Source organism: Micromonospora sp. NPDC005324, assembly GCF_040607155.1.
GTDB classification, from domain to species: domain Bacteria; phylum Actinomycetota; class Actinomycetes; order Mycobacteriales; family Micromonosporaceae; genus Micromonospora; species Micromonospora trifolii.
This window is the reverse complement of sequence record NZ_JBEXGE010000015.1, coordinates 47718-103596: the sequence shown is the minus strand read 5'-3', so window position 1 is coordinate 103596 and position 55879 is coordinate 47718. Positions and strand designations below refer to the sequence as shown.

Genomic DNA, 55879 nt, shown 5'->3' with positions numbered 1-55879 from the left:
GTCGACCCGGAGCCGGTAGCCGCGCTTCACCACTGTCTGCACCACGCGGGGCGCGCGCAGGCCGGCCCGTAGCCGGGCGACGGCCATCTCCACGGCGTGCTCGTCCGCGCCCCGGGGCAGCGTCCGCAGCAACGCCGTACGGGACAGCACCCGACCCGGGGACTGGGCCAGCGCCCGCAGCACCGCCATCGGCGCGGGCGCGAGTGGCCGCAGCTCGCCGTCGATCACCGCGGCGTGCCCGCGCAACGTGAGCAGATGCCCGCCGGCCTTGAACGTCACGGTCCGGCGAGGCAGCTCGTCGACGATGGTCCGCACCAGCGCGCCCAAGCGGGCCCGACCGGGCGCGCTCACCGGCACCCCGTGCCGCAGCAGCGGCTCGGCGGTCACCGCGCCGACGCAGCTGGCCAGCACGTCGCCGCGCAACGCGGAGAGCACCGCGTCGGTGCGGTCACCGGCGGCCCGTAGCAACGCCTCGGCCGCCGGCGCCGAGGTGAACGTCACCGCGTCCACCAGCCGGCCGGCGATCAGGTCGATCAGCCGGTGCAGCGGCGCCGGGTCGGTCGGCGGCGCCCACCGGTAGACCGGCACCTCGATGACAGTGGCGCCCGCCGCCTCCAGAGCGAGCGTGCACTCGGGCTGCCGCTCGCCGTGCAGCTGCATGGCGATCACCTGCCCGGCCACGCCGCGCCGCCGCAGGTGGTCGACCACCTCGTCGCAGCTCTCCGAGGCGGGCGACCACTGGTCGTGCAGCCCGGCCGCCCGGATAGCGCCGCGTGCCTTCGGGCCGCGCGCCACCACGTACGAGCTGGCCAGCACGGAGCGCAGCGGCTCGGCCAGGCCCCAGCCCTCGGCCGCCTCCAACCAGCCGCGCATGCCGATGCCGGTGTTGGCCATCAGGATGTCCGGCGGCTGGTCGAGGCAGGCGCGGGTCGCCTCGCGCAGCTCGGTGTCGTCGGACAGCGGCACGATCCGCAGCGCCGGGGCGAGAACCACCCGGGCGCCCCGTCGTTCGAGCAGCGCGGCCAACTCGTCGCGCCGCCGGTCGGCGGTCACCCCGATGGTGAAGCCCGCCAGTTCTTCCCGCATCAAGCCTCCTGTCGCAGCCGCACCTCGACCAGCCCGTTGCGGCACCGTGCGTCGTGTCGGGCCACGGCCACCCCGGGCAGGTCGAGGCAGTGCCCGCTGCGCAGGTCGTACACCTGCTTGTGCAGCGGTGAGGCGACCGTCGGCACTCCGCCACGGCTGCCGACGATGCCCCGGGACAGCACGTACGCCCCGGAGACCGGATCGCGGTTGTCGATCGCGAACAGCTCGTCGGCGGTCCGGAAGAGGGCGATCTGCACCCCGTCGACCAGGGCGGCGACGCCCCGGTCCGGTTCCAACCGGTCGAGCAGGCAGACGGTGGTCCAGGTCAGCGTGAGGGTCTGAGTCATCGCCGTACCTCCGGTAGGCCGAGGGTGACCGGTTGCCGACGGTGACCGTTGGTCGGCTCGGATCCGGTCGGGGACTGGTCGCGTACGGGGATCGGCTGGCCGCGTTCCCGGGTGAAGGTGATCGACGGGTCGGGTACGTCGGGGGCGTTGACGAAGGAGGTGTAGCGGCGCAGCCGATCCGGGTCGTCCAGGACGTCGCGCCACTCGTCGGAGTACGACGACACGTGCCGGGCCATCGCCGCGTCGAGGTCCTCGCAGAGCCCGAGCGAGTCGTCCACGATCACCGAGCGCAGGTGGTCCAGGCCGCCGTCCATGGCCTCGATCCAGCCGGCGGTGCGTTGCAGCCGGTCGGCGGTGCGGATGTAATACATCAAGAATCTATCGATCAGACGAATGAGAGTTTCTGTCGACAGATCAGTGGCGAACAGGTCGGCGTGCCGGGGCCGGAAACCACCGTTGCCGCCGACGTAGAGATTCCAGCCGGTCTCGGTGGCGATGATGCCGAAGTCCTTGCTGCGCGCCTCCGCGCACTCCCGGGCGCAACCGGAGACCGCCGACTTGAGCTTGTGCGGAGCACGCAGCCCGCGATAGCGCAGCTCCAGCGCGACGGCCAGCCCCACCGAGTCCTGCACCCCGTACCGGCACCAGGTCTCGCCCACGCACGACTTCACGGTGCGCAGCGCCTTGCCGTACGCGTGCCCGGACTCGAAGCCGGCGTCGACCAGCCGCCGCCAGATCTGCGGCAGCTGCTCCACCCGCGCCCCGAACAGGTCGATCCGCTGCCCACCGGTGATCTTCGTGTAGAGCTGGAAGTCCCGGGCGACCTCGCCGATCACGATCAGCTTCTCCGGGGTGATCTCGCCGCCCGGGATCCGGGGCACCACCGAGTAGCTGCCGTCGCGTTGCAGGTTGGCCAGGAAGTGGTCGTTGGTGTCCTGCAACGACGCCTGTTCGCCGTCGAGCACGTGCCCGCCGCCCAGCGAGGCGAGGATAGACGCCACCACCGGCTTGCAGATGTCGCAGCCGCGGCCCCGACCGTGCTCGGCGACCAGCCGGGAGAAGGTGCGGATGCCCCGGACGCGGACGATCTCGAACAGCTCCCGCCGGCTGACGTCGAAGTGCTCGCAGAGCGCGCTGGACTGCGCCACCCCGGCCGCGTCCAGGAGCTGCTTCAGCATCGGCACGCAGGAACCACAGCTGGTGCCGGCCCGGGTGCACGCCTTCAACGCCGGCACGTCCGCGCAACCGTCGGCGATGGCGGCGTCCACGTCGCCCCGTGTCACCGCGTTGCAGGAGCAGACCTGTGCGGCGGCGGGCAGCGCCCCGGCGTCCGCGCCGCCGCCGTCGGGGGCGAGCAGCGCCAGCGGCGCGGCCGGCAGCGGGCCGCCCACACTGGCCCGCAGCGTCGGGTACGCGCTGGCGTCACCGACCAGCACCCCGCCGAGCAGTGTGTGCGCGTCGTCGGAGAGGACCAGCTTCGCGTAAACCCGGGTCGCCGGATCGGTGAACGTGACGTCGAGGCAGCCCTCGGTCGTGCCATGGGCGTCGCCGAACGAGGCCACGTCGACGCCGAGCAGCTTGAGTTTGGTGGCGGTGTCCGCGCCGGGGAAGGTCGCCGCGCCGCCGACCAGCCGATCGGCCACCACCTCGGCCGTCGCGTACCCCGGCGCGACCAGACCGTGACAGGTGCCGTCGACCGCCGCGCACTCTCCGACGGCCCAGATCCGCTCGTCGGCGGTACGACAGGTCGCGTCGACCAGCACCCCGCCGCGCGGGCCCAGCGGCAGACCGGCGTCCCGGGCCAACTGGTCCCGGGGCCGGACACCGGCGGCCACCACCACCAGTTCGGTGTCGAGGGCCGTGCCGTCGGAGAGTTCCAGGGCCGCGACGCCGCCGTCTTGGCCGGGTCGGATCGCTGTGGTCGCCACCCCGAGATGGGTTCGTACGCCCAACTCGTCGACGTAGCGGCGGAGCATCGCGCCGCCGGCCTGGTCCACCTGCACCGGCATCAACCGGGGCGCGAACTCGACCACGTCGGTGCTCAGGCCGAGCAGTCGCAGGGCATTCGCGGCCTCCAGACCGAGCAGCCCGCCACCGATCACCGCGCCGACCCGCCGGCCCCGCGCGTACGCCCGGATCGCCGCCAGGTCGTCCAGGGTCCGGTAGACGAAGACCCCGGGCAGCTCCGTGCCGGCCACCGGCGGCACGAACGCGTACGACCCGGTGGCCAGCACCAGCGCGTCGTAGCGGTATTCGCCGCCGGCGGTGGTCACCACCTGCCGGTCCCGGTCGATGGCTGTCGCCGGCTCGCCGAGTCGCAGCCGCACCCCGTCGTGCGGGGTGTGCAGGTTGAGTTCGCTCTCGCTCACCCCGTCGAAGTACGCCGAGAGCCGCACCCGGTCGTACGCTGGGCGCCCCTCCTCGGCCAGCACTGTCACCCGCCAGTTGCCCTGTGGGTCACGGGCGCGCAGCGCGTCCACGAAACGCTGCCCGACCATGCCGTTGCCGATGACGACCAGTTCGCCGCCGCTCATCGCGTCACCTCCACCGATTCCGCCTGGCGCAGCCAGTCGACGATGCCGCTCACCGCGTCCCGGCATCCGCCGCAGCCGGTGCCGGCCCGGGTCGCGGCCACCACCGCCTCGACCGTCCGGGCGCCGGAGCGCCAGCTCCTGACGAGTGCGCCCTTGCTCACCGTGTTGCACTGGCAGACCGTGGCCGAGTCCGGCATCAGCGCCGGTGAGGCGGCCGAGGTCGCGCCGGCCGCGCCGAGTGCCCGGCCGAGCAGCAGCGCCCGGCGGTCACTCGGCACCGGCTGACCCCGGTCGAAGAGTTGGATGACCGTGCCGACCGCCGGGTTGTCGCCGAGCAGGATCGCGCCGATCAGCCGCTCGTCCCGGATCCGCAACCGGGCGTACGTGCCCCGGGTCGGGTCGGCGAAGGTCAACTCCTCGCCCGGCCCGCCACTGGCCGCGTCACCCATCGACGCGAGGTCGATCCCGGCGGCCTTCAGCCGGGTCACCACCGGCCGGGGCCGGTACCGGGCCAGTGGGTCGGTCCCGGTCAGCACGTCCGCGAGCACCTGGGCCTGGGCCCAGGCGGGCGCGACCAGCCCGGTGAGCACGCCGTCGTGCTCGGCGCAGTCCCCGATCGCCGAGATGGACCGGTCGCTGGTGCGCAGCCGGTCGTCCACCACCACGCCGCGCCGCACGGTCAGGCCGACGGCCTGTGCGAGGGCGGTGTCCGGGCGTACGCCGCAGGAGAGCACCAGCAGGTCGGCACGGAGCGATCGGCCGTCGGCCAGGTCGAGGCGGACACCGCTGGCGTCCGCGGCCACGCCGGTCGCCGACACCCCCAGTTGGACGGTGACGCCGAAACCGGCGAGCGTGCCCGCGAGCACCGCGCCGGCAGTCGGGTCCAGTTGCCGTTCCATCAGGTGCTCTCTCGGGTGCACCACAGTGGTGGCCAGCCCCCGGGTGGCCAGCCCTCGGGCGGCCTCCAGACCGAGCAGACCGCCGCCGAGCACCAGCGCGCTGCGGGCGCCGTCCGCCGCGGCGAGGATCCGCCGGCAGTCGTCCAGGGTCCGGAAGGGGACCACCCGCTCCGGCAGGTTCGCCGGGTCGAGGCCGGGCAGTGGCGGCACCACCGCGCGGGCGCCGGTGGCGAGCACCAGGTGGTCGTATCCGATGCGTTCGCCGTCGCTGGTGCGGACCTTCCGGGCGGACCTGTCGACGGCGGTCACCGGTACGCCGCTGCGCAGGTCGACGCCGTGCCCGGCGGCTTCGGTCAGCTCCACGTCCGGCTCGTCGATCCGGCCGGCCAGCAGAGTGGAGAGCAGGATCCGGTTGTACGCGCGGTGCGGCTCGGCCCCGAGCACTGTGACCTTCCGGTCTCCCACCCGGGCGTGCAGCTCACCGGCGAGGCGCGCGCCCGCCATTCCGTTGCCGACGATGACCACCCGGGCGGTCATGCCTTCTCCACCCGTACCGCGCAGATCTTGAACTCGGGCATCCCGGAGATCGGGTCCACCGCGTCGTTGGTCACCGAGTTGGCGCGTCCCGCCCCCGCGTAGTGGAACGGGGCGAAGACGGTGTCGGGTCGGATCCCGGCGCTGAGCCGGGCCGGCGCGCGAAACTCACCTCGGCGCGAGGTGACCCGCACCGGGTCGCCGTCGTCGATGCCCAGCCGGGTGGCCAGGTCGGGGTGCAGTTCGACGAACGCCTCCGGGGCGGCGCGGCGCAGCGCGGCGACCCGTCGGGTCTGGGTGCCCGACTGGTACTGCGCCAGCACCCGACCGGTGGTGAAGTGCAACGGGTACGTGGCGCAGACCTCCTCGGCGGCCGGCCGATGGTCCACGGGGTGGAAGCGGGCCCGGCCGTCCGGGGTGGCGAACTCCTCGGCGAAGAGTCGGGGCGTGTCCGGCCCGTCCTCGGTCGGGCAGGGCCAGTAGACCCCGTCGTCGGCGTCGATCCGGTCCCAGCTGATGCCGGCGTAGTCGGCGGCCCCACCGGCGGAGGCGCGGCGCAGCTCGGCGAAGACGACAGCCGGGTCGGCCGGGAACCGAGCCGCGGCGACGGCGGCCGGTCGCACGGTGGCCGGGTCGGCGTCGGCCGGGTCGGCGTCCGTCGACTCGGTGCCGGCCAGTCGCGCCGCCAGGTCGGAGATGATGGCGAGGTCGGTCCGGACGCCCGGCGGGGGCGGCCGTAGCGCGCGCCGACGCAGCACCCGACCTTCCAGGTTGGTCATGGTGCCGTCCTCCTCGGCCCACTGCGCGGTGGGCAGCACCACGTCCGCCAGCGCGGCCGTCTCGGACAGCAGGAGGTCCGCGACGACCAGCAGGTCGAGGTCGCGCAGCCGACCCTCGATCCGGGCCGCCCGGGGTGCCGAGACCACCGGGTTCGACCCGAACACCAGCAACGCGCGCGGGCCGCCCGGCGTGCCGAGCGAGTCGAGCAGTTGGTAGGCGGGCACTCCCGGGCCGGGCAGTTCGTCGGCCGGCACGCCCCAGACCCCTGCCACGTGCTCCCGGGCCACCGGGTCGTCGATCCGCCGGTAGCCGGGGAGCTGGTCGGCCTTCTGCCCGTGCTCCCGCCCGCCCTGGCCGTTGCCCTGGCCGGTGAGGCAGCCGTACCCCGAACCGTCGCGGCCGGGCAGACCGAGGGCGAGGGCGAGATTGACGTACGCGGTGACGGTGTCCACCCCCTTGGCGTGCTGCTCGGCGCCGCGCGCGGTCAGGATGATCACGCGGTCGCCGGTGCCCAACGCTCGGGCGGTCGCCTCCAGGTCGGCCACCGGCACCCCGGAGAGCTGTTCCGCACGGGCCGGCCACCAGGCGGCGACGCCTCGGCGGACCGCGTCCCATCCGGTGGTGCGGTCGGCCACGTAGGCCCGGTCGACCCAACCCTCGGTGAGGGCGATGTGCAGCAGCGCGTTGGCCACCGCGAGGTCGGTGCCGGGCAGCGGTTGCAGATGCAGGTCGGCTTGGCGGGCGGTGGCGGTGACCCGGGGGTCGATGACGATCAGTCTTCCGCCGTTGCGGCGCTGCTCGGTCAGCCAGCGCACCAGCGGTGGCATGGTCTCCGCCGGGTTCGCTCCGACCAGCAGCAGGGTGTCGGCCCGGCCCAGGTCGGCGAGGGGGAACGGCAGCCCGCGGTCGATTCCGAAGGCGCGCATCCCGGCGGCTGCCGCCGAGGACATGCAGAACCGTCCGTTGTAGTCGATGTGCCGGGTGCGCAGCCCGATCCGGGCGAACTTGCCCAACGCGTACGCCTTCTCGTTGGTCAGGCCACCACCGCCGAAGACGGCGACCGCGTCCCGGCCGGCGTCGTCCTGGACGGCGCGGATGCCGGCGACCACCCGGTCGAGCGCGGTGTCCCAGCTCGCCGGGCGCAGTTCGCCGGTGGCCGGGTCACGCACCAGCGGGGTGGTCAGCCGCTCCGGGTGGTCGAGCAGTTCGGCGGCGGTCCAACCCTTCTGGCAGAGCCCGCCCCGGTTGGTGGGGAACTGGCGCGGGTGGACCGTCACTCCGGCGTCGTCCGCGCGCAGCGTCATCCCGCACTGCAGGGCGCAGTACGGGCAGTGCGTCGCCACTTCCCGGGGCGTCAGCCCCGGTGGAGTCGCCGACCGTGCACCGTCTGTCATGTCGGGAAAGCGTGCCGCCGGGCGGTTTCCGGTCCGGGTCCCTTCTGTTTCGGTCCTGTCAAGTGGGGCTCACACCGCACAGTGGCAGCGAGCGCGTTGGAGGGTGTGAGTCGGAGCCTGTGGAGCTGAATCGTCTACGACATCGGCGGTTGATTCGTTTGCGACATCAGCTCCATAGCGGCAGCGGACCTCACCTCGCGGGGCGGTCCGCGCACGTCGTGGCGGGGCGGTCAGCGCACGTCGTGGCGGTGTGGTCGGCGGGTCACTGACAGCCAGCCGAGGAACCGGGCGTGGACTGCCCGCGGGTCAGGGTGAAGGCCCACCGAGTACAGGTCATGAACTGCGTCCTGCATGTTCGCCGCCAGGTAGAACGCCAGGGCGATCGAATGGCCGTGGAACTCGGTCGCGAGGTGGAGCTGCGCCGGCGCACACGGCCAGGGTGCCGCAGTTACGGCAGAGCCACGCCGGGCGCATCGGCTGGTGCGGGCGGGGTCGGCGGCTCATCGCACACTCACCGGACCGCGCTTCACTGGCGTGGGTGGTCGGGCGCCGGGCCGCCGGGGCGGTCGGGTCCGACCAGATCAGGCCCGCGGGCATCACGAACAGGGACCGGCGCGCGACAGCATCACCATTCACGCCGAGCTGGTAACCGTCGATCCACAACCACCCGTCGTACGTCGGCCAGTCGAGGACGCGAATCACCCGGACGAAGATCGGGCGCAGGAACTGCACGCTCGCCGCCCGGGTCAGGTGCAGCCCGTGCTGCTCACCCGTCGAGATCTTGGACACTTTCCGTTACGTCGGAACGGCAAGTGTCCAAGATCTGCGGCATGCCAAGGGCGGCCCCGACACGAACGTGCCCGCCGGGTCTCGGGTCCCTACCGGTCGCGCCGTCTGATACCACCTTGCGGGCAGTGATGGGACAAGAACAGCCTGTAGCGATATGGTCGCGAGACATTCCGCGTATCCGATGGGGGAAGTCGTGAACGATGCGCTCCGACGGCCCATCGGGGACATCTGGCCGGACACCTCAAGACGCCGCGAGCCAATTTGGTTCCGACCATGGCAGGAGATCGAGCGCGAGGCGATCTCGCTTCGGTCGTTTCAGTCGACAGTGCTTTCCGGCCTGCTTCAGGCCGAGGCCTGTGCACGCGCCGTGCTCGCCGGAGCCGACGTCATCGCCCGCGGCGACGTCGAGCGACACCTGGCCTCACGGCTCGCCCGGCAAAGTACGGAGATGGCGAAGACATGGAACTGACCGGCGCGCGGTGGCGTAAGAGCACCCGCAGCAGCGGCAATGGCGGCGACTGCGTCGAGGTTGCTGACAACCTTCCCGGCGTTGTCCTCGTCCGCGACACCAGAGACCGCGACGGCGGGACGCGGACCTTCGAGCCGGCGGCATGGGCCGGCTTCGTCGACCTGGCGAAGGTGATCGGCCCCGTCGGCTGACCAACGCAGCATCAACTGCCCCCGGAGTCCCTGGAAATCCCACGGAACCGGGGGCGTTTCGTGTGTCCAGGATGAGGTCTGCTCACCCCCGTGACGCTTATAATGTGGGAAAACTGTCTCAAAATTTGGGAGATGGCGATGAGCGTGACGGATGTCTTCGACGCGGTGGCCGGCACCTACGACGAGGCGCGCAGGCGGCTGATCCCCTGCTTCGACGCCTTCTACGGCACCGCCGTCCAGGTGGCCGCGCCGCCGCTGCGCGCCGCGCTCGCCGCCGGGCGTACCCCGGAGGTGTTGGATCTGGGCGCGGGCACCGGCCTGCTCTCCCTGCTGCTGTCCGCCGCGGTGCCCGGCGTCCGGCTGACCCTGGTGGACGGAGCGCCGGCGATGCTCGCCCGCGCCACCGACCAGTTGGACGCGCGGTCGGTGCCACACCGCACGGTCCACGCCGACCTGGCCGACGAGCTGCCGCCGGGCCGGTACGACGCGGTGGTCAGCGCGCTGGCCATCCACCATCTGGACGACGCCGGCAAGCGCGCGCTCTACCGGCGGGCCGCCGCCGCGCTGACGACGGGCGGGGTGTTCGTCAACGCCGAGCAGGTCGCCGGCCCGACCCCGGAGCTGGACCGGCGCTACGACGAGGTGTGGCTGGAGCGGATCACCGAGCTGGGCGCGTCCCCCGACGAGATCGCGGCTTCCCGGGAGCGGATGCGCCACGACCTACCGGCGACGGTGACCGACCAGTGCCGGTGGCTCGCCGAGGCGGGCCTGGTCGACGTCGACTGCTACTTCAAGGAGTGGCGCTTCGCGGTGTTCGGCGGTCGGGCCGGGTAGGACCGCCGGAATGTGCGTTTCGCCGCCCCGGGGCGAGGCGGCACGCGCGGGGATGACTGTTGGTCACACCGGTGGGTAATCTGCTCGGCATGACTGCCAAGGTGACTCTCTCGTTCACGGACGAGACGATCGAGGAGGCGCGGCGGTTCGCCAAGCGCGAGGGGCTGTCGCTCTCCGCGTGGATGGACCAGGCCGCCCGGGAGAAGGCGCTGCGCGAGGTCTTCACCGCGCACGCCGCCGCCGTGGGCCGCGCCAGCCTGGATCTGGAGTCCGCCGCGCTCGCCGACGCCCGCGAGGTGGGCATGGTCAACGACCTGTTCTCCGGCGGACGGCCGCGTGCTGCGTAGGGGTGAGATCTGGCGCATCGAGGGCGCCCGGGAACGCCTCGGTCTCGTGATCAGCTCGGACGTCTACAACTCCACCGACGTGCCCATCGTGATCGTGGTCGAGGTGGTCGAGGAGTCACTCCTGCGGGACTCGCCGCTCGCCGTGTCGATGGGCCGGTACGTGGTGATGCCCGACCGGATCTCCTCGCCCATGAAGAAGTGGTTCACCGCGTGCGTGGACGTCGCCGACACCGAAACCATGCTCCGGGTCGGCCGCGCGCTGCGCATCCTCCAGCAGCTCTGATCATGGCAGCGGCCCTGGCCGCGCGCCTCCGGTGGCGTGCTCACCATCGCCGCCGGCCGGTGGTGCGATCCCCGTTTCCGGCCCGACCCGCGACGGGCACTGCCAGGTAACCGGGCGTTCCTAGCGTTTCACCTCGTCACACCGACGAGGAGGAGCCGCCGTGAGCACGCTCACCAGCACCGTAGTCACCGCCGAGCCGCCTGCCGTCAGCGGTCGCCGGCAACCGCTGCACGACTGGCGCCCCGAGGACCCGGACTTCTGGCAGGCCACCGGCGCGCCGATCGCCCGGCGCAACCTCTGGGTCTCGATCTTCGCGGAGCACGTCGGCTTCTCGGTGTGGAGTCTCTGGTCGGTCACGGTGCTCTTCCTCGGCCCCGCGTACGGCATCGATCCGGCCGGGAAGTTCCTGCTCACCGCCGTGCCGGCCGCGCTGGGCGCGGTGCTGCGGCTGCCGTACACGCTGGCGGTGGCCCGCTTCGGCGGACGACGCTGGACGATCATCAGCGCGCTGCTGTTGCTGGTGCCCGCGGTGCCGATGACGGTGCTGCTGGAGCCCGGCGTGTCCTACACCACCCTGATGGTGCTCGCCTGCCTCACCGGGGTCGGCGGTGGCAACTTCGCCTCCTCAATGACGAACATCAACCTCTTCTACCCGTCTCGCCTCAAGGGGCGGGCGCTCGGGCTCAACGCCGGGGGCGGCAACCTGGGCGTACCCGCCGTGCAGTTGGTCGGCCTGGCGGTCCTCGCCACGGCGGGCGCCGCGTACCCCCGGCTGGTGCCGGCGGTCTACCTGCCGCTGATCGTGCTGGCCGCGCTGGCCGCGGCCCGCTGGTTGGACACGGTGCCCGGGGCGCGCAACGAGCCGGGCGCGTTGCGGGAAGCGGCCCGCGACCCGCACACCTGGGTGATGTCGCTGCTCTACATCGGCACCTTCGGCTCGTTCATCGGCTTCGGTTTCGCCTTCGGTCAGGTGCTCCAGCTCCAGTTCGCCGAGCGGTTCCCCACAGCTGTCGACGCCGCCTGGCTGACCTTCCTGGGCCCGCTGGTCGGATCGCTGATCCGGCCGCTGGGCGGGCACCTCGCCGACCGGTTGGGCGGGGCCCGGGTGACCTTCTGGAACTTCGTGGCGATGGCGGCCGGGGCGAGCACCGTGCTGTACGCGGCGCGGGAGCGTTCGTTCGGGCTCTACCTCGCCGGGTTCCTCGCCCTCTTCGTCTTCTCCGGCGTCGGCAACGGCTCCACGTACAAGATGATCCCGGCGATCTTCCGGGCCCGGTCGGCGGACGCGGTGGCCACCGGTCAGCGTGATCCGGAGGCCGCCGCACGCTGGGCGCGGCGGATGACCGGCGCGTTGATCGGTATCGCGGGCGCGATCGGCGCCTTCGGCGGGGTGCTGGTCAACATCGCGTTCCGCCAGTCGTTCCTCAGCTCGGGCAACGCCGACGCCGCCTACCTGGCCTTCATCGGCTGGTACGCGTTGTGCTTCGCGGTCACCTGGGTGGTCTACCGGCGTCCGAGGGCCGGACGACTCGCCAACGTGTGAGCTGAGCCACCCTCGGCGCGTCGCCGCGCGGGACCGCACCCCCGTTTTGACCTGCGGACGGGGCGCCGGGTATCGTTGCCTGCTGTTGTACGACATCCAGAGGCGTGCCCCATCAGGTACGCTTGGTCGTTCGTGCGCGCTGGTCCGGCCTGCTAGATCTGGTCACCTCGGCGCGCGACCCCAGACCGACGACGAGACAAGGTAGACCTGTGCGTACGTACAGCCCGAAGCCGGGTGAGATCGAGCGTCAGTGGCACGTCATCGACGCCTCTGATGTCGTGCTGGGCCGCCTGGCCACCCACGCCGCCACGTTGCTGCGTGGTAAGCACAAGCCGACTTTCGCGCCGCACGTCGACACGGGCGACTTTGTCGTCATCGTGAACGCGGGCAAGGTTGCGTTGACCGGCAACAAGCGCCAGACCAAGGTCGCTTACCGCCACTCGGGTTACCCGGGTGGTCTGAAGCAGATCGGCTACGACGAGCTGCTGACCAAGCGTCCCGAGCGGGCCATCGAGCTGGCCGTGAAGGGGATGCTCCCGCACAACAAGCTCGGCCGTCAGCTGATCAAGAAGCTGAAGGTCTACGCCGGTGCCGAGCACCCGCACCTCGCGCAGCAGCCGGTGCCGTTCGAGATCAAGCAGATCGCGCAGTGAGCGCGGGCGAAGGAAGCAGCATGACCGACATCATCGAGACCGAGGTCGCCCCGGAAGCCACTGAGGCCCCCGAGGCCACTGAGGCCCCGGCGCCCGTTGCCCGCGCGCCTCGTGGTGACCGGCCGATCCAGACCGTGGGCCGCCGCAAGGAGGCCATCGTCCGGGTCCGCCTCGTCCCGGGCACCGGCAAGATCACCTGTAACGGCCAGGACCTCGAGGCCTACTTCCCGAGCAAGGTGCACCAGCAGCTCATCAAGGACCCGCTGGTCACCGCCGAGAAGCCCGAGCAGTTCGACGTCATCGCGAACCTGCGGGGCGGCGGCACCACCGGCCAGGCCGGTGCGCTGCGGCTGGGCATCGCCCGCGCGCTGATCATCAACGAGCCGGACGACCGCCCGGCCCTGAAGAAGGCCGGCTTCCTCACCCGTGACGCTCGCGTCAAGGAGAGCAAGAAGTACGGCCTCAAGAAGGCCCGTAAGGCTCCCCAGTACTCGAAGCGCTGATCTTTCCCAGCGCGTTGTACTTCTGACGGACGGCCGGTCCGCCTCCCCCTCGTCGGGGGGAGGTGGGTCGGCCGTTTCGCTTTCTCCTCACTGGCAGTGCTCTATCGGAGGTTGGCGGGTATGGGTCGGTTGTTCGGCACGGACGGCGTACGCGGGCGGGCAAACGCGGATCTCACCCCGGAGTTGGCGCTCGCGCTCGCGGTGGCCGCCGCGCACACACTCGCCGAGACGGACCGCAGTCATCCGCCGCTCGCCGTCGTCGGCCGGGACACCCGCGCCAGCGGCGAGATGCTGGAGGCCGCCGTGGTCGCCGGGCTGACCAGCGCCGGCGCCAACGTGGTGCGGGTCGGCGTGCTGCCCACCCCCGCGGTGGCGTTCCTCACCGCCGAGGCCAAGGCCGACCTGGGTGTGATGCTCTCCGCGTCGCACAACCCGATGCCGGACAACGGCATCAAGCTCTTCGCCGCCGGCGGGCACAAGCTGCCCGACGAGATCGAAATGCAGATCGAGGCGGCCGTCGAGACGAACGCCACCACCGCCTGGGACCGGCCGATCGGTGCCGGCGTCGGCCGCGTGCACGACCTGCTCGACGGTGCCGACCACTACGTCCAGCATCTGGTGGGCACCGTTCCGCACCGGCTCGACGGGATCAAGGTCGTGGTCGACTGCGCCAACGGCGCCGCCGCCGAGGTCGCCCCCGTCGCCTACCGGGAGGCCGGCGCGGAGGTCATCGCCATCCACGCGGAGCCCGACGGGCTGAACATCAACGACAACTGTGGCTCCAACCACATCGAGGCGCTGCGCGCCGCCGTTGTCGAACACGGCGCCCACCTGGGCATCGCCCACGACGGCGACGCCGACCGCTGCCTGGCGGTCACCGCCGACGGCGACGAGGTGGACGGCGACCAGGTCATGGCGATCCTCGCGCTGGCCATGCGGGACGCCGGCACACTCACCCAGGACACCCTGGTGGCCACCGTGATGAGCAACCTCGGGCTGCGGCTCGCGATGTCCGCCCAGGGCATCCGCCTGATCGAGACCAAGGTCGGCGACCGGTACGTGCTGGAGGAGCTGCGCGCCTCCGGGCTGGCGCTCGGCGGTGAGCAGAGCGGCCACATCGTCATGCCCGCGCACGCCACCACCGGCGACGGGGTGCTCACCGGCCTGCACCTGATGGCTCGGATGGCGGCCACCGGCCAGTCCCTCGCCGAGCTGGCCTCGGTGGTCACCAAGCTGCCCCAGGTGTTGATCAACGTGCCGGTCGGCGACCGGACCATCGGCGCCGCCGCCCCGGCCGTACGCGCCGAGGTCGAGCGGGCCGAGGCGGAGCTGGGGGAGACCGGTCGCGTGCTGCTGCGCCCGTCGGGCACCGAGCTGCTGGTCCGGGTGATGGTCGAGGCGGCCACCGAGGCGACCGCCCGTGAGGTCGCCGAGCGGATCGCCGAGCTGGTCCGCACCGCGAGCCCGGTCGCCTGAGACCGATTGGACGCCTTGGAGCTGAACCGTCTACGGCATCAGCTCCACAGCCCCCGGGAGTGCCGGGTCGACGTCAGCGGCTCGGGCCCAGAGCGTGCAGCCGGCTGACCGCCTCGGTCAGCACCTCCGGGCGCTTGCAGAAGGCGAACCTGACCAGCCGCCGGCCTGCGTCGACGTCGTCGTAGAAGACCTGGGTGGGCACCGCCACCACACCGCAGCGCTCCGGCAACGAGCGGCAGAACTCCACCCCGTCCCGGCCGCCGAGGGCGGTGATGTCGGCGGTGACGAAGTACGTCCCCTCCGAGTCGAGCACCTCGAACCCGGCGTCGGTCAGACCGCCGACGAGCTGGTCACGCCGCTGCTGGAGACCGTCCCGGAAGCCGGTGTAGTAGTCGTCGGGCAGGGCCAGCGCCACGGCCACCGCCGGTTGCAGCGGCGCGGCGTTGACATAGGAGAGGAACTGCTTCACCCGGAGCACCGCCGAGACCAGCGCCGCCGGGCCGCTCGCCCAGCCGACCTTCCACCCCGTGCAGGAGAACGTCTTGCCGGCCGACGAGATGCGCAGCGTCCGCTCCCGCATCCCGGGCAGGCTGGCCAGCGGCACGTGCGGGCTCGCCGCGTCCGTGAAGACCAGGTGCTCGTACACCTCGTCGGTGACCGCGTACGCGCCGAACTCCTGGCACAACTCGGCGACCTGCGCCAACTCGGCCGGGGTGAAGACCTTCCCGGTCGGATTGTGCGGTGAGTTCAGCAGCACCAGCCGGGTGCGCGGGCCGAACGCCGCACGCAACGCCGCCGGGTCGAAGGCGTACCGGCCGTCGGCCGAGGGGCGCAGCGTCACCGGCCGGCGGACCGCGCCGGCCAACGCGATCGAGGCGGCGTACGAGTCGTAGTACGGCTCGAAGCAGACCACCTCGTCGCCCGGTTCGCAGAGAGCGAGGATGCTCGCCGCGACCGCCTCGGTCGCGCCCGCCGTGATCACGATCTCGCCGTCCGGGTCGTACGCCAGGTCGTGGAACCGCCGCTGGTGCGCCGCGACGGCCGCGCGCAGGGCGGGGATCCCCGGGCCGGGCGGGTACTGGTTCTGCCCGTTGCGCAACGCCTCGGCGGCGGCGGCCAGCATCTCCGGTGGACCGTCTGTGTCGGGGAAGCCCTGGCCGAGGTTGACCGCGCCGGTGCGTACGGCGAGGGCGGACATCTCGGCGAAGATCGTCGTGCCGAACGGCCGCATCCGGGCCACCAGCGGGTCGACATCGGTGCTCGTCGTCACCTGCGCCAGCCTACGGCCACCCGCCGCCCGAACCCCAGCCCTGTTCGGCCTCAGTCGACCCGGCAGGTGGTCCGCCAGTACCCCCGTACCTTGTCGACGACGGGTTTGCCGGCGCCGGTGACAGTGAGCGTGCAGTCGAGTGGCCCGGGGTGATCGATGTCGGGCCAGGTGGCCTCGACCATCACTCTGCTCTTGCCGTTGGTCCGGATGGTGGTCCGCCAGGGCAACTTCGCGTTGTCGACGTGCATGAGATCGCTCTCGGCGTCGTAGTAGGCGATGTCCGCCGTACCCGAGCCGGTGACCTCGTAGACCACCGTCACGGGTGCCGGCCCTGACGTAGGTCGAGTGATCGGCTTCTTGCTGGGAGTGGGAGACGCGGGGGGCGGCGGCGCGGTGGGTCGCTCGGGGATGAACGGCCCGGCGGTGGGCTCCATCCAGTCGTCGTCGGGAGTGCCGAAGGGTTGCTCGGCGAACGGGTCGGAGTCGTTACCGTCGAGCACCAGGCTGGCCGCGCAGAGGCAGCCGCAGACGGTCAGCACCAGCGCCACCAGGACCGCGATGACGATCCCCACGGCCCGGCCGCTGTGCGTGGCCGGGCTGCCCCCGGGCTGCGGATAGCCGGGGTACGCGTACGGCGGCGGATAGCCGGGCGGCGGTGATCCGGCTGGCGGCGACCACGGTGCGGGCGGTTGGGGCGTCCACTGGGTCGCGGGCGGAGGAGGTGCCCACGGCGCGGCCGGCGGCGCAGGTGTCCACGGTGCCGGTGTCCAAGTTGCCGGCGGTGCCGGTGCCCACGGTGCCGGCGGTGCCCAGGGCTGACCCGGGGCCAGCGGGTCGGGTGCCGGGAACGCAGCCGAGGGCGGCGCCGTCGGATCCGGTGCCGGAGCGCCAGTGCTCGGCGAGTACGGCTCGGCCGGCGACCCCGACGCGCCACCAGCTGACGGGTCCGGTGAGGCGGAGGGGGACGGATCGGGCGGGGGCGCGTCGGACATGGCTGCTCCGGGCGGGAGTGGGTATGGGACGAACGAGCCGAGGACGGGCGCGCCGAACCCGCCGAGAGACTGTCGTACCCGAAGGCGTGCCGCAACCCCGTCGTTCCGGACGGACCAGGGGTGGGCGGCGAAGCTCGTCCCGGTTGCGACCCCTCCACCACCGATCGCTCAGATTCCGTGATTGATAACCCGACTTTCGAGCACCCATCATGAGTGAAACTGGGTTAGGCTGCGGGCCATGTGTGGAATCGTGGGATACGCGGGCGCGCGCCCTGCACTCGGCATCGTCCTCGACGGGCTGCGGCGGCTGGAATACCGCGGCTACGACTCGGCAGGCGTCGCTATCGTCTGCGCCGACCAGCTGCTGACCGAGAAGAAGGCCGGCAAGCTGGCCAACCTGGAGAAGGTGCTGTCCGAGCGGGCCGCCGACGACCCGACCTCCTGCGCGGCCAGCCCGATCGGCATCGGTGACGGCACCACCGGCATCGGGCACACCCGGTGGGCCACCCACGGCGGCCCGACCGACCGCAACGCCCACCCACACGTCGCCCCCGACGGGCGGGTCGCGGTGATCCACAACGGCATCATCGAGAACTTCGCCAAGCTCCGCGCCGAGCTGGAGGCCGACGGCGTCCAGTTCACCAGCGACACCGACACCGAGTGCGCCGCGCACCTGCTCGCCGCCGCGCTGGCCGACCTGCGCGCCGCCGGCCAGCCGGACAGCCCGCAGCTGCTCGCCGCCGGCATGCGCGTTGTCTGCCAGCGACTGGAGGGCGCGTTCACACTGCTCGCTGTGGACGCCGCCGTGCCCGGTGCGGTCGTCGGCGCCCGGCGCAACTCGCCGCTGGTGGTCGGCCGCGGCGACGGGGAGAACTACCTGGCCAGCGACGTGGCCGCGTTCATCGAGCACACCCGGGAAGCGGTCGAGCTGGGCCAGGACCAGATCGTGCTGATCACCGGTGACAGCATCGAGATCACCGACTTCGAGGGCCAGCCCGCCGCCGGCAAGGACTTCCACATCGACTGGGACTCCTCGGCCGCGGAGAAGGGCGGCTACGACTGGTTCATGCTCAAGGAGATCGAGGAGCAGCCGCAGGCCATCGCCGACACGCTGCTGGGCCGGCTCACCGAGAGCGGTGAGATCGCCCTCGACGAGGTCCGCCTCAGCGACCAGGATCTGCGCGACGTCGACAAGATCTTCATCGTGGCCTGCGGCACGGCGTACCACGCCGGCATGGTCGCCAAGTACGCCATCGAGCACTGGACCCGGATCCCGTGCGAGGTGGAGCTGGCCAGCGAGTTCCGCTACCGCGACCCGGTGCTCGACCGGTCCACGTTGATCGTGGTCATCTCGCAGTCCGGCGAAACCATGGACACCCTGATGGCGCTGCGCCACGCCAAGGAGCAGAAGGCCCGGGTGCTGGCGATCTGCAACACCAACGGCTCGACCATCCCCCGCGAGTCCGACGCCGTGCTCTACACCCACGGTGGGCCGGAGATCGCCGTCGCCTCCACCAAGGCGTTCCTCACCCAGGTCGTCGCCTGCTACCTGATCGGCCTGCACCTGGCCCAGGTGCGCGGGATCAAGTTCGCCGACGAGGTGGGCGCGGTGGTCGCGCAGTTGCAGGAGATTCCCGGCAAGCTGCGTGAGCTGCTCGACCGGATCGAGCCCGTCCGCGAGCTGGCCCGGGAGCTGAAGTCCGAGCCGACAGTGCTGTTCATCGGCCGGCACGTCGGTTACCCGGTGGCCCTCGAGGGCGCGCTGAAGCTCAAGGAGTTGGCGTACATGCACGCCGAGGGCTTCGCCGCCGGTGAGCTGAAGCACGGCCCGATCGCCCTGATCGACAAGGGCACCCCGGTGATCTGCGTGGTGCCCTCCCCGGTGGGCCGGGGCATGCTGCACGACAAGGTCGTCTCCAACATCCAGGAGGTCCGGGCGCGGGGCGCGCGGACCATCGTGATCGCGGAAGAGGGCGACGAGGCGGTCGTCCGGTACGCCGACCACCTGATCTACGTGCCGCGTACGCCCACCCTGCTGGCCCCGCTCGTCACCACTGTGCCGTTGCAGGTGCTCGCCGCCGAGATCGCCGCCGCCCGGGGGCACGACGTGGACCAGCCCCGCAACCTGGCCAAGTCCGTCACCGTCGAGTAAGCCTCAGCGGCCCAGCACGACCCGGGCCATCCCGTCCAGCGCGGGATTGCCCGGGTCCCAGTAACCGGTGTGCCCACCTCGCCCACTGCCGAAGACCCGACCGCCGAACCCCGGGTGCGACGGGTCGTGCCCGAACCACAGCTCGTGCCCGGTGCGGTCGGGCCAGCCCAGCACGGCGGCCAGTGGCGCCGCGCCGAGCAGGGCGCGTCGGCCCAGCTCGTCCGCCGGGCGGGCGGCGCGGATCACGTCGTCGGGGGCGCTGCTCGCCCAGACCTCCCCGGGTGGCACGCCCAGCTCGGGGGCGTGCGACGCACCGACACCGGGGGAGCCGACGAAGACCAGCGCGTCGGCGGCCAACCCGTGCTCCCGGGCGGCCACCCCCACCACCAGCGACCCGTAGCTGTGCCCGAGCACCGTCTGCCGGGCCGGCGGCCCGTCGTGGCTGACGCGCAGCCCCTCCTGGAAGCGGTGCAACGCCGGCCCGGCGTCCCGGGCCTGACCCGCCGAGGCGGCCTCGGTCAGCAGATCCGGAGCGTCGTAGTCCAACCAGAGCACCGCCGCGCTGCGCTCACCCGGGGCGAGCGCGGCGCACCGCTCCAGCACCCGGGCCGCTCTGCCCAGCTCGCCGGGGGCGTCGTCCAGGCCGGCGGTCATCCCCGGCACGTAGGTCAGCACCCGATCGGCGTGGTCCGGGTCGCCGAGCGCCACCACCACCCGACCCTCACCCGCCGGATCCAACCCGAGCAGGTACGCCCGCGGCGCCCCGCCGGCCGTCAGCCGCCCGACCAGCGCGTCCAGGCCGGCCAACCGGCCGGCCACCCCGCGCAACCGGATCGACGCGAGCGGCCCCGGCGGCACCCGGGACAGCAGCCGTCGCCGCTCAACCAGCAGCTCCGCACGCCAGGCGTCGAGCCGTAACCGGTTGGCCTGGTCGCGGGCGGCCACCGGCAGCCCGTCCAACCGGCCGACCAGGGCCGGCTCGTGCCCGATCAGCCACCGACGCTGCGCCGGGGTCAACCCGGACCACCAGGCGCTGACCAGCGCGGGCGCGGCACCGAGGGCCGGTCGGCCCGGCGGGGGCGGGGACGCCCAGCCGGCACCGGCGGCCCTCGCCAGGTCATCCAACCGGTCGGCGGCGACCCGGTCCGCGGCGGCTGCCCCGTCGAGCGCGGCCCGCAGGGCCGCGGCCACCCCAGCCGCGGCCACCCCGGCCCGCTCGGTCGGCCGAACCGTGGCGGGATCGACCCGCACCCCGCCCGAACGGTCCACCAGCAGGCCGGCCGCCTCCGCCTGGGCGACCGCCTGGGAGAGCCGCGCCTTCGCCACCGCCAGCCCACCGGCCAACTCGGCCAGCACCTGGTCGACCTCGATCAGCGCGGGTGCGATCGAGGTCAGCTCGTCACGCAGACCGGCGAGCCGAGTGTCCGCCGCCGTCGCTGCCACACCCGACCAACCGCCCCGCAACCGCCCGCCGGCCGCGCGCAGCCCGCCCACGCGACGATCGAGCGGCCCGACCAACCCCGCCCACGCCGCCCCGGCGGCCCGCCACCCGTCCGGATCGGCAGCCCACAATTGTCGGTAGCCGACGCTGCTCATCGGGGCAGGGCTGCGAACCGGCCGGCGGCCCGGTCGTCGACCGTCTCGTACGCCTCGGCCGCCCCCCGGACCCCGCCGGAGGTCGCCGCGACCCGGGCACCCAACCGGCAGAACCAGGCGTGCCCGGCGGCCTCCAACCCGGCCAGGGCCACGCCCGCCCGCCACTCGGGCGCCGCCACCACCAGCCCGGGCAGCCCCGCGAGGCCCAACGCCAACCGGCGCGCCTCGTCGTCGAGCAGGACGGCGACCGCCCGCAACTCCTCCGGTTGGACGGCGAACGGCTCGTCGGTCATGACCACACCCCCGTGGACGATCGGCATCGACGCGCCGACGCTAGGCGCGTACCGGAGGTCGCGCGGTGCCCTGTGGACAGCCGACGTCGAGGCGTACCCCGGGGTGTCCACAGGCGTTGCCCAGCGCGAGCCCGACGGCTAATCTGCGGCCTCGACCGCCGGTAGGGTGGAGTGGTGATCGTCGCTGTCGGCATCGACGTCGTCTTGGTCGACCGGTTCGCCCGGGCCCTGGCACGGACGCCGCTGCTCGCCGACCGGCTGTTCACCGAGGCCGAGCGGCACACCCGCTCCGGCAGCCCGCGCTCGCCCGAGTCGCTCGCCGCCCGGTTCGCCGCCAAGGAGGCGGTGGCCAAGGCGCTCGGCGCTCCGGCGGGGCTCAACTGGCACGACTGCGAGATCGTGCCCGACCCGGATGGCCGCCCCTGGCTGGCCGTCTCCGGCACTGTCGCGGCGGTGGCCGACGCACGGGGGGTCAACCACTGGCATCTCTCGTTGTCGCACGACGGCGGGATCGCGTCGGCGATGGTGGTCGCGGAACGATGACGTCGGTCGGGAGGGCCGGTCAGGTTCGCCCGCTAACGGAATGGGACACGGTGGCATGAGATCGGTGTGGCGGGTGGCCGACGTACGGGCGGCCGAGGCGGGGCTGATGGGCACGCTGCCGGACGGGACGCTGATGCAGCGTGCCGCCGCCGGTCTGGCCCGCCGCGCCGCGCTCCTACTCGCCGAGCGGGGCGGCGTCTACGGGGGCCGGGTGCTGCTGCTGGTCGGCTCGGGTGACAACGGCGGCGACGCGCTGTACGCGGGGGAGCGGTTGGCCCGCCGAGGTGTCCAGGTGTCCGCCCTGCTGCTCACCCCCGGGCGGGCGCACGCCGCCGGCCTGGCCGCGCTGCGAGCCGCTGGCGGCCGGCTGGTGCCGGATCCGGCCGGCCCGGTCGACCTGGTCCTCGACGGCATCGTCGGCATCGGTGGCACCGGCGGGCTACGGGCGAACGCGGACGAGGTGGTCCAGCGCGTCGGCGACCTGCGCGGACGCGACGGGGAACGGGCCACGGTGCTGGCGGTCGACGTGCCCAGCGGGGTCGCTGTCGACACCGGCAACGTGCCGCTGTCCGCGTCCGGCCGGCCCACCGCCGTCCGCGCCGACGTGACGGTGGCCTTCGGCGCGCTGAAGCCCGCCCTGGTCGTCGGACCGGCCGCCGCGCTGGCCGGGCAGGTCGAGTTGGTCGACATCGGGCTGCGGCCGTGGCTGCGTGGCACTCCGGCGCTGCGGGTCACCGAGTGGTCCGACCTGGTCGACTGGTGGCCCCAGCTGGGCCCGGCGTCGGAGAAGTACACCCGGGGCGTGGTCGGGGTGGCGACCGGCTCGGCGACCTACCCCGGCGCGGCGGTGCTCTCCGTGGGCGGCGCCCTGGCCGGGCCGACCGGCCTGGTCCGCTACGCCGGCAGCGCCCGCGCCGAGGTGCTGCACCAGCACCCGTCGGTGATCGCCAGTGGGCGGGTCGCCGACGCGGGCCGGGTGCAGGCCTGGGTCTGCGGCTCCGGGCTGGGCACCGGCGCCGACGCGGCGGCCGAGCTGCGCGCCGTACTGGCCGCCCCGGTGCCGGTGGTGCTCGACGCCGACGCGCTGACCCTGCTGGTGGACGGCTCGCTCGCCGACCGGCTACGGGGTCGTGACGCGCCCATCGTGGTCACCCCGCACGACCGGGAGTTCACCCGTCTCTGCGGGGAGGAGCCGGGCGCCGACCGGGTCGGCGCCGCGCTGCGGCTGGCCGCCTGGATGAACGCGGTGGTGCTGCTCAAGGGCGACCGCACGGTGATCGGCACGCCGGACGGTCGGGCGTACGTCAACCCGACCGGCACCCCGGCGCTGGCCACCGGCGGCACCGGCGACGTGTTGTCCGGGCTGCTCGGCTCGCTGCTGGCGGCCGGGGTGCCCGCCGATCGGGCCGCCGCCTCGGCCGCGTACCTGCACGGGCTCGCCGGACGGGAGGCGGCCCGGGGTGGGCCGGTGACCGCGCCCGACGTGGCGACCGCCCTGCGTCCGGTGCTGGCCCGGCTGGGCTGAACGGGGCGCTTCGGGTGCGATGACCGGATCACCGCGTCGGGGCGTGCGTCGCCGCCCGCGGTGATCACGGCGGAAAGTAGGCTGAACGCATGTGGCAGGCCGAGGTACGCGTCGATCTTGACGCCATCCGCGAGAACGTGAGCAGGCTCCGCTCCGGCACCACCGCCGAGTTGATGGCGGTGGTGAAGGCCGACGGGTACGGCCACGGCATGCTTCCGGCCGCCCGCGCCGCGCTCGACGCCGGCGCCGACTGGCTCGGTGTCTGCACCCTCGACGAGGCGCTCACCCTGCGGCGGGCCGGGGTGACGGTGCCGGTGCTGGCCTGGCTTCTCGCCCCCGGGTTGCCGCTGCACGAGGGGGTCACCGCCGGGGTTGACCTGGGCGCGGCCAGCCTGGCGCAACTGGACGAGATGATCGAGGCGAGCCGCCTCGCCGGGCGTCCCGCCCGCCTGCACCTCAAGATCGATACGGGGCTGTCCCGGGGCGGTGCGACAGTCGCCGACTGGCCCGCGCTGCTGGACGCCGCCGCGAAGGCGCAGGCCGACGGCCTGGTCGAGGTCGTCGGCGTGTGGAGCCACTTCGTGTACGCGGACTCGCCCGGCCACCCCACCACCGACCGTCAGCTGGCCGTCTTCCACGAGGGGCTGGCCATGGTCGAGCGGGCCGGGCTGCGACCGCGCTGGCGGCACCTCGCCAACTCGGCGGCCACCCTCACCCGCCCGGACACCCACTTTGACCTGGTCCGCCCCGGTCTGGCCATCTACGGGCTCTCCCCGGTGGCCGGCGAGACGTACGGGTTGCGGCCGGCGATGACCGCCCGGGCCCGGGTGATGCTCACCAAGCGGGTGCCCGCCGGCACCGGTATCTCCTACGGGCACGCCTACACGACGGAAGCCGACGCGAACCTGGCCGTGGTGCCGCTCGGGTACGCCGACGGAGTCCCCCGGCACGCGTCCAACACCGGTCCGGTGCAGCTCGGCGGCGTACGCCGGACGATCTCGGGGCGGGTCTGCATGGACCAGTTCGTCCTCGACTGCGGCGACGACCCGGTGGCCGACGGCGACGTGGCGACGCTCTTCGGCAGCGGTGCCGACGGCGAACCGACAGCTGACGACTGGGCCGAGGCGGTCGGCACGATCAACTACGAGATCGTCACCCGGTTCGGCGGCACGCGGGTGCCCCGGGTCTACGACGGCGAGAAACCATGAGCTATCGCATTCCGCGCCCGCGGACGGCCGCCGGCCGGGTCGCGGGGATCGTCGGCGCGGCGGTGGGGGTTGCCGCGGCGGGTCTGGCGGCCGGCGTCGCGACCGAGCGGACCCTGGTCCGCCGGCTCAAGGCCGACCCGGCCGACCGCTACGCGCACGAGATGTTCGACCAGCAGCGGTACGACGAGGCGTTCCGCCTGGAACTGCCGGACGGCACGGATATCCACGTCGAGGTGGTCGAGCCGACCCGGCCGGTGCCGGGGCGCCCGACTGTGGTGCTGGTGCACGGCTTCTGCCTGGACATGGGGACGTTCCACTTCCAGCGTCAGATGCTCGCCGCCCGCGGCGACTACCGGATCGTGTCGTACGACCAGCCCGGCCACGGCCGGTCCGGGCGGTTGGAGACCGGGGAGTACGACCTCGGCGTGCTCGGTCGCACGCTGCGCCAGGTGATCGACCGAACCGCCCCGGACGGGCCGCTGGTGCTGGTCGGCCACTCGATGGGCGGCATGACCATCATGGCGTTCGCCGAGCTGTTCGGAGAGCTGTTCGGCGACCGGGTGGTGGGCACCGTTCTGATGGCCACGTCGGGCGGGCTCATCGCGGAGACCAAGTTGGTCGCGCCCGCGCTGCTCGGCCGGGTCGGTGGCCCGGTGCTCTACATGGTCAGCAACGCCACCCGGTACGGCGGGCCGGTGATCGACAAGGCCCGCAAGTCGACGTCGAACGTGGCCTGGCTGCTGACCCGCAAGTACGGCTTCGGCACCCGCAAGCCCAGCCCGTCGCTGGTGTCCTACGTGGAGACGATGAACTCCCGGACGTCGGCCGACACGGTGACCCGCTACCTGCGCACCCTGGCCACCCACTCGCGCTTCCCGGCGCTGGCGGCGCTGGCGGCGACTCCGGTGCTGGTGGTGGTCGGCGACAAGGACATGATCACGCCGGTGACCCACTCCGAGGAGATCGTCCGCCGGTTGCCGCACGCCGAGTTCGTGAAGATCAAGGACAGCGGTCACGTGGTGATGTTGGAGCACGCGGACGAGGTCAACGCCGCCCTGGCGCGGTTCCTGAAGTCATTGCAGAGCGTGGAGGAACGGTGAGTCACGTCGTCAAGCTGCCTACCGTCGAGGACACTCGGGACTTCGGCCGGCGGCTGGCCGGGCTGCTGCGCGCTGGCGACCTGGTGCTGTTGACCGGCCCGTTGGGCGCCGGCAAGACTGCGCTCACCCAGGGCGTCGGCGCCGGGCTCGGTGTGCTCGGGGACATCACCTCGCCGACCTTCGTGATCGCCCGGGTGCACCGCCCCGATCCGGCCCGGGGCGGCCGGGTGGCGCTGGTGCACGCCGACGCCTACCGGTTGGGTGACGCCACCGACCCGCGCGCCGAGATCGACGACCTCGACCTCGACGCGTCGGTGGACGACTCGGTGACAGTGGTGGAGTGGGGTGAGGGCCTGGTGGAGCAGTTGGTGGACGCGCACCTGCGGGTGCGCATCGACCGCCGCGACGACGACACCCGCATCGTCGAGCTGGACCCGATCGGCGGCGACTGGGCCCGGCGGCTCGCCGACCTGGGCTAGGTCGGCGGCTGTCGTACCCGATGCCTAGAGTGCGGGAGACCGACCCGCGCTGTGAGAGGTTCCTGATGCCCGACGACGCCCCCGCCCTGGATCTGCTGGCCCTGCTGCCGGAGCAGTGGCGCACCGTGCTCGCCCCGCACCTCGACCCGGCACGCACCGCCGCGCTGGGCGAGTTCGTCGCCCGGGAATACGCCACGCAGACGGTCTTCCCGCCGCTGGAGGATCTGTTCTCGGCATACCGGCTCTGCCCGCCGCAGGGCACCCGGGTGCTCATCCTCGGGCAGGATCCCTACCACCGGGCCGGGCAGGCTCACGGGTTGAGCTTCAGCGTCCGCGACGGTGTGACGGTGCCGCCGTCGTTGCGCAACGTCTTCAAGGAGCTGGGCGAGGACGTGGGCGTCCCCAAGCCGCGCAACGGCAACCTCGACGGGTGGGCCGCCCAGGGGGTGCTGCTGCTCAACGCGGTGCTGACCGTCCGGCAGGCCACCCCGGGCTCACACGCCAACGCCGGCTGGGAAGAGTTCACCGACGCGACCATCCGGGCACTGGACGCGGCACCGGAGCGGGTGGTCTTCCTGCTCTGGGGTGGCTACGCCCGCAAGAAGGCCGCGCTGGTCAGCAATCCGCAGCACGTGGTGCTGGAGGCGGGTCACCCCAGCCCGATGAACCCGCGCGGCTTCCTCGGTAGCCGCCCGTTCAGCGCCGCCAACAAGGCACTCGCCGACGCCGGCCTGCCCACCATCGACTGGGAGCGCACCGCCGGCTGAGCCGCTCGTCGACGTTCTGCTGCCTGCCTGGCGGCCTGAGCGGGCGTCGGCGTCCGTCAGTTGGCGCTACCGGCGCTGGCTCAGCTTCCGCTGGCTGACTGCCGGCCCCGGTAGCGGCGCAACAGCTCGGCGGCGCGTGGCTCGCTCAGTTCCAGCGCGACGAGCGGCACCACCTGGTAACTCCGCCCACCGTGACGCACCTCGATCGTCTCGGGCAGCTCGTCGCACATCGTGGCCCTGATCTCTCCGTACCGGGTCGACCAGAAGTGTTCGCCCGGCTCCTCAGGCTCCAACCACAGCCCGCCGAACTCACCCCAGCTAGCGTTCCACCGCTGGCCGTAGTTCGCCTCCAGCCAGCGGGTGAAGAGTTTGGCGTCCTGCCAGCGCAGGGCGATCTCCAGCGCGTCTACCGGCACCGGCGCTCCCTGCAACAGCGCCGCGGCACACCCGGTGATCACCTGAGGAAAGTTGGTGAGCCGATCCAGCAGCCGATTCACAATCAGCCCGTCGATCCGCTCCGCGAGGGGCTGGGCGGCCAGGTCGTCGATCCGGGCGTCGAGGTGCGCATCCAACGGCTCGACCCCGATGACCAACTGCACATCCATCGCGGCGAGCAACCGTTCCAGCACCGGGATCGTCGGCGCTCGCTCACCACGTTCGAACCGGGCCACCGCTGCCTGGTCGACCTCGGCCAGCGCGGCCAACTGGCGCTGGCTCAGGTCGCGCAGATGTCGTTGCTGCCGCACGGCAGCGCCGAGAACTGTGACAAGGCGAGTGGATGGCATCCCGGCAGGGTGGACCAAGGGCGAGACGTCCGCGATCCCGTTACGGCAGATCGGCGACTTGCCGCCGATCCGGCCCCGAGAATCGCCAGGCCCGTGACCCGGCGGATGGTGGGCCTTACTTGAATGAGCGTGATGTCTGTGAGTCATGGTGATGATTCACAGACATCACGCTCATTGGGGGATGTGGCTCCAGTGCTCGTCCGAGGGCTAGGCGGTTGGCCCGGCCGCACCTTGGGGCTACGGCGGCGGGGCAGCCCGTGGCGGGGCGAAGGCCGTGGCGGGGCGGGGCATGACGGCGGCGCCGGGCGGGGCGGCTAGGCTGGTTTACCGTGCTCGTACTCGTGGTGGACAGCTCGACCCCCGCGGTCACCGCGGCGCTGGTGGAGGTCTCGGCAGACGGCGTGGCGTCGCGGGCGCACCGGTGCACCGTCGACGCCCGCGCGCACGGTGAGCTGCTCGCGCCCCAGGTGGACGCGGTCCTCGCTGACGCTGACGCGCGCCCACGTGACCTGGCCGCCATCGTCGCCGGGCTCGGCCCGGGGCCGTTCACCGGGCTGCGGGTCGGCCTGGTCACCGCCGCGACCATGGGGCAGGTGCTCGGGATCCCGACGTACGGCGTCTGTTCGCTGGACGCCATCGGTTACCCGGCGGCGACCGGCGCGCCGGTCCTGGCTGCCAGCGACGCCCGGCGCAAGGAGCTCTACTGGGCCGTCTACGACGGCGCCGGCCAGCGGATCGTCGGGCCCGAGGTGTCCGCGCCGGCGGTCGCCGCCGCGCGCGCCCGCGAACTGGGCGCGACGATCGCGGTCGGTGACGGGGCGCACCGCTACGCCGAGGTGCTGGACCTGCCCGTCCGGGTCGAACCCCGCTACCCGGACGCGACAGTGCTGGCTCTGCTCGCCGCCGAGCGGATCCGGGCGGGCGCGTCAAGTGAGCGGCTCACCCCGCTCTACCTGCGCCGCCCCGACGCGGTGGCGGCGATCGGCCGCAAACCGGTCCTGCCATGACTGCGGTACGGCTCGAACCGTTCCGCTGGTGGCACATCGACGACGTGCTGCCGATCGAGGCGGACCTCTTCGGCGCTGAGAAGTGGTCGCCCGCCATGTTCTGGAGCGAACTCGCCAACGGGCACCACTACCGTGTCGCCGTCGACGCTGACGGCTCGGTGCTCGGCTACGCCGGGCTCGCCGGCGTCCCGCCCGACGAGGTGTGGGTGCAGAACATCGCCGTCCGCCGGGACGCCCAGCGGCGCGGCGTGGGCCGGACCCTGCTGGAGGACTTGCTCGCCGAGGCGGTCCGGCGCGACGCCCGCAGCACCCTGCTGGAGGTCGCCGTGGACAACGCCGCAGCCCAGCGGCTCTACGCGACGTACGGTTTCGAGCCGGTCGGGGTGCGGCGCGGCTACTACCAACCGAGCAACACCGACGCGCTGGTCATGCGGCGCGACGCCGAGCCGACCGGGGACGGACCACACGACCATGGCTGACGAACCACTGATCCTGGGTATCGAGACCTCCTGCGACGAGACCGGCGTCGGCATCGTGCGGGGGTACACCCTGCTGGCCGACGCGCTCGCCTCCAGCGTCGAGGAACACGCCCGGTTCGGGGGTGTGGTGCCGGAGGTGGCCAGCCGGGCACACCTGGAGGCCATCGTGCCGACCATGGACCGGGCACTCACCGAGGCCGGCGTCACACTGGCCGACATCGACGCTATCGCCGTCACCTCCGGGCCGGGGTTGGCCGGCGCGTTGCTGGTCGGCGTCGCCGCCGCCAAGGGGTACGCGGTCGCCGCCGAGAAACCCATCTACGGCGTCAACCACCTCGCCGCCCACGTCGCGGTGGACACCCTCGAGCACGGCCCGCTGCCCGAACCCGCCATCGCGCTCCTGGTGTCCGGCGGCCACTCGTCCCTCCTGCTCGTCGACGACCTGGCCCGGGGCGTCACGCCGCTGGGCGCCACCATCGACGACGCGGCCGGGGAGGCGTTCGACAAGGTCGCCCGGCTGCTCGGGTTGCCGTTCCCTGGTGGTCCGCCCATCGACCGGGAGGCCCGGGCCGGCGATGCCGCCTCGATCGCCTTCCCCCGCGGTCTGACCGCCGCGAAGGATCTCGCCGCCCACCGGTACGACTTCTCGTTCTCGGGCCTGAAGACGGCGGTGGCCCGGTGGGTCGAGGCCCGCCAGCGTGCCGGTGAGCCGGTGCCGGTGGCCGACGTGGCCGCGTCCTTCCAGGAGGCGGTCTGTGACGTCCTGACCAGCAAGGCGCTGGCCGCCTGCCGCGCGCAGGGCATCGAGACCCTGGTCATCGGCGGGGGAGTGGCGGCGAACTCGCGGCTGCGGGCGATGGCCGAGCAGCGAGCCGAGAAGTACGGCATCCGGGTCCGGGTACCCCGGCCGAAGCTGTGCACCGACAACGGCGCGATGGTGGCCGCGCTCGGTTCGCGCCTGGTCGCCGCCGGGGTCGCTCCGAGCCGACTGGACCTGCCAGCCGACTCGGCACTGCCGTTGACCACGGTCAGCGTGTGACGGGAGCGGCGGACATGATCGTGCGGATGTGGGAGGCGCGCGCCGAGGCGTACGGAGTGGCCGACCTGATCACCTGGGTGTGCGACACCGCCCTGCCCGAGTTGGAGCACGACCCGCTCCACGTCTCCAGCGAGGTCTTCTCCTCCACCGACCACCGGGTGGTGGTGATGTCCAAGTGGCGCAGCAACCCCCGCCCGCTGCCAGACCCGCCAGCGCTGCTGGTGGCCCGCGCCCCGCACTCCTGGGACTTCACCCAGGTAGACCGTTGACGCGAGCCACCATCCAGGCCGCCGGCTGACTGGTCAGCTGCGGCGCAACATCCGGTAGGTGGCGATTCCGCCTGTGCCCAGCGCGGCGAGGAAGACCAGCCAGACGACGGTGCTGCTGACTCCGACCTGCGGGCCGGAGTTGGCGGCCGCGGCCGCCAGGAGCCCGTCCTCACCCGGGGCGGGCAGCGCGGCCGGCGGCAACTCCGGCCAGCGGACCAGGCCGGTGCTCTCCAGCATCTGCATGTGGTGCATGACGAAGCCGTTGGAGTCGTCGCAGAGCTTGCGGACGGTGGCGTCCCGGGTGCTGGCGCGGACCGCGCCGATCACCGGGAAGATCTTGCCGTGGGCGACCCGGAGCCGGGTGACGAAGATCTGGTCGAACCGAGCGCCGGACGCCTTCTGCATCTCGGCCAGCCAGCCCTTCTGCTCGGCGGTCGGCTCGCTGGGGATCGTCGCGCCCAACTTGTTGGCCGCGTCGACCACGAGCTGGTCGAGCTTCTGGTGCTCGCTGGCGATGCCGGCGCCGATCTCCCGGACCTTCGCCGACTGTCCCTTCTCGGCGGCCATCTGGCCGGCTGGCATCTCCCACAGGCCGGCCAGCCGCACCCCGTTGAGCAGTGTCATGTCGGCAGCGTTGAGCTGCTGGCCACCGGCGGGCGCGGCGACGGCCACGCCGGGCAGGACACCGACCCCCGCGATGACCGCGATGAGCAGCATCGCCGCTCGGTGGGTCCGGGTGCCCAGTCGGCGATGGGCGGATCTGAGCGGTGCCATGTCTGTGGTGCCTCCTCGGTCCGGACCGGAACGCGTCTGGACCGGGCAGCCGTACCCTGCCGGTTGCCCGTCCGCCCACTGGTACGGACTGATCGCGCGATCAGTTCATCGCGGAGCGACAGGGATCAGCGGGTGACGGCGAGCAGGCCGCCGAGCAGCAGCAGGGTGAGCGCCGCAGCGGCGAAGACCATCAGCAACTCCTGACGCCCGCGCGTGACCGGGCTGGCGTCGACGACCGGGTTGGGCAGGGCCGGCAGATCGCGGGTCAGCGCGGCCAGGTCACCGAGGGTGCGCGCCGTCCACACCGCACCGGCCCGATCGGAGAATTCGTCGAGCGTCAGCCGGCCCGCCGCCGTGTGCTGGTGCAGCGCGACGACCACCCGGTTGCGATCGTCGTCGGAGGCGCGCAGCTCGACATCCACGCCGGACAGCGTACGCGGATCAGCCCACGTCGAGGGGGTCGGCGAGGAGCCGTTCGAAGGCCAGTTCGGCGGCACCGATCAGGGGCGCGTCCGCACCCAGTTTCGGCGTACGCAGCCGGACGTGTTCCAGGCAGGCGCCGAGCGCGTTGGAGTTGAGCCGGCTGCGGATCTGCGCCGCCGCCGCGAGGTAGAGGTCACGCATGGTCCCGCCGAAGATGACCATCTCGGGGTTGAAGACGTTCACCAGGTTGGCCACCCCGAAGCCGAGCCAGTCGCCGGCCTGGCGGACCGCCGTCTGGGCCCGGGCGTCACCGCGGTCGGCCGCGTCGAAGACCTCCAGCAGCGCGTCACGGCCCCGGGCGTCGGAGCGTCCGGCGGCGCGCAGGAGGCCGCGCTCGCCGATCTCGGTCTCCCAGCAGCCCCGGGAGCCGCACTCACAGGGCCTGCCGTCACGGACCACCTTCATGTGGCCGACCTCGCCGCCGTACCCACCGTGCCCGGTCAGCCTGCGCCCGCCGGCGATGATGCCGGCACCCACGCCGACGTCGCCGTACAGGTAGAGGACGTTGTCGCAACCCGCCGCCACACCTCGTGCGTGCTCGGCGAACGCGGCGACGTCGGCCACGTTGCCCACTGTGATCGGTACGTCGATGCCCAACTCGTCGGCCAGGGCCGCGCCGATCGGCTCGTCCACCCAACCGGTGGTGGGGCTGAGTCGGACCAGGCCGTCGTTCCGGCGGACCATGCCGCACACAGCGACGCCGGCACCAACGCAGATCGCGTCCGCCGGCACCAGTTGCTGCATCTCCTTGACCGCGCCGGCCAGCAGCGGCGCGGCCTCCGCTGCCAGCAACCCGCGTGGCCGGTCCAGATCCCGACGGTCCAGGACCGCGCCACCCAGCCCGATCCGGGCCGCGCGCAGTCGGTCCACCTCCACCGAGTACGCGTACGCGTAGACCCGGGCCGACTCGGGCCGGACGACCAGTGACGGTCGTCCGGCCCGGCCGGTCTCCTTCGGTGCCCCTTCGCTGACCAGCCCCACTGCGGACAGGTCGGCGGTGAGCGCGCCGATGGTGCTGCGGTTGAGGCCCAGCGTGGTGGTCAGTTCGGCACGCGTGGTCGCCCCGTGGACGTGCACGTGTCGCAGCAGGGCCCCGAGGTTCTGCCGTCGGACGTCATCCTGGCTCGGTCCTGGGCGCATGCTGGTGCTACCTCCCGCGCGGTCAGCGGGTGCCGGTGGCTGCCGCGCGGCGGCGGGAGAGCGCGTCGACGCTGGCGGCGAGTAGCAGCACGGCGCCGGTGACCACGTACTTGACTCCCGCGTCGTACCCCATCAGGCCCATTCCGTTTTCGATGACCGCGACCACCGCGCCGCCGAGTACGGCGTCGAGGACGCGGCCCTTGCCACCGAAGAGGCTGGTGCCGCCGATGACCGCGGCACCGACCGCGTAGAGCAGTACGTTACTGCCCCCGGTGTTCGGGTCGACCGAGTTGGCCCGGCTGGCCGCCACGATGCCACCGATGGCGGCCATCGACGAGCAGATCACGAAGACCGAGATCCGGATCCGGTCGACGCCGATGCCGGCCCGGCGGGCCGCTTCGCGGTTGCCGCCCACGGCGTAGATGTGCCGGCCGTAGCTGGTGCGTTGAAGCACGAAGGTCCAGATGATCAGCAGCACCGCGATGATCGGCACCACGATCGGCACACCCTTGAGTGAGCTGATCAGGACGTTGCGGCTGCGCTCCAGGTTGAGCACGTACACCGCGGTGACGAGGATGACGGCGAGCCCGCCGATCCGCAGCGCCACCACCGCGAGCGGGTCGGTGATCAGGCCGCGGGCCACCCGGGTGCGGTGGCGCAGCAGTTGCACCGCCCCGTAGCCGACGACCGCGAGGGCGGTCAGCGCCCAGCCCAGCGTGGGGGCGAGGTTGCGGTTGGCGATGGCGACCAGCACGTCGTCGCGGACGGCGATGTTGGTGCCCTCCTTGACCAGCAGCAGCACGACGCCCTGGAAGGCGAGGAAGCCGGCGAGGGTGACCACGAAGGACGGAATGCCGATCTTCGCGACGAGCATGCCGAGCGTGGTGCCGATGACCACACCGGTGGCGACCGCGGCGAGCACGGCGACCCACCAGGGGTAGCCGAGCACCGTGACCACATTGGCCAGCACCGCCGCGCAGACGCCGCTGGCGAAGCCGGCGGAGAGGTCGATCTCGCCGAGCAGCAGCACGAAGACCAGGCCCATCGCGATGAGCGTGACCGCCGCGCCCTGGGTGAAGAGGTTGGCGAAGTTGCCGGCCGACAGGAACGACGACGGCCGCATGATCCCGAAGACGGTGCAGAGCACGATCAGGCCGAGCACGGCTGGCAGCGCGCCGACGTCGCCACCGCGTACGCGACTCAGGTAGTTGCGGACGTGGCCTCCGACGGTCGGCGGGGGTGTGACGGCCGCGGGGCCGTCCTTCCGCACGGCGGTGGTGGTCATCGGACGCCTCCTGAGATCGAGTCGGCCGCCTGCGGGCCGTCGCCGTTGCTGCCCGGGTCGGTGGCGAGGCCGAGCCCGCCCGAGCGCCCGGCGGTGATCAGCTCGACCACCTGGGCGTGGGTGATGTCGGTGGTCTTCACCTGGGCGACCATCTGGCCGAGGTACAGCGCGGCGATCCGGTCGGAGACGGCGAAGACGTCGTTCATGTTGTGCGAGATGAGCACCACGGCCAGGCCGTTGTCGGCGAGGCGGCGGACCAGTTCGAGCACCTGGGCGGTCTGTGCCACGCCCAGCGCGGCGGTCGGCTCGTCCAGGATGACGAGCTTGCTGTTCCACAGCACCGCCTTGGCGATGGCAACGGTCTGGCGTTGACCGCCGGAGAGGCTGGACACGTGCTGGCGCAGTGAGGTGACGGTGCGGATGGAGAGCCCTGCCAGCGTTTCGGCGGCGAGTTGTTCCATTGTCGGCTCGTCGAGGACGATGCCGCTGCGCTTCTCCCTGCCCAGGAACATGTTCTGCACGATGTCCAGGTTGTCGCAGAGCGCGAGGTCCTGGTAGACGACCTCGATGCCCAGCGTGGCGGCGTCGCGGGGGCTGCCGATGTGCACCGGTCCACCGTTGAACAGGAACTCTCCGGCGTCGGTGGGGTGGATGCCGCTGATGCACTTCACCAGGGTCGACTTGCCGGCGCCGTTGTCGCCGACCAGTGCGGTCACTTCGCCCGGGTGGACGGTCAGGGCGACGTCGCGGAGCACCTGGACGGGACCGAAGCTCTTGTCGATCCCGCGGAGTTCCAGCAGGGGGGTCGCGGACACGGGGGTCTCCTTCTTAAGGGAGGGTCGGGGCCCGTCCGGCGGGCGCCGCCCGGCACGGGAGGGTGCTCCCGTGCCGGGCGGCGATGGTCGTTCCGGCGGGTACTGCGGCGTCGGTCAGCTGATGCCGGCTTCGGCGCAGAACTTGGTGTACGCCGCGGTGCAGACCTCTTCCTTGGTCACGTAGCCGTCGGCGATGACGTCCTTGACGCTCTCCTTGTAGATGGCCTTCGGGGTGAGCAGCACCGAGGGAACGTCCCGGTCACCGTCCTTGACCGTCTGGCCGGTGTCCTTCTTCTCGCCCTTGGCGAGCGCGATGGCCAGGTCGGAGGCGGCCTTCGCCTCTTCCCGGACCGCCTTGTAGACGGTCATGCACTGGTCACCGGCGAGGATGTTCTGCAGGCCCTCGGTGCTGGCGTCCTGCCCGGTCACCGGCACCTTGCCGTTGAGCTTGTTCTTCTTCAGGATCGAGATGGCCGCGTTGCCGAGACCGTCGTTGGCGGCCAGCACGCCGTCGATCTTGCCGTTGGCCTTGGTGAGCTGCTGCTCGAAGATCGTCGCGGCCTGCGCGTTGTCCCACGCGGGCACCGCGTCCTCAGGGCCCTTGACGTACTCCTTGGCGTCGAACTTCGGCTTGAGCACCGAGTCGTAGCCGGCCTTGAAGAGGGTGGCGTTGTTGTCGGTGGGGGAGCCGTTCAGGTACGCCACGACGGGGTTCTTGGCGCCCTTCTCGGTCAGGCACTTCGACAGACCCTCGCCCTGGAGCTTGCCGACGGTCTCGTTGTCGAAGCTGACGTAGTACTGGGCGGAGCCGCCGAGGGTGAGCCGGTCGTAGTCGATGGTGGCGACGCCCTGCGACTTGGCCTTGTCGAGCACGGCCTTGCCGGTGCCGGAGTCCAGGTTGACGATCATCAGGGCGGTCACGCCGCCGGTGATCATCTGGTCGGCGATGGTCTGGAAGGCGCTCTTGTCGTTCTGGGCGTTCTGGATGTCGTACTTGACGCCGGCGGCCTTGAACGCCTCCTCCAGGAACCGACGGTCCGCCGTTTCCCAGCGGGCCGAGGACTTGCTGTCCGGGAGGATCACGCCGATCTTGGGAGTCTTGGCGGAGGCGGCCTTGTCGCCGGAGTCGTCGCCACAGGCGGTCAAGCCGCCGGTCGTGAGCAGGCCCACGGCGGCGATGGTGAGGATCCCCTTACGCATGTGCAGGGTCCTTTCGGAGGTGGGGGAGGTGTTGTTTTGTTGTGTCCGGCAACGTATTTCGCGTCACACCGGCTCCACAAGACCGCGCAGGTGCATAGTTTGTTGGGGGCGATAACAATTCAGCAACGCGACTGTTACTCCCCGGGTATTCCACGGGGGAGTCGACGTAACGACGACGCTAGTTGACCGGCTGGCCGATCAGCACCGTCGGTGCGCCGTCGACCCGGGTGAGCACCAGACTCGCCGCCGCGTCCCCAGCCAGCCGCAGGTCACGCCGGAGCTGTTCCGGGGTGAGCGCCGAACCCCGCTTGAGGATCTCCACCCGGCCCACCCGCCGATCGCGCAGCAGCGCCCGCAGGCGCTTGAGTGAGAACGGCAGCACGTCGGTGATCTCCAGGCAGCGCGCGTACGGGGTGCGGGTCGGCTGGTCGGCGTAGAGGTAGGCGATGCTCGGATCGCCCAGGGTGGCGTCCAGTTCGGTGGCCAGTTCCGCCACGAGGTGCGCACGGACCACCGCCGGGTCCGGGTCGTACAGGTAGCGGCGCGGCGGCCCGACCGGTGCCTCGGCGGCCCCCGAGCCGGTGAGCTGGTGGAGGTGAGACTCCACACCCCGCTGGCGGTGGAGGGTGGCGCGGCGGGGCACCTCGGCAAGCTCGCCGCACCAGAGCGCGGCCTCGACCAGGTCGCCGTCCACGCCGACCCACTCGGCCTCCGCGCCGGCCGGGATGAGCGCGTGGTCCAGGCCCGGCGCGACCTTCACCACTGTCCGCGGCACCCGCTCGGCCAGCCCGGTGACGAAGTCCCACGGTGGCGAGTAGGCGCGCGGGTCGAAGATCCGCCGCCCGGTGCCGGTGGTGCGGCGGGCCGGATCGCAGAAGACCCCGTCGACCCCTGACACGTCGAACCCTGTCGCGTCGCCGCACTCGACAGTGAACAGCTCGGCCAGGCCGGCCGCCTCGGCGTTGGCGGCGGCCATCGCCGCGGTCACCGGGTCGGCCTCCACCCCGTACACCCGGATGCCGGCACGGGCGGCGGCCAGCGCGTCGGCCCCGAGCCCACAGCCGAGGTCGGCCAGGGTGCGCACGCCGGCCGCGTGCAGCCGGGCGGCCCGACGGTCGGCGACCACCCGGCGGGTGGCCTGCTCCAGGCCGGGACGGGTGAGGAACATCCCAGCGGCGGCCGGGCCGAACTTGCCCACCGCCCGGTGGCGCAGCTCGGCCTGGGTGAGGGCCGCAGCGGCCAACGTCGGCGGCACCCCGGTCGCACGCAGCGCCGACGCCGCGACCAGTGGATCACCGCCGGCCAGGTCGGCCGCCGCCGTGAGCGCGGCCGACCCCTCAGGGGTACGCAGCGCCGCCAGCTGATCGAGATCCACACGTCCATTGTCCCGGCCGACCCGGAAATCCTGGCTGGCGGGGCGCGACGCGCTGGCACTCTCCTTGACGGAGTGCTAGCCACGGAATAACCTGCGATTAGCACTCTCACCCTGAGGGTGCCAGCTTCCGGGTCTCACGACCTGGGTGCGCACGCCAGGCGGACCGGCACCCGCGACGACGGCCCCGCCCGGTGGCATGAGGCAATTGACGCTGGTCGGCCCCGCCGGCCAGCAACGAAACCAGTGCCCCAGGAGGGTATGCCCGTGACTACCGCGACCAAGGTTGCGATCAAGCCGCTCGAGGACCGCATCGTGGTCCAGGCGAACGAGGCTGAGACCACCACGGCGTCGGGCATCGTGATCCCCGACACCGCCAAGGAGAAGCCGCAGGAGGGCACTGTCCTCGCTGTCGGCCCGGGGCGCATCGACGACAACGGCAACCGGGTTCCGGTTGACGTGCAGGTCGGCGACACCGTCCTCTACTCGAAGTACGGCGGCACCGAGGTCAAGTACGCCGGCGAGGAGTACCTGGTGCTCTCCGCCCGCGACGTCCTCGCGGTCATCGAGAAGTAAGCAACCGATCAGTTCCATTGCCCCGGTCCGGCTCGCCGGGCCGGGGCAATGGCGCTTCGAAGGGACATATATGGCGAAGATCCTGAGCTTCTCGGACGACGCCCGACACCTGCTGGAGCACGGTGTCAACGCCCTCGCGGACGTGGTCAAGGTCACCCTCGGCCCGCGCGGGCGCAACGTCGTCCTGGACAAGAAATTCGGTGCGCCCACGATCACCAACGATGGTGTGACCATCGCCAAGGAGATCGAGCTCACCAACCCGTACGAGAACCTTGGCGCGCAGCTGGTCAAGGAGGTGGCGACCAAGACCAACGACGTCGCCGGCGACGGGACCACCACCGCGACCGTGCTGGCCCAGGCGATGGTTCGCGAGGGTCTGCGCAACGTGACCGCCGGGACCAACCCGGCCGGCCTCAAGCGGGGCATCGACGCGGCGGCCGCCAAGGTCTCCGAGGCGCTGCTCGGCCGTGCCGCCGAGGTCACCAGCAAGGAGTCGATCGCGAACGTGGCGACGATCTCCGCGCAGGACACCACGATCGGCGACCTGATCGCCGAGGCGATGGAGCGGGTCGGCCGCGACGGTGTCATCACCGTCGAGGAGGGCTCGATGCTCACCACCGAGCTGGACGTGACCGAGGGTCTCCAGTTCGACAAGGGCTTCATCTCGCCGAACTTCGTCACCGACCTGGAGGGTCAGGAGTCCGTCCTTGAGGACGCGTACATCCTGGTCACCACCCAGAAGATCTCGGCGATCGAGGAGCTGCTGCCGCTGCTGGAAAAGGTCCTGCAGAACAGCAAGCCCCTGCTGATCATCGCCGAGGACGTGGACGGCCAGGCGCTCTCCACCCTGGTGGTCAACTCGCTGCGCAAGACCCTCAAGGTCTGCGCGGTCAAGGCCCCGGGCTTCGGTGACCGGCGCAAGGCGATGCTCCAGGACATCGCGATCTCCACGGGCGCCGAGCTGGTCGCCCCGGAGCTGGGCTACAAGCTCGACCAGGTCGGCCTGGAGGTGCTCGGCACCGCCCGGCGCGTCGTGGTCGACAAGGAGAACACCACGATCGTCGACGGTGGCGGCCAGAAGGCCGACGTCACCGACCGGGTGTCCCAGATCCGCAAGGAGATCGAGGCCTCCGACTCCGACTGGGACCGGGAGAAGCTGGCCGAGCGGCTGGCGAAGCTCTCCGGTGGCATCGCCGTCATCAAGGCTGGCGCGGCGACCGAGGTCGAGATGAAGGAGCGCAAGCACCGCATCGAGGACGCCATCGCGGCGACCAAGGCTGCTGTCGAGGAGGGCACTGTGCCCGGCGGCGGCGCCGCCCTGGTGCAGATCCTCTCGGTGCTCGACGACGACCTGGGCTTCACCGGTGACGAGAAGGTCGGCGTCTCGGTCGTGCGCAAGGCGCTCGTCGAGCCGCTGCGCTGGATCGCCCAGAACGCCGGTCACGACGGCTACGTCGTGACGCAGAAGGTCGCCGACCTCAAGTGGGGCAACGGCCTCGACGCCGCCAAGGGTGAGTACGTCGACCTGGTCAAGGCCGGCATCATCGACCCGGTGAAGGTGACCCGCAACGCGGTCACCAACGCCGCCTCGATCGCCGGTCTGCTGCTCACCACGGAGAGCCTCGTGGTGGAGAAGCCGGAGCAGGCCGACCCGGCCGCCGCCGGCGGGCACGGCCACGGTCACGGTCACCAGCACGGCCCGGGCTTCTGATCCGGTAGCGACACCCGTTCCGGGGCGCACCGCCGTACGGCGGCGCGCCCCGGCTCGTTCTCTCCGGCTGGTAGGTCAGTCATTACCGAACGCTGACGTTGTGGCGACCGGGCGAGATGATCGCGCACACTGGGCCGATGAGCACCACGTCACGGCGGTACGCCGCGCTGGCCGGAATCACCGCCGCCGCCGTCGCGATCGGGATCGCCGAACCGGTCGCGGTGTTGACCGGCCCCCGGTCGGCGCCCCTGGTAGCGGTCGGCGGGGTCATCGTCGACGCCGTCCCCGAGTCGCTGAAGCAACTCGCCATCGACCTCTTCGGCACCGCCGACAAGATCGCGCTGCTGGTCGGCACGGCAGTGTTGCTGGGAGGCTTCGCCGCCCTCCTCGGCGTACTGGCGATCCGCCGGCTGGCACTCGGCCTGGCCGGCATCGCCGCGTTCGGCGCCATCGGTGTTGCTGCCGCGTTGACCCGCTCCGGCGCTGACGTCGCCGACGCGCTGCCGTCCCTGGTCGGCGCCGCTCTCGGCGCCCTGGTGCTCTGGCTGTTCATCGGCGGACCGCTTGAGCTGGACCCCTGGTCCTGGTCACCACCCACGCCGCCCGCTCGTCCTGTATCGCCGGCCGGTCCGGTGTCGTCCGCTGGTCCGGGGTCGCCGGTTGGTCCGGGGTCGACGGTTGGTCCGGGGTCGCCGGTTGGTCCGGTGCCGGTGTCTCCCGCCGGGCCGGTGCCGGTGTCACCCGCCGGGCCGACGGCGGCTGTCGAACCGGTCGGGCCTGCCGAAGTGGACCCGGAGTCGCGGCGGCGGTTCCTCACCGGCAGCGGAGTGCTGCTCGGCACGGCCGTGGTGGCCGGTCTCGGTGGACGGTGGCTGGCGGGGCGGCGCGGCGTGTCCGCTGCCCGCGAGGCGATCCGCCTGCCCGCGCCGGTCGCCCCCGCACCGGCCGTGCCGGCGGGCGCGGACCTCTCGTTGACCCAGCTCGCGCCGTACGTCAGCCCGAACTTCGGGTTCTACCGGATCGACACGGCGCTGGTGGTGCCCCAGGTCGACCCGGACACCTGGCGACTGCGGATCCACGGACGGGTCGGCAGGGAGCGCACCTACAGCTACGCGGATCTGCTGGCCCGACCGCTGGTCGAGCGGTACGTCACGCTGGCCTGCGTCTCCAACGAGGTGGGCGGGGACCTGATCGGCAATGCCCTGTGGCTCGGCGTACCCCTGCGGGAACTGCTGGACGAGGTCGAGCCGGACGACGACGCCGACCAGGTCGTCGGCCGGTCGGTCGACGGCTGGACCTGCGGCACCCCCACCGCCGCGCTGCGCGACGGACGGGACGCCCTGCTGGCCGTCGGAATGAACGGCGAGCCGCTGCCGGTCGAACACGGCTTCCCGGTCCGGGTGGTGGTGCCGGGCCTCTACGGCTACGTGTCGGCCTGCAAGTGGGTGACCGAACTGGAGCTGACCCGGTTCGCCGACTTCGACGCGTACTGGGTGCCGCGCGGCTGGTCCCCCCAGGGGCCGATCAAGACCCAGTCGCGGATCGACACGCCCCGGGGGCGTAACCGGCTGACCACCGGACCGGTGACCGTCGCCGGAGTGGCCTGGGCGCAACACCGGGGCATCCGTCGAGTCGAGGTACGCGTCGACGACGGCCAGTGGCAGGAAGCCGCGCTGGCCCCGACCGTGTCGGTAGACACCTGGGTGCAATGGTCCTGGCGCTGGGACGCCACACCGGGCGAACACCGGCTCCAGGTCCGCGCGACTGACGCGACAGGTGAGACCCAGACCGAACGTACGCAGGACGTCGTCCCGGACGGCGCCACCGGCTGGCACACGATCACCGTCACCGTCCGCTAATCCACGACACGAAGTAGCCCGCCCGGGCTGGGTCCGTGACCCGTGTCCGCGAGGTGCTCTGCCACGTCGCTGGTCGGCGCCGGCACCCTGCCCCCGCGTGTCGGTGGGCGGTGTCGGCACCCTGCCCCGCGTGTCGGTGGGCGGTGTCCGGGCCGTGCGCTGCGGGTCGGTGCGGCGACCTGCCCTGCCCTGCTCGTTGGTGAGCGGGCGCGCCGTGCGCTTGCGGGTCGGTCGGCTGTCTCCGCGACCTGCCTTGCGGGTTCCGCGACTGTCCTTTGAATCGGCTGGCCGGCTGACTAACCGGTGATACCTCAGACCATGCACGTAGATCTTGGACACTTTCCGTTCTGCGCGAACGGAAAGTGTCCAAGATCTACGGGTTTTGTGACACGGAGATGCCGCTGGCCGGCACCCCGGGGTTGCGGGTGCCGGCCAGCGGCTGTGGTTCTGGTGTTGCCGTTCTGCGGTGGTGCTTGTCGTGTGGTGGTGCTCAGGTGCGGGTGGTGCGGGGGGTCAGCTGTTCCAGTGCTGGGCGACGAGGTCGTTGGCCTGCTGCTCCCACTGGGCGTAGGCGTCCGGGTAGGCCGACACCTGCACCGTCTGCGCCGCGTCGGTCAGCGGCATGTCCTGCCACCCGTCAACCTGCTTGAGGCCCTTCAGGAACGCGGTCGTCGAGTAGGCGGGGTCCGTGATCTGCTCCGGCGTGCCCCAACCCGAGCTCGGGCGCTGCTGGAACAGGCCCAGCGAGTCGTGGTCGTTCATGTCGCCGAGGTGGCCGAGGTTCTCCAGCTTGGACTCCTGCAGGCTCGTCGCGATCGAGATGACCGCGGCCCGCTCGGGCAGGCCGGCCTTCTTCGTCGCGGCGATGATCGCCTTCACGTTCGCGGCCTGCTCGTCGTTGACGGTGATGTGGGACTGGTCGCCCTGCGGCTTCGCCGCCGACTGCTGCACGGTCACGGCGACGGGCTTGCCGTCGGTCGGGGTGGCGGCGTGGGCGGCGATCGGGCCGGCGAACACACCACCGGCGAACGCGAGACCAGCAACGGACAGCATGCTCTTACGGAAGATCGTGTTCATCAGGGGTAGCTCCTTCGGGGGTAGAACACCCGAACCGCCAAGAGGGGGGCGGCGGCAGGGTGTGAGCACCTCGTCCGGCGCTGCACATGCAAGGGGAAAGTCTTTGCGGGGTGACGCCTGTCGGGCGTCGGGTCGGCGGCCTGGCGAGCAGGGGGCTCGTGGCGCCGGGGTCCAGATGTAACGACCCGGGGGCCGGAGTCATTCCGGGGGCGGCCCACCTACCGGCACCCTCATCGTCGCGGTGCCAGGCGGTCGTTCGCGGGGACTGCAACGACCCGGGGGCCGAGGTCATTCCGGGGGCGGCCCATCCAGCCGGCGCCCTCATCGAGGCGGTGCCAGGCGGTCGTTCGTTCGTGGGGACTGTGACGACCGGGTGGAGGCTGGCATTCGAACCTGCGCGACCAGCCCCCGCGGGTCGGGCCGGGGGTCGGTGGTACTGCGATCGTCAGGATATGTAACGACCCCGACCCCGCCATGATTCCAGCCCGAGGGTGCGCCCGGTCACCACCCAGTCGACGCCTCAGCGGACAAACCGCCCGGATTGCCCCGCCAACACGGCCCCACCCACCCCAGACTGGGCTGATCCACTCGGGTTCACGGAAGTCGGGGCCTCCCGGACGCTGCGACCCCCCGACATCATGAAACCCGAGTCGATCACGAGTTGGCTGATCGTACAAACCCCGCAAGACGGACGCAGGGTCGGCGCGCACGGAGGGTGAACAGGCTGGCGCCCGTCGGAGTGTTCCGACGGGCGCCAGCTTCAGTGCGATCCGGGCGCAGCCCGGTGGTGTGGATTAGTGCGCCGCACCACCGAAGCGCTGGCGGCGACGCCAGGCCAGGGTCAGCAGCAGCATCACCGCTCCGGCGCCGACCAGGCCGCCACCGAGCTTCATGGGCGTGCCGAGGCTGTCACCCGTGACGGGCAGCGGCTGCTTCTTGTGCAGCACCCGCAGCTCGGTCGTGGCGGTACGGCCGGACTCCCGGCCCGTGGCGGTGAAGGTCAGCAGACCCGTCACCGAGGGCTTGTAGTTCTTGGTGAAGCGGCCCTGACCATTGGTGTACGCCGTGAAGTTCAGGGGCGCGCTCGCCTGGTAGGCCACCGGAGCCATGGCCACTGTGGTGCCGTCGCTGCGGCGAGCCGGAGCCGCACCGCCGGCCGGAGCGGCCTGCGGAGTGACAGTCACGTTGATGTCGACGGTCTCGTTCGGGCCGAAGTTGGTACCGGTCAGCACCACCGTCTCGCCGAGGAAGATCGTCGGCCGGTTGACGGTCAGCGATGCGGCGGTCGGCGGGTACGGCGGCGGTTGCGGCGGGTCGGTGGTCGCGCTGGGCGTCGGCTGCGGCTGTGCCGCCCCCGCTGCCGTCGGCACGGCCACCACGGCCAGGCCGACCGTGAGCGCCATGATGATGCGGGATAGCCGCATGATTGGTTCCCTCCTACTGATCACAGCTTGGTGCGGAATGAACTTGGGTGGTCCAGGGGCTGGCGGTGGGGGTCAGCCACAGCTCGGCCTGTCCGACGCCGGTCTTGGCCGTCAGCACGGTGACCTCCAGCGCCCGCTCGACGCCGGGGCCAATATCGACGCTGGCTGTCGCCACCTGACGGCGGCGTTCGGTGCCGCTGCCAAGCGCCGTCTCGGCCCCATCCAGCCGGGCCTCTAGCACCGCTCCACCAGCCGGGCTGAAGATCGACACCAACGTGCGGGCGGTGTACGGATCGCCAGCCAGGCCGAGGCCGAGCACGGATTCGCTAAGTCCGGACTTCGGCGCCGTTGAGCGCAGGGTCACCCGCAGCCGGAGCTCACGGCGGCCGTCCGACCGGCATTCGCCGACCGTGAGGTTCGCCGTCGGCCGCAGGTAGTAGCCGAGCTTCGCGCCGCTGCCGTCGTTGAGGAACACGCCGACGGTCGGCACGGTGTCCTGTTCCGGAAGCGTCCCGGCCATCCGGCTCTCGCCGAATGTCCGCTGTTCCTCAGGTCGGGCACTCCAGAACAATATCCGTCGTTCGGTGATAGCACGGTCAAATGCGGACAACAACACCCGTGGGTTGACATTCTTCTTGAAGAAGGCGTCGAACACCGAGGCAGCCGACGCCGCGAAGAAGTCGTCCTGCTGTTTGACGTCGAGGCGCTGGTAGCTGTCGTTGAGCAGGGTCTGCACGACCTTTTCGCTGGCGAGCGGGACACCGCCGGGCACCAGCACCGGGCCTGTCGCCTTGAGCAGGTAGGACAGCACCACCGGATCAACGGCCAGCACACCGTCGACAGTGGTGCCGGTCTTGCGTCGGAACATCTCGCGGTACAGCGTCGCGGCGGTCGGGAAGTGCGGCGACAGGTTGACGTCGGCGGGATAGATGCCGGGCAGGTCCGTCCAGAGGGTCCGGGTCTCGGCGGGCACCTTCACCGCCGGGATGAATCGGCCGAGCGAGGCACTGCTGCCCTGCTTGCCCATCTTCACCTTGCCGTTCTCCGCCTCGATCATCGCGTACGCGCCGAACATGCCGCCGGTGGCGCGCAACTCGGCGAGGTTCTGCGAGACGAGCAGGTAGCGGCGGGGGCCGTTCGCGCCGAGCAGCGGCGGAAGGAGGCGGGCCCCCTGGTCGGCGGCCGTGGTGAGGCTGGCCAGCCGGTCGATCTCGTCGCGCAGGTCGCTCAGCGCCTGCCGAATCTGGCTGACCAGGCTGTCGGCTGGCACCGCCGCCAGGTTCTGCCGGGTACGTTGCACCGACTCGTGGACCTCGGTCAGCTGCGTGGAGACGGCGGCGAGTCGGGCGAGGTCCACCCGGCCGCCGGTCGGCACGAGGCTGGTCAGGTCCGTGCGAAGCAGGGTCGGGAACGCGTGTCGGGCCAGTTCGTCGATCGCGACGGCGATCTGCGCGACGGCGTCGAGGTCGTCGCCGGCGATCGGCGTACGACGTCCGAGCTGCCAACTCGGATCGGCAGTTGCCGCCCGTGCCGCGCCGGCCTGCTCCTGCAGGGCGGCGAGCGTCCGCAGGGCACGGTCGGTGTCCCCACCGACGATCTGGGCGCTCAGCTCTCGGGCCAGGCCAGCGGCATTGAGCAGGTGAGTGCGCGCCTGCCAGCCGCGGAAGCCGATCCACCCGGCGGTCGCCAACAGCAGCGAGCCGACCACCAGGGCGCCAAGGAGGGCCCGTCGCAGTCGGGCCCGCCGACGACGCCGGGACCGGCTCCGCCGCCGGAGCGGTCGTTCGCTCACCGTCACACCACACTCCCGTTCGCGGAATCGGACAGAAGGTCGATTCCCTGACGTTCTTAGCACGTTCCAAGTGCGTTCGTACCGTTATCGCGTCTGTCGTCCTTTAAGCGAGTTTTCTTCGTGGTTCCGTGGTGGGCTCTGCGACCCGTCCGGCCGCCTCGTGCAACAGCCGTTCGATCTGGTCAACGCCGGCGGGCAGCGACATCTCGCGCAGGTACGCGGCCCGGCCCCGGCGGCCCATCTCGGTGCGGGTGGGCGGCGGAATGGTGGCGGCCAACCAGAACCGGTCGGCCAACGCCGCCCAGTCCTCGGGCGGGCAGGACAGCCCGGCCCGAACCCGTTCGACCAGCTCGGCAGTGTCCCCGCCGGCCGACGCGATCACCGGCGCGGCGCAGGAGAGCGCGGCCTGGAGCTTGCCGGGCACCGTGCCGCGCAGCTCCGGAAGGTCGCGCGACATGACCAGCTGGTAGTCGGCGGCGGCGTACAACTCGGGCATGTCGACCGGCGACCGCCGCTCCAGGAAGCGGACGTTCGCCGCGCCCAACTCGGCGGCGAGCCCCCGCACCCGCCGCTCCGCCGTGCCCGAGCCGACCAGGACCAGATCCATCGTCCGGTCCAGCGCCGCGGCCGCCCGGACAGCGGTCTCCAGCCCCTGCCGCGCCCCGATGGTCCCGGCGTGCATCACCACGCACCGTCCGTCGCGACGGACCAGCTGGCGGGCTGCCGCGCCGGGTGTCGCCGGGTAGAAGATCCGCTCGTCGGTCCAGTTCAGCACCAGCCGAACCCGGGCCGGGTCAGCGCCGGCGGCGACCACCAGGTCCCGCATCGACGGCGCGGCGACAGCGATTCGCGCCGCGGTCCGGTAGATCCGGGTCATCGTGCTGCCCATCCGCGCCGCCCAGCGCCCCTCACCCCCCTCGTCCGCGCCGTCGCGGGCCCAGACGTCCTGCACGTGCAGCACCGCCGGCACCCGCCCGAGCAGCCGGAGCACCCCGGCGGCGGCGAACGTCGTCGCCGGTAGTTGGAAGACGTAGAGCGCGTCCACATCGCCGAGGAACCGGCGTGCGACCAGCCCCGCGCTGCCGGCGAAGGAGAGGTAGCTGGCCATCCGGCCGCCGACGGAGGCGGCGCCCCCGGGGTACCGGGGCACCCGTCGGACGCTCAGCCGTTGGCTGTGCGTCTCGTGGTGCCACCGCTGGCGCCAGCCGGGATAGACGTGCCCGCCGGGGTAGTCCGGAAAGCCGGTGAGGACCCGTACCTCGTGCCCACGCGCGGCCAACTCCTCGGCGAGGCTCCCCGGGATGAACGCCGGCTCGGGCGGAAAGTGGTACGACAGGATGCCGATCTTCATCGGTACGCCCCCGTCCCGCAGGGATCGCCAGCGGTCGGCGCGGCACCACGACCGGCCGGCGTGCGGCGCGCGTACGATGCCGACAACCCCTCCCCGCACGGCCACCGGCGTCGACGCACCGCCCTCGCGGTGCGAGCGCCCGTGTCCGTACCGATGAGAGGGGCACCGATGGCTGATCGCGTGTTGTTCGTCTGCCACGCCAACCTGTGCCGGTCGCCGATGGCCGAGTACCTCGCCCGCCGGCTGCTGGCCGACCGACCCGTCGAGGTGGCCAGCGCCGGCACCGACGCGATCGATGGACTGGCCATGCACCCGTACGCCTTGGAGGTCGCCACCGAGAGCGGCGCGGACCCGGCGGGGTTCCGGACCCGGGGGTTGCGCCCCGAGTACCTGGTCGACGCGACGCTCGTGCTGACCGCGACCCGACGCCAACGCTCGGTCTGCACGTCGTTGGCGCCGGGAGCGCTGCACCGGACGTTCACGCTGCGCCAGTTCGGCCGGCTGGCCGCGGCGGCCGAGCCGCCCGCCGACTCGGCCGACGACCTGTTGCGGGCGGCGATCGCCGCCGCCGCCCAGGCCCGGGGACGGCTGCAACCCGCCGCCCCGGACGAGGACGACCTGCGGGACCCCATCGGCGGTACCGCGGCCGACTTCCGACGCTGCGCCGAGGAGATCGAACGGTCGCTGCGACCCCTCGCCACGCTCATCGGGGCAGCCGGGTGAGTTCCTGGGTGTGGTCGGGGACGCCGTTGACCCCGTCGGCGGTCGCGCTGTGCCGGCCGGACGCGGCCCGGTCGGCCGGCACCGACGCGTCGGCCGTCGAGGCGACCACGCGGTAGGCCTCGTACTGGTACGCCTCGGCCTTGGCGACCTTGGCCATGTTCAGCACACAGCCGAGCAGCCGGACCGAGACCGAGTGCAGTGATCGGGCCGCCGCGGCGACCTGGGTCCGCGAGGTACGGCCCTGCTGGGTCACCAGCAGCGCGCCGTCGGCCTGCACTGCCACCACCACGCCGTCGGTCACCGCGAGCAGCGGCGCGGTGTCGATGATCACGATGTCCGCCGACTCGCGCAGCGCCAGCAGCAGGTCCGACATGGCCTTGGAGCCGAGCAGTTCGCTCGGGTTCGGCGGGGCCGAACCGCTGGGCAGCACCAGCAGCGACTTGTCGCCCCAGCGCTGCACGACGTCGCCCACCTTCACGTCGCCGACCAGCACGTCGGTGAGGCCGACGCCGGCGTCCAGGCCCAGGTAGTCGTCGACCTTCGGGCGGCGCAGATCGGCGTCGACCAGCAGCACCCGCCAGCCCGCCTCGGCCAACGCGATGGCCAGGTTGCAGGAGAGGGTGGTCTTGCCCTCGCCCTGAAGGGCGCTGGTCACCGCGATGACCCGGGCCGGCTCGTGGACGTCCACGAAGCGCAGGTTGGTCCGCAGCTTGCGGACCGCCTCGGCGCGCGCCGAGGTCGCGGCGTCGCCCACGATCAGCGGGGCGCTGCGGGCGTTGGCCTCGAACGGAATCTCGCCGAGCAGCGGGCTGCCGGTAGCGCGTTGCAGGCCGGCGGCGTCGCGCAGTCGGACGTCGGCGACGCCGCGCAGGATTGCCAGACCGACGCCGAGGATCAGGCCGACCAGGCCACCGAGGGTGAGGTTGCGGACCGGCTGCGGGGAGACGGGGTTGGCGCTGACCCGCGGGCCACTGACCATCTCAATCTTGATGGGCGTCTTGCCCTCCGGCGTCGTCTCGACCTTCTCGACGAGTTCGACGAACTTCTTGGCGAGGGTCTCCGTCACCCGCAGCGCGCGGGTCTGGTCGGTGTCGGTGACCGTCGCCCGCAGCAGGACGGTGCCGGTCTCGGTGGAGGTGCTCACCCGGCGCTGCACCTCGTCGGCGGTGAGGCCAACCGGAGTTTCGGCCACCACGCTCTGCGCCAGCCGGTCGCTGCTGAGCAGGTCGGCGTACGACTTGACGCGCTGCTGAAGAAAGAGCCCGCCCTGGTAGGCGTCGGTGACGCCGGTGCTGGGGGTGGTGACGAAGAAGGTCACCGAGGCGACGTACCGAGGTTGCGCCCGTACGGTCAGGAACGCCGAGACGCCGAGAGCCACCATGACCGTGACCAGCGCGACCCACCAGTGCCGACGCACGTGGCGCAATTGGCGGAGCAGGTCCATCAGGAGCGCCCCCGTGCCGGTCCGGTTACGGCAAAGAACTTCACGAAAACCCCCAAGGTCGTCTCTAAACTCGTGAAACCATTAAAGCGGCTCATACGGCTTATGTCCGGAGTTACCTATTTTCCGGTGGCGAGATGTGCACCCGCATGACCAACCCGACAAACAGCCATTCGGCAGCGGCGACAACGGAGAAAAAGTCCACGGCGGTCGGACGCCGTCTGATCGGCCCAGCGGTCGCCGCCGACCGCGCCGCCGGATAGGGTCGACAGCGGTGTGCCGGGAAGTCTGGTCGGCGAGTGGATTCCTGCCGTCCCGACTCCTGTAGGTGAACCCGAAGTTGACCTCCCCCACCCCACCGCCCGGCCCGCGTCCGCCGAAGATCCGGCTGTTCTCCCGATCGTCCTGGCCGCAGGCCCGGCACCTGGCCGACGTGCTGCGCACCGAGACCGTCGGTGGCGCGCTGCTGCTGTCCGGCGCTCTGATCGCGCTGATCTGGGCCAACTCGCCGTGGTCCGACTCGTACACCCGGCTCGGCGACGTGGTGCCCTGGCCCGGCGCGCCCTGGCACCTCGACCTGAACCTGGCCACCTGGGCGGCCGACGGCCTGCTGGCCATCTTCTTCTTCGTGGTGGGCCTGGAGCTCAAACGGGAGTTCGTCGCCGGTGACCTCCGCGACCCGCGGCGGGCCGCGCTGCCGATGGCGGCCGCGCTCGGCGGGATGCTGCTGCCGGCGCTGATCTACGTGGCGGTGGTACTGGGCGGGGGCGGGGAGGGCCTGCGCGGGTGGGCCATTCCGACCGCCACCGACATCGCTTTCGCGCTCGCCGTGCTCGCGGTGGTCAGCTCACATCTACCCCAGGGCCTACGCGCATTCCTGCTCACCCTCGCGGTGGTCGACGACCTTTTCGCGATCACCATCATCGCGATCTTCTACACCGCCGACTTCCATCCCGTTCCGCTGCTGGCCGCGTTGGCGCCGATCGCGCTCTTCGCGGTGCTGGTGCAGCGAGGGCGTACCTGGTGGTGGGCGCTGATCCCCCTCGCGATCGCCGCCTGGACACTGATGCACGCCTCGGGTGTGCACGCCACGGTGGCCGGTGTCCTGCTCGGCTTCACGGTCCCGGTGCTCGCCCGCCGACAGGTGGGCGGCGACCAGCCGGCCACCGCCGACGCGGAGGCGGGCGAGGCCGGGCTCGCCGCCCGCCTGGAGCATCGCTGGCGGCCGGTGTCAGCCGGCTTCGCGGTGCCGATCTTCGCCCTCTTCGCCGCCGGGGTCACGCTGCGCGGCACCGACCTGGGCGCCCTGCTGGGCGACCCGATGGTGATCGCCATCGTCGCCGGTCTGGTGTTCGGCAAGAGCATCGGCATCTTCGGCTCGACGTACCTGCTGGCCCGGTTCACCCGCGCCGAGCTGGACGAGGACATCACCTGGGCCGACCTGCTCGGGATCGCCCTGCTGGCCGGCGTCGGGTTCACCGTCTCGCTGCTCATCGGCGACCTGGCGTTCGGTGCGGGCAGCACCGCCGACAACCGGGTCAAGGCGGCAGTGCTGGTCGGCTCGGTGATCTCCGCCGGGCTGGCCGCCACAGTGCTCAGCCGCCGCAACGCGGCGTACCGAAGCGTGGCGGAGCGGGAGCGGCTGGACGCCGACGGGGACGGCGTACCCGACGTCTACCAGCACCCCGACGCCCGCTGAACGCGCCGGCGCGGCGCGGCGCGGCGAGGGGCGGCGCGGCGAGGGGCGCGCGCGCCGTGCGCGGTCGTGCCGTGCCGCCGCACCAACCGCGCGGGCTCGCGCTCAGTGCCGACGGTCGGCGGGCGGCAGGTCCTCGGTCTCCTCGACCAGCGCCTCGGCCGCCGGCGCGGTGAGGTCGTCGCCCGGCACCGCCACCGCCTCGACGCGATCCTGCTCGTCGGGCTTCCCGCCGGGCGGCGGCTCAGGAGCGGTGCCATCGCCGGCAAAGCCGTACTCGTTCGGTTCGTCGTGCCGGCTCATGTGGTCATCCTCCCGCTTTTCCCGTTTCACCTGTCGAGGCCAACGGTAGGTGGTGATCGTCCTCGGCGCAGCGCGCCGGGGATTGTCGGCCGGACCATGGTGGTGGGCGGCTGAGCGCCGCCCCGAGCAGCTGACGCAGGGCGATGATCGCCACCGCGCCGGCCAGGCCGTTCCAACCCGGCTCGCCGGCGAGCCGGAGCAGGCCGGCCGCGGTGAGCAGGTCCAGCAGTACCCGGACGCCGCTGCGCAGCGCCCCGGCGGTGAGCGTGGTGAGCACCCCGGCGACCAGCGCCAGGGCGGTGACCGCCGTGACCAGGGCACCCGTCACGGTCGGCGCTCCCCCTCGGCCACCTGACTCTGCTCCTGACGGATCTCGCGGCCCAGGAAGTAGTTCAACGCCGTTCGAATCGTCGCGATGGCAGCCAGTTGGCCGATCTGCGTGAACGACGGGGACACCGCAGTGCGCAGCACGTCGGCCGCCAGCTGGAATTCCAGGCCGAGGGTCAGAAAGCGGCCCAGCGAGAGCCGGATCGGCGTGAAACGGGCGGCGGTGCGGTATCGCAGCCCCTCGACCACGAACCGCACCGCCGCCCACACCGCGCCAACAAAGATCACCAGCGCGCCGGCCACCTCCACCACGGCAACCAGCACCTGGTCGCCCTGGCGCAACAACTCGGCGGGCTCCACCCCGGGCCGTTACCCGCCCTCCGGGCGGCTAGTCGGCGCTCAGGTCAGCTCATTCACCGCTTCCAGGATCAGCCAGAGACCGGAGATGGCGAAGAGGATCGCGGCGCCGTACTTGATGGTCCTCTCCGGCAGCCGCCGACCGAGCATCCGGCCGACCAGGATGGCCAACGCGTCCGCGGCCACCATGCCGATCGTGGAGCCGAGCCAGGTGCCGAACCAGCCGTACTTGGTGGCGAGCGTGATCGTGGCGAGCATCGTCTTGTCGCCCAGCTCGGCGAGGAAGAATGCCACCGACACCGCCACGATCGCGGTCTTGCTGGTCTTCTCCGCCTTGCGCTTCTCCTCCTCGGTGAGCTTGTCCCCGCGGAGCGTCCACGCGCCGAACCCGAGGAACGCCACACCGGCCACCAGGGAGATCCATTCGGTCGGCAGCACCGCCCCGAGACCCACGCCGATGGCGACCGACGCCAGGTGCACCACCGCCGTGGCGACCGTGATGCCGATCAGCACCGGGATCGGTTTGAACCGCGTGGCGAAGGTCAGCGCCATCAGCTGGGACTTGTCCCCCAGCTCGGCGACGAAGATGACGCCGAAGCTGACGACCAGCGCGGCGAAAAATCCCTCCATGACGTCCTTCCCGTTCACGCCGGGAGGAGGTACAGGAGCGCCCTCGACCCGGCTGCAACAGCCTGAGTCGAAGGTCTCGCCCGCCCGGGAAAACCGGGGCCGCGTGGCCGGATGCGGAACGCACCAGTATGTCGACCACGACATTGGGGGCTACTCCCCTTCGCGTGATCAGCCTATCGGATCACCGCCCGGCCCGGCCGAGGCGGGTGAACAGGCTCTCACCGGGCCCGCGCCAACGTCACGCCGAAGAGCGCGTCCGGGTCGGTCCAGAACTCCGCGGTGGCGAAGCCGGCCGTGGCCAACTCCGCGGCGATCCCCTCCCGGTGGAACTTCGCCGAGACCTCGGTACGCAGCTCCTCCCCCGCCGCGAAATCGACAGTCAGCCCCAGCACCCGCACGCTCATCGGCCGGGTCGCCCGCAACCGCATCTCGATCCACTCGTGGTCGGGATCCCAGACGGCGACGTGCTCGAACGCCGCCGGGTCGAAATCGGCGCCCAACTCCCGATTGATCACGTGCAGCACGTTGCGGTTGAACTCGGCGGTGACCCCGGCGGCGTCGTCGTAGGCCGGCACGATCACCGACGGGTCCTTCACCAGGTCCGTGCCGAGCAACAACCAGTCGCCGACCTCCAGCGCGGCGCGCATCGCCGTCAGGAACTCGGCCCGCTCGGCGGGCAACAGGTTGCCGATGGTGCCGCCGAGGAACACCACCAACCGCCGGCCGCCGGTGGGCAGTCGGTCCAGTTGCCGGGTGAAGTCCCCCACGATGCCCCGCACCCGCAGTCGGGGATAGTCGGCAGCGATCTGGGCGGTGGACCCGCGCAGCGCACTGACCGACACGTCGAGCGGGACGAACGTGCCCAGCCCACCCCGGCGGGTGAAGGCGTCCAACAGCAGCCGGGTCTTCTCCGACGAACCGGAGCCCAACTCGATGAGCGTCTTGGCCCCGGTCAGCGCCGCGATGTCGGGTGCGTGCGCGGCCAGGACGGCCCGCTCGGCCCGGGTCGGGTAGTACTCGGGCAGTCGGGTGATCTCCTCGAAGAGTTCGCTGCCCCGGGCGTCGTAGAACCACTTCGGCGGCAGCCACTTCCGCCCGGCGCTCAGCCCCGCCCGGACGTCGTCGCGCAGGCCACGCTCCAGGTCACCCTCTTCGAGGTAGATCTCCAGGGGTTCCGCGGTCATCGGTTCGCTCCTCTGTTCGATCAACCGTTGCGTGCCTGCCCGGCGCGGCTCACCGGGGCCGGCAGTGGACGTACCAGAACCTCGCCCACGGTGGCGACGACGAGGTGCCCCTCCGGCACCGAGCGCCACCCGGGATCGTCGTCGTGTGGCTCGGAGGCGAGCAGCACCGAACCCGGCGTCTCGCGGACCGACAACGCGTGCCCCGCCACGCTGGCCACCACCCGGTGCCCGTCGGAGAGCAGCAGGTTGAGCCGCGACCCGGGGGCGGCGGCGGCGACGTCGGTCACCGTCCGCCCGACCGCCTCGACCGGGTCGGCGCCAGCGCGCAACCGATGCCGCACCAGCGCCCAGAGCAGCGCCGAGTCGGTGGTGGCGTCCAGGGTGAGCAGGTCACGTACCGGCAGACCGGCGGCGAGCGGCACCACGGTGTCCGGCCAGCCGCGGACCAGACCGTTGTGGCTGAACAGCCACCGCCCCTCGGCGAAGGGCGCCGCCGCGCCGTCGAGCACCGCCATCCCGACAGTGGCCGAACGCACCGCCGCCACCACCGCCGCGCTGCGGGTCACCGCCGCCAGTTGGGCGATGGTCGGGTCACTCCAGATCGGCTGCGCCCGCCGGTACCGCACCGGCTCACCCTCGCCCGGGTACCAACCGACACCGAACCCGTCGGCGTTGATCGTGCCGCCGCCGCGCATGTCGCGGGGCGCCCAGGACTGCCGCACCAGCGAGTGCGGAGGGTCGAACAACAGCTCGGCAAGGGTGACCGGCGGCCCCAGGTAGGCCAGGTGGCGACACATCAGCGCCCCCGGCCCGCCGCCGGGCCGCCGGTCGTGCGGCGACTCACCGGTACGACTCGTCCGGTCGCGCGTCCCGGGCGCAGCGGAAACCGCTGAAGATCTGCCGGCGGATCGGGTAGTCCCAGTTACGGAAGGTGCCCCGGCAGGCAGAGCGGTCGGTGCCGAACGAGCCACCGCGCAGCACCCGGTGATCGTCGCCGAAGAAGACCTCCGAGTATTCGCGGTAGGGGAACGCGGCGAACCCCGGATGCCCGCCGAACGCGGTCGAGGTCCACTCCCAGACGTCGCCGATGAGCTGGTGCACACCCAACGGCGAGGCACCGGCCGGGTACGCGCCCACCGGCGCCGGCCGCAGATGGCGCTGGTCGAGGTTGGCGTGCGCCTCGGTCGGGTCGTCGTCCCCCCACGGGTACCGACGCGACCGCCCGGTCGTCGGATCCCACCGGGCCGCCTTCTCCCACTCCGCCTCGGTCGGCAGCCGCTTGCCGGCCCACGCCGCGTACGCCTGCGCCTCGTACCAGCACACGTGCACCACCGGTTCGTCGGCACGCACCCGCGCCCACTGACCGAAGCGCCGGTACGACCAACCGTCGCCGTCCGGACGCCAGTGCATCGGCGCGCTGAGCTGCTCCCGAACCCGGTGCTCCCAGCCCGCCGGGCTCCACCAGCGCTCATCGGTGTAGCCGCCGTCGGCGATGAAGGCCGCGTACTGGCCGTTGGTCACCGGGGCGGCGTCGATGACGTACGCCGGGAGGTCGACCCGGTGCGCCGGACGTTCGTTGTCCAACGCCCACGGATCGGTGTCGGTGCCCATGGTGAACTCGCCGGCCGGCACCAGCACCTCCGCGCCGAACCGGACCGACGGCTCGGGCGGCGCCGGGGCGTGCAACACCGCCGGCCCCGAGCGCAACTGGTGGGTGGCGAGCATGGTCTCGTCGTGCTGCTGCTCGTGCTGCACGATCATGCCGAAGGCGAACCCGTCGGCGACCAGCGGCCGCTCGGTGAAGGCCACCGCGTCGAGCAGGTCGTGCACCTTGTCCCGAACGGTCGCCAGGTAGGCGCGCGCCTCCGCGGGCGGCAACAGGGGCAGCGCCGGGCGGTCCCGGCGCGGCTGCTTGAACGCGTCGTACAACTCGTCGATGTCACACCGGACCGGCTCGCGGCCCCCGACATCCCGGACCAACCAGAGCTCCTCCTGGTTACCGACATGGGCGAGGTCCCAGACCAGCGGCGACATCAGCGGTGAGTGCTGGCGCGTCAGGTCCGCGTCGTCGACCACCTCGGTCAGCAGCGCGGTGCGGGCCCGGGCCCGCGCCAACTCCACGGCGATGCGGTCGCGCAACTGCTCCCCGTCGACCCGCCCCGCCTGCGAGGCTCGCAACCCCGGCTCACTCCT

General features: G+C 72.1%; 53 protein-coding genes and 2 pseudogenes (1 of these 55 running past the window's edge). 25 read left to right on the top strand and 30 right to left on the bottom strand.

Annotated features, from left to right (window positions below; translation table 11 throughout):
* The 6 genes and pseudogenes from ABZS40_RS17655 to ABZS40_RS17630 form a co-directional block, all read right to left on the bottom strand.
* A protein-coding gene (locus ABZS40_RS17655; protein ID WP_327033960.1) for a uroporphyrinogen-III synthase crosses the window boundary here: on the bottom strand, positions 1-1086 show its 5' portion. Its footprint begins 3 nt before the window's first position; 1086 of the gene's 1089 nt are visible here — the first part of the coding sequence; it begins with the start codon at positions 1084-1086; its stop codon lies off the left edge, out of view.
* Entirely contained in the window at positions 1086-1433 is a 348-nt protein-coding gene (gene nirD, locus ABZS40_RS17650) for a nitrite reductase small subunit NirD (protein ID WP_354944302.1), read from the bottom strand. The genes ABZS40_RS17655 and nirD overlap by 1 nt, the downstream gene beginning before the upstream one ends.
* Entirely contained in the window at positions 1430-3967 is a 2538-nt protein-coding gene (gene nirB, locus ABZS40_RS17645; protein ID WP_354944301.1) for a nitrite reductase large subunit NirB, read from the bottom strand. Before nirB ends, nirD begins: the two co-directional genes overlap by 4 nt.
* On the bottom strand, positions 3964-5403 hold the full coding sequence (locus tag ABZS40_RS17640) for an FAD-dependent oxidoreductase (RefSeq protein ID WP_354944300.1): 1440 nt from the start codon (positions 5401-5403) through the stop codon (positions 3964-3966). The genes nirB and ABZS40_RS17640 overlap by 4 nt, the downstream gene beginning before the upstream one ends.
* Positions 5400-7574, bottom strand: coding sequence for a molybdopterin oxidoreductase family protein (locus ABZS40_RS17635; RefSeq protein WP_354944299.1), 2175 nt, complete (start codon positions 7572-7574; stop codon positions 5400-5402). Before ABZS40_RS17635 ends, ABZS40_RS17640 begins: the two co-directional genes overlap by 4 nt.
* Before the next feature lie 597 nt (positions 7575-8171).
* Positions 8172-8354 (bottom strand): annotated as a pseudogene (locus ABZS40_RS17630) (hypothetical protein); the annotation flags it as partial.
* Positions 8355-8544: 190 nt separating this feature from the next.
* Between ABZS40_RS17630 and ABZS40_RS17625 the strand changes: the two are divergent.
* The 9 genes and pseudogenes from ABZS40_RS17625 to glmM all read left to right on the top strand — a co-directional run.
* Positions 8545-8805 (top strand): annotated as a pseudogene (locus tag ABZS40_RS17625) (Scr1 family TA system antitoxin-like transcriptional regulator); the annotation flags it as partial.
* Positions 8806-8822: 17 nt separating this feature from the next.
* Entirely contained in the window at positions 8823-9023 is a 201-nt protein-coding gene (locus tag ABZS40_RS17620; RefSeq protein WP_354944298.1) for a DUF397 domain-containing protein, read from the top strand.
* 138 nt (positions 9024-9161) lie between these two features.
* Positions 9162-9857, top strand: coding sequence for a methyltransferase domain-containing protein (locus tag ABZS40_RS17615; RefSeq protein ID WP_354944297.1), 696 nt, complete (start codon positions 9162-9164; stop codon positions 9855-9857).
* 89 nt (positions 9858-9946) lie between these two features.
* The gene (locus tag ABZS40_RS17610; protein ID WP_091403518.1) at positions 9947-10204 is read left to right on the top strand and encodes a DUF6364 family protein; all 258 of its coding nucleotides are present in this window, start codon (positions 9947-9949) and stop codon (positions 10202-10204) included.
* A complete protein-coding gene (locus tag ABZS40_RS17605; protein ID WP_112676883.1) occupies positions 10194-10487 on the top strand; it encodes a hypothetical protein in 294 nt (97 codons plus the stop codon). The genes ABZS40_RS17610 and ABZS40_RS17605 overlap by 11 nt, the downstream gene beginning before the upstream one ends.
* Before the next feature lie 160 nt (positions 10488-10647).
* Positions 10648-12030: a nitrate/nitrite transporter gene (locus ABZS40_RS17600; protein ID WP_354944296.1), complete on the top strand. Its 1383-nt coding sequence runs from the start codon at positions 10648-10650 to the stop codon at positions 12028-12030.
* A 209-nt stretch (positions 12031-12239) separates the two neighbouring features.
* Positions 12240-12683, top strand: coding sequence for a 50S ribosomal protein L13 (gene rplM / locus ABZS40_RS17595; protein ID WP_053653864.1), 444 nt, complete (start codon positions 12240-12242; stop codon positions 12681-12683).
* A 20-nt stretch (positions 12684-12703) separates the two neighbouring features.
* Positions 12704-13186, top strand: coding sequence for a 30S ribosomal protein S9 (gene rpsI / locus ABZS40_RS17590; protein ID WP_238687804.1), 483 nt, complete (start codon positions 12704-12706; stop codon positions 13184-13186).
* Positions 13187-13306: 120 nt separating this feature from the next.
* Entirely contained in the window at positions 13307-14662 is a 1356-nt protein-coding gene (gene glmM / locus ABZS40_RS17585; protein WP_354944295.1) for a phosphoglucosamine mutase, read from the top strand.
* 73 nt (positions 14663-14735) lie between these two features.
* Here the strand turns inward: glmM and ABZS40_RS17580 are convergent, their stop codons facing one another.
* The gene (locus ABZS40_RS17580; RefSeq protein WP_354944294.1) at positions 14736-15932 is read right to left on the bottom strand and encodes a pyridoxal phosphate-dependent aminotransferase; all 1197 of its coding nucleotides are present in this window, start codon (positions 15930-15932) and stop codon (positions 14736-14738) included.
* Between the two features lie 50 nt (positions 15933-15982).
* Positions 15983-16504 (bottom strand): MmpS family transport accessory protein, encoded by a 522-nt coding sequence (locus ABZS40_RS17575; RefSeq protein WP_354944293.1) that lies wholly within the window; start codon positions 16502-16504, stop codon positions 15983-15985.
* A 658-nt stretch (positions 16505-17162) separates the two neighbouring features.
* On the opposite strand from ABZS40_RS17575, the gene glmS reads away from it, so the two are divergent.
* Positions 17163-19076, top strand: a complete 1914-nt coding sequence (gene glmS / locus ABZS40_RS17570) for a glutamine--fructose-6-phosphate transaminase (isomerizing) (RefSeq protein ID WP_354944292.1) — start codon at positions 17163-17165, stop codon at positions 19074-19076.
* Between the two features lie 3 nt (positions 19077-19079).
* Here glmS and ABZS40_RS17565 read toward each other — a convergent pair whose 3' ends face one another.
* Positions 19080-20672 carry an alpha/beta hydrolase gene (locus ABZS40_RS17565; RefSeq protein WP_354944291.1) on the bottom strand — a complete coding sequence of 531 codons (1593 nt, stop codon included), beginning with the start codon at positions 20670-20672 and terminating at the stop codon, positions 19080-19082.
* Positions 20669-20965, bottom strand: coding sequence for a hypothetical protein (locus tag ABZS40_RS17560; RefSeq protein WP_354944290.1), 297 nt, complete (start codon positions 20963-20965; stop codon positions 20669-20671). Before ABZS40_RS17560 ends, ABZS40_RS17565 begins: the two co-directional genes overlap by 4 nt.
* A gap of 174 nt (positions 20966-21139) precedes the next feature.
* Between ABZS40_RS17560 and ABZS40_RS17555 the strand changes: the two genes are divergently transcribed.
* The 6 genes from ABZS40_RS17555 (at position 21140) to ung (ending at position 26587) form a co-directional block, all read left to right on the top strand.
* Complete coding sequence (locus tag ABZS40_RS17555) at positions 21140-21508, top strand: holo-ACP synthase (RefSeq protein ID WP_091403516.1); 369 nt, start codon at positions 21140-21142, stop codon at positions 21506-21508.
* 55 nt (positions 21509-21563) lie between these two features.
* Entirely contained in the window at positions 21564-23033 is a 1470-nt protein-coding gene (locus ABZS40_RS17550; protein WP_354944289.1) for an NAD(P)H-hydrate dehydratase, read from the top strand.
* An 89-nt stretch (positions 23034-23122) separates the two neighbouring features.
* On the top strand, positions 23123-24241 hold the full coding sequence (gene alr / locus ABZS40_RS17545; RefSeq protein ID WP_354944288.1) for an alanine racemase: 1119 nt from the start codon (positions 23123-23125) through the stop codon (positions 24239-24241).
* Entirely contained in the window at positions 24238-25341 is a 1104-nt protein-coding gene (locus ABZS40_RS17540; RefSeq protein WP_354944287.1) for an alpha/beta hydrolase, read from the top strand. The genes alr and ABZS40_RS17540 overlap by 4 nt, the downstream gene beginning before the upstream one ends.
* Positions 25338-25820 carry a tRNA (adenosine(37)-N6)-threonylcarbamoyltransferase complex ATPase subunit type 1 TsaE gene (gene tsaE / locus ABZS40_RS17535; RefSeq protein WP_238687793.1) on the top strand — a complete coding sequence of 161 codons (483 nt, stop codon included), beginning with the start codon at positions 25338-25340 and terminating at the stop codon, positions 25818-25820. The genes ABZS40_RS17540 and tsaE overlap by 4 nt, the downstream gene beginning before the upstream one ends.
* Before the next feature lie 65 nt (positions 25821-25885).
* Positions 25886-26587, top strand: a complete 702-nt coding sequence (gene ung / locus ABZS40_RS17530) for a uracil-DNA glycosylase (RefSeq protein WP_354944286.1) — start codon at positions 25886-25888, stop codon at positions 26585-26587.
* A gap of 80 nt (positions 26588-26667) precedes the next feature.
* On the opposite strand, the gene ABZS40_RS17525 is transcribed toward ung, so the two are convergent.
* The gene (locus tag ABZS40_RS17525) at positions 26668-27372 is read right to left on the bottom strand and encodes a helix-turn-helix transcriptional regulator (RefSeq protein WP_354944285.1); all 705 of its coding nucleotides are present in this window, start codon (positions 27370-27372) and stop codon (positions 26668-26670) included.
* Positions 27373-27701: 329 nt separating this feature from the next.
* Between ABZS40_RS17525 and tsaB the strand changes: the two genes are divergently transcribed.
* From tsaB to ABZS40_RS17505, 4 genes are read left to right on the top strand one after another with little or no spacing between them, the layout of a single operon-like run.
* Entirely contained in the window at positions 27702-28379 is a 678-nt protein-coding gene (gene tsaB, locus ABZS40_RS17520) for a tRNA (adenosine(37)-N6)-threonylcarbamoyltransferase complex dimerization subunit type 1 TsaB (RefSeq protein WP_354944284.1), read from the top strand.
* Positions 28376-28858: a ribosomal protein S18-alanine N-acetyltransferase gene (rimI, locus tag ABZS40_RS17515; RefSeq protein WP_354944283.1), complete on the top strand. Its 483-nt coding sequence runs from the start codon at positions 28376-28378 to the stop codon at positions 28856-28858. The genes tsaB and rimI overlap by 4 nt, the downstream gene beginning before the upstream one ends.
* On the top strand, positions 28851-29897 hold the full coding sequence (tsaD, locus tag ABZS40_RS17510) for a tRNA (adenosine(37)-N6)-threonylcarbamoyltransferase complex transferase subunit TsaD (RefSeq protein WP_354944282.1): 1047 nt from the start codon (positions 28851-28853) through the stop codon (positions 29895-29897). Before rimI ends, tsaD begins: the two co-directional genes overlap by 8 nt.
* A 14-nt stretch (positions 29898-29911) precedes the next feature.
* Positions 29912-30166: a hypothetical protein gene (locus ABZS40_RS17505; protein ID WP_354944342.1), complete on the top strand. Its 255-nt coding sequence runs from the start codon at positions 29912-29914 to the stop codon at positions 30164-30166.
* Positions 30167-30199: 33 nt separating this feature from the next.
* Here the strand turns inward: ABZS40_RS17505 and ABZS40_RS17500 are convergent, their stop codons facing one another.
* The 7 genes from ABZS40_RS17500 to ABZS40_RS17470 all read right to left on the bottom strand — a co-directional run bounded on the left by ABZS40_RS17500 (position 30200) and on the right by ABZS40_RS17470 (position 37238).
* Entirely contained in the window at positions 30200-30940 is a 741-nt protein-coding gene (locus ABZS40_RS17500; RefSeq protein ID WP_354944281.1) for a DUF4142 domain-containing protein, read from the bottom strand.
* Positions 30941-31065: 125 nt separating this feature from the next.
* Entirely contained in the window at positions 31066-31362 is a 297-nt protein-coding gene (locus tag ABZS40_RS17495) for a DUF1707 domain-containing protein (protein WP_354944280.1), read from the bottom strand.
* Between the two features lie 19 nt (positions 31363-31381).
* A complete protein-coding gene (locus ABZS40_RS17490; RefSeq protein WP_354944279.1) occupies positions 31382-32563 on the bottom strand; it encodes an ROK family protein in 1182 nt (393 codons plus the stop codon).
* 22 nt (positions 32564-32585) lie between these two features.
* Positions 32586-33848 (bottom strand): ABC transporter permease, encoded by a 1263-nt coding sequence (locus tag ABZS40_RS17485; protein ID WP_354944278.1) that lies wholly within the window; start codon positions 33846-33848, stop codon positions 32586-32588.
* Positions 33845-34663, bottom strand: coding sequence for an ATP-binding cassette domain-containing protein (locus ABZS40_RS17480; protein WP_354944277.1), 819 nt, complete (start codon positions 34661-34663; stop codon positions 33845-33847). The genes ABZS40_RS17485 and ABZS40_RS17480 overlap by 4 nt, the downstream gene beginning before the upstream one ends.
* Before the next feature lie 114 nt (positions 34664-34777).
* On the bottom strand, positions 34778-35863 hold the full coding sequence (locus ABZS40_RS17475) for a substrate-binding domain-containing protein (RefSeq protein WP_354944276.1): 1086 nt from the start codon (positions 35861-35863) through the stop codon (positions 34778-34780).
* Between the two features lie 178 nt (positions 35864-36041).
* Positions 36042-37238 (bottom strand): methyltransferase domain-containing protein, encoded by a 1197-nt coding sequence (locus ABZS40_RS17470; RefSeq protein ID WP_354944275.1) that lies wholly within the window; start codon positions 37236-37238, stop codon positions 36042-36044.
* A 258-nt stretch (positions 37239-37496) separates the two neighbouring features.
* On the opposite strand from ABZS40_RS17470, the gene groES reads away from it, so the two are divergent.
* The 3 genes from groES to ABZS40_RS17455 all read left to right on the top strand — a co-directional run bounded on the left by groES (position 37497) and on the right by ABZS40_RS17455 (position 41381).
* Positions 37497-37811, top strand: coding sequence for a co-chaperone GroES (groES, locus tag ABZS40_RS17465; RefSeq protein WP_184178593.1), 315 nt, complete (start codon positions 37497-37499; stop codon positions 37809-37811).
* A 70-nt stretch (positions 37812-37881) separates the two neighbouring features.
* The gene (groL, locus tag ABZS40_RS17460) at positions 37882-39522 is read left to right on the top strand and encodes a chaperonin GroEL (protein ID WP_354944274.1); all 1641 of its coding nucleotides are present in this window, start codon (positions 37882-37884) and stop codon (positions 39520-39522) included.
* Positions 39523-39659: 137 nt separating this feature from the next.
* Positions 39660-41381 (top strand): molybdopterin-dependent oxidoreductase, encoded by a 1722-nt coding sequence (locus tag ABZS40_RS17455; RefSeq protein WP_354944273.1) that lies wholly within the window; start codon positions 39660-39662, stop codon positions 41379-41381.
* A gap of 513 nt (positions 41382-41894) precedes the next feature.
* Here ABZS40_RS17455 and ABZS40_RS17450 read toward each other — a convergent pair.
* From ABZS40_RS17450 to ABZS40_RS17435, 4 genes are all read right to left on the bottom strand, one after another.
* The gene (locus ABZS40_RS17450) at positions 41895-42458 is read right to left on the bottom strand and encodes a hypothetical protein (protein ID WP_354944272.1); all 564 of its coding nucleotides are present in this window, start codon (positions 42456-42458) and stop codon (positions 41895-41897) included.
* Positions 42459-43252: 794 nt separating this feature from the next.
* Complete coding sequence (locus tag ABZS40_RS17445) at positions 43253-43882, bottom strand: hypothetical protein (RefSeq protein WP_354944271.1); 630 nt, start codon at positions 43880-43882, stop codon at positions 43253-43255.
* A 13-nt stretch (positions 43883-43895) separates the two neighbouring features.
* Entirely contained in the window at positions 43896-45674 is a 1779-nt protein-coding gene (locus ABZS40_RS17440) for a DUF4012 domain-containing protein (RefSeq protein WP_354944270.1), read from the bottom strand.
* 103 nt (positions 45675-45777) lie between these two features.
* On the bottom strand, positions 45778-47025 hold the full coding sequence (locus tag ABZS40_RS17435) for a glycosyltransferase family 4 protein (protein ID WP_354944269.1): 1248 nt from the start codon (positions 47023-47025) through the stop codon (positions 45778-45780).
* A gap of 168 nt (positions 47026-47193) precedes the next feature.
* Between ABZS40_RS17435 and ABZS40_RS17430 the strand changes: the two genes are divergently transcribed.
* Positions 47194-47748, top strand: coding sequence for a low molecular weight phosphatase family protein (locus ABZS40_RS17430; RefSeq protein WP_354944268.1), 555 nt, complete (start codon positions 47194-47196; stop codon positions 47746-47748).
* Here ABZS40_RS17430 and ABZS40_RS17425 read toward each other — a convergent pair.
* The gene (locus tag ABZS40_RS17425; RefSeq protein ID WP_354944267.1) at positions 47729-49192 is read right to left on the bottom strand and encodes a polysaccharide biosynthesis tyrosine autokinase; all 1464 of its coding nucleotides are present in this window, start codon (positions 49190-49192) and stop codon (positions 47729-47731) included. The two genes, ABZS40_RS17430 and ABZS40_RS17425, sit on opposite strands and share 20 nt — an antisense overlap.
* 325 nt (positions 49193-49517) lie before the next feature.
* Here ABZS40_RS17425 and nhaA point away from each other — a divergent pair, with 325 nt between their 5' ends.
* Positions 49518-50888 (top strand): Na+/H+ antiporter NhaA, encoded by a 1371-nt coding sequence (nhaA, locus tag ABZS40_RS17420; protein WP_354944266.1) that lies wholly within the window; start codon positions 49518-49520, stop codon positions 50886-50888.
* Positions 50889-50990: 102 nt separating this feature from the next.
* Here the strand turns inward: nhaA and ABZS40_RS17415 are convergent, their stop codons facing one another.
* The 7 genes from ABZS40_RS17415 to egtB all read right to left on the bottom strand — a co-directional run bounded on the left by ABZS40_RS17415 (position 50991) and on the right by egtB (position 55864).
* Positions 50991-51188, bottom strand: a complete 198-nt coding sequence (locus tag ABZS40_RS17415; RefSeq protein WP_354944265.1) for a hypothetical protein — start codon at positions 51186-51188, stop codon at positions 50991-50993.
* A gap of 4 nt (positions 51189-51192) precedes the next feature.
* On the bottom strand, positions 51193-51516 hold the full coding sequence (locus tag ABZS40_RS17410; RefSeq protein WP_354944264.1) for a hypothetical protein: 324 nt from the start codon (positions 51514-51516) through the stop codon (positions 51193-51195).
* Complete coding sequence (locus ABZS40_RS17405; protein ID WP_354944263.1) at positions 51513-51875, bottom strand: DUF1622 domain-containing protein; 363 nt, start codon at positions 51873-51875, stop codon at positions 51513-51515. The genes ABZS40_RS17410 and ABZS40_RS17405 overlap by 4 nt, the downstream gene beginning before the upstream one ends.
* 39 nt (positions 51876-51914) lie before the next feature.
* Positions 51915-52502: a TMEM165/GDT1 family protein gene (locus ABZS40_RS17400; RefSeq protein WP_354944262.1), complete on the bottom strand. Its 588-nt coding sequence runs from the start codon at positions 52500-52502 to the stop codon at positions 51915-51917.
* 218 nt (positions 52503-52720) lie between these two features.
* Positions 52721-53686, bottom strand: a complete 966-nt coding sequence (egtD, locus tag ABZS40_RS17395; RefSeq protein ID WP_112673373.1) for an L-histidine N(alpha)-methyltransferase — start codon at positions 53684-53686, stop codon at positions 52721-52723.
* Positions 53687-53706: 20 nt separating this feature from the next.
* Positions 53707-54483 (bottom strand): ergothioneine biosynthesis protein EgtC, encoded by a 777-nt coding sequence (egtC, locus tag ABZS40_RS17390; protein ID WP_354944261.1) that lies wholly within the window; start codon positions 54481-54483, stop codon positions 53707-53709.
* 43 nt (positions 54484-54526) lie between these two features.
* Positions 54527-55864 (bottom strand): ergothioneine biosynthesis protein EgtB, encoded by a 1338-nt coding sequence (gene egtB / locus ABZS40_RS17385; protein ID WP_354944341.1) that lies wholly within the window; start codon positions 55862-55864, stop codon positions 54527-54529.
* Positions 55865-55879: the final 15 nt, after the last annotated feature.

Excerpts from the sequence above, each read along its gene's own strand:
- ABZS40_RS17640 (WP_354944300.1), bottom strand. The coding sequence starts at position 5,403 with ATGACCGCCCGGGTGGTCATCGTCGGCAACGGAATGGCGGGCGCGCGC.
- ABZS40_RS17540 (WP_354944287.1), top strand. The coding sequence starts at position 24,238 with ATGAGCTATCGCATTCCGCGCCCGCGGACGGCCGCCGGCCGGGTCGCG.
- egtC (WP_354944261.1), bottom strand. The coding sequence starts at position 54,483 with ATGTGTCGCCACCTGGCCTACCTGGGGCCGCCGGTCACCCTTGCCGAG.
- ABZS40_RS17565 (WP_354944291.1), bottom strand. The coding sequence starts at position 20,672 with ATGAGCAGCGTCGGCTACCGACAATTGTGGGCTGCCGATCCGGACGGG.
- egtD (WP_112673373.1), bottom strand. The coding sequence starts at position 53,686 with ATGACCGCGGAACCCCTGGAGATCTACCTCGAAGAGGGTGACCTGGAG.
- nirB (WP_354944301.1), bottom strand. The coding sequence starts at position 3,967 with ATGAGCGGCGGCGAACTGGTCGTCATCGGCAACGGCATGGTCGGGCAG.
- ABZS40_RS17430 (WP_354944268.1), top strand. The coding sequence starts at position 47,194 with ATGGCTGATCGCGTGTTGTTCGTCTGCCACGCCAACCTGTGCCGGTCG.
- ABZS40_RS17615 (WP_354944297.1), top strand. The coding sequence starts at position 9,162 with ATGAGCGTGACGGATGTCTTCGACGCGGTGGCCGGCACCTACGACGAG.
- alr (WP_354944288.1), top strand. The coding sequence starts at position 23,123 with ATGTGGCAGGCCGAGGTACGCGTCGATCTTGACGCCATCCGCGAGAAC.
- ABZS40_RS17455 (WP_354944273.1), top strand. The coding sequence starts at position 39,660 with ATGAGCACCACGTCACGGCGGTACGCCGCGCTGGCCGGAATCACCGCC.
- ABZS40_RS17435 (WP_354944269.1), bottom strand. The coding sequence starts at position 47,025 with ATGAAGATCGGCATCCTGTCGTACCACTTTCCGCCCGAGCCGGCGTTC.
- ABZS40_RS17550 (WP_354944289.1), top strand. The coding sequence starts at position 21,564 with ATGAGATCGGTGTGGCGGGTGGCCGACGTACGGGCGGCCGAGGCGGGG.
- ABZS40_RS17620 (WP_354944298.1), top strand. The coding sequence starts at position 8,823 with ATGGAACTGACCGGCGCGCGGTGGCGTAAGAGCACCCGCAGCAGCGGC.
- ABZS40_RS17445 (WP_354944271.1), bottom strand. The coding sequence starts at position 43,882 with ATGCGGCTATCCCGCATCATCATGGCGCTCACGGTCGGCCTGGCCGTG.
- glmS (WP_354944292.1), top strand. The coding sequence starts at position 17,163 with ATGTGTGGAATCGTGGGATACGCGGGCGCGCGCCCTGCACTCGGCATC.
- ABZS40_RS17425 (WP_354944267.1), bottom strand. The coding sequence starts at position 49,192 with ATGGACCTGCTCCGCCAATTGCGCCACGTGCGTCGGCACTGGTGGGTC.
- ABZS40_RS17450 (WP_354944272.1), bottom strand. The coding sequence starts at position 42,458 with ATGAACACGATCTTCCGTAAGAGCATGCTGTCCGTTGCTGGTCTCGCG.
- ung (WP_354944286.1), top strand. The coding sequence starts at position 25,886 with ATGCCCGACGACGCCCCCGCCCTGGATCTGCTGGCCCTGCTGCCGGAG.
- nirD (WP_354944302.1), bottom strand. The coding sequence starts at position 1,433 with ATGACTCAGACCCTCACGCTGACCTGGACCACCGTCTGCCTGCTCGAC.
- ABZS40_RS17490 (WP_354944279.1), bottom strand. The coding sequence starts at position 32,563 with ATGCGCCCAGGACCGAGCCAGGATGACGTCCGACGGCAGAACCTCGGG.
- rimI (WP_354944283.1), top strand. The coding sequence starts at position 28,376 with ATGACTGCGGTACGGCTCGAACCGTTCCGCTGGTGGCACATCGACGAC.
- ABZS40_RS17415 (WP_354944265.1), bottom strand. The coding sequence starts at position 51,188 with ATGAGCCGGCACGACGAACCGAACGAGTACGGCTTTGCCGGCGATGGC.
- ABZS40_RS17610 (WP_091403518.1), top strand. The coding sequence starts at position 9,947 with ATGACTGCCAAGGTGACTCTCTCGTTCACGGACGAGACGATCGAGGAG.
- ABZS40_RS17525 (WP_354944285.1), bottom strand. The coding sequence starts at position 27,372 with ATGCCATCCACTCGCCTTGTCACAGTTCTCGGCGCTGCCGTGCGGCAG.
- ABZS40_RS17400 (WP_354944262.1), bottom strand. The coding sequence starts at position 52,502 with ATGGAGGGATTTTTCGCCGCGCTGGTCGTCAGCTTCGGCGTCATCTTC.
- groES (WP_184178593.1), top strand. The coding sequence starts at position 37,497 with ATGCCCGTGACTACCGCGACCAAGGTTGCGATCAAGCCGCTCGAGGAC.
- ABZS40_RS17635 (WP_354944299.1), bottom strand. The coding sequence starts at position 7,574 with ATGACAGACGGTGCACGGTCGGCGACTCCACCGGGGCTGACGCCCCGG.
- ABZS40_RS17560 (WP_354944290.1), bottom strand. The coding sequence starts at position 20,965 with ATGACCGACGAGCCGTTCGCCGTCCAACCGGAGGAGTTGCGGGCGGTC.
- ABZS40_RS17505 (WP_354944342.1), top strand. The coding sequence starts at position 29,912 with ATGATCGTGCGGATGTGGGAGGCGCGCGCCGAGGCGTACGGAGTGGCC.
- ABZS40_RS17475 (WP_354944276.1), bottom strand. The coding sequence starts at position 35,863 with ATGCGTAAGGGGATCCTCACCATCGCCGCCGTGGGCCTGCTCACGACC.
- rpsI (WP_238687804.1), top strand. The coding sequence starts at position 12,704 with ATGACCGACATCATCGAGACCGAGGTCGCCCCGGAAGCCACTGAGGCC.
- groL (WP_354944274.1), top strand. The coding sequence starts at position 37,882 with ATGGCGAAGATCCTGAGCTTCTCGGACGACGCCCGACACCTGCTGGAG.
- ABZS40_RS17500 (WP_354944281.1), bottom strand. The coding sequence starts at position 30,940 with ATGGCACCGCTCAGATCCGCCCATCGCCGACTGGGCACCCGGACCCAC.
- ABZS40_RS17485 (WP_354944278.1), bottom strand. The coding sequence starts at position 33,848 with ATGACCACCACCGCCGTGCGGAAGGACGGCCCCGCGGCCGTCACACCC.
- glmM (WP_354944295.1), top strand. The coding sequence starts at position 13,307 with ATGGGTCGGTTGTTCGGCACGGACGGCGTACGCGGGCGGGCAAACGCG.
- tsaD (WP_354944282.1), top strand. The coding sequence starts at position 28,851 with ATGGCTGACGAACCACTGATCCTGGGTATCGAGACCTCCTGCGACGAG.